This is a genomic window from Ruegeria sp. AM2 (assembly GCF_056540685.1).
The window spans coordinates 170,658-215,230 of the sequence record NZ_JBQFXE010000005.1; the positions used below are offsets into that span (position 1 = coordinate 170,658).

Annotated in this window: 42 protein-coding genes, 2 tRNA genes and 1 riboswitch (1 of these 45 only partly in view); of the genes, 20 read left to right on the plus strand and 24 right to left on the minus strand. The window is 58.0% G+C overall.

Annotated elements, in window-relative coordinates:
• From ACR0CR_RS12395 to ACR0CR_RS12405, 3 genes are all read right to left on the minus strand, one after another.
• A protein-coding gene (locus ACR0CR_RS12395; RefSeq protein ID WP_480599493.1) for an HD domain-containing protein crosses the window boundary here: on the minus strand, window positions 1-127 show its beginning. 548 nt of this gene lie to the left of the window's left edge; 127 of the gene's 675 nt are visible here — the first part of the coding sequence; the start codon lies at window positions 125-127; the stop codon falls past the left edge of the window.
• Window positions 111-1,211, minus strand: coding sequence for a chorismate synthase (aroC, locus tag ACR0CR_RS12400; protein ID WP_480599496.1), 1,101 nt, complete (start codon window positions 1,209-1,211; stop codon window positions 111-113). The genes ACR0CR_RS12395 and aroC overlap by 17 nt, the downstream gene beginning before the upstream one ends.
• A gap of 144 nt (window positions 1,212-1,355) precedes the next feature.
• On the minus strand, window positions 1,356-1,796 hold the full coding sequence (locus ACR0CR_RS12405; RefSeq protein WP_480599499.1) for a 6,7-dimethyl-8-ribityllumazine synthase: 441 nt from the start codon (window positions 1,794-1,796) through the stop codon (window positions 1,356-1,358).
• Between the two features lie 69 nt (window positions 1,797-1,865).
• Window positions 1,866-2,016, minus strand: a riboswitch (FMN riboswitch).
• A gap of 55 nt (window positions 2,017-2,071) precedes the next feature.
• On the opposite strand from ACR0CR_RS12405, the gene ACR0CR_RS12410 reads away from it, so the two are divergent.
• Entirely contained in the window at window positions 2,072-2,686 is a 615-nt protein-coding gene (locus ACR0CR_RS12410) for an FMN-binding negative transcriptional regulator (protein ID WP_480599501.1), read from the plus strand.
• A 2-nt stretch (window positions 2,687-2,688) separates the two neighbouring features.
• On the opposite strand, the gene ACR0CR_RS12415 is transcribed toward ACR0CR_RS12410, so the two are convergent.
• Complete coding sequence (locus ACR0CR_RS12415; protein WP_480599503.1) at window positions 2,689-3,132, minus strand: c-type cytochrome; 444 nt, start codon at window positions 3,130-3,132, stop codon at window positions 2,689-2,691.
• A gap of 488 nt (window positions 3,133-3,620) precedes the next feature.
• On the opposite strand from ACR0CR_RS12415, the gene petA reads away from it, so the two are divergent.
• Genes petA through ACR0CR_RS12430 form a run of 3 tightly spaced genes read left to right on the plus strand, consistent with a single transcriptional unit; the run spans window position 3,621 to window position 6,351 of the window.
• Complete coding sequence (gene petA / locus ACR0CR_RS12420; RefSeq protein ID WP_480599505.1) at window positions 3,621-4,205, plus strand: ubiquinol-cytochrome c reductase iron-sulfur subunit; 585 nt, start codon at window positions 3,621-3,623, stop codon at window positions 4,203-4,205.
• Between the two features lie 11 nt (window positions 4,206-4,216).
• Window positions 4,217-5,548, plus strand: a complete 1,332-nt coding sequence (petB, locus tag ACR0CR_RS12425; protein ID WP_480599507.1) for a cytochrome b — start codon at window positions 4,217-4,219, stop codon at window positions 5,546-5,548.
• Between the two features lie 17 nt (window positions 5,549-5,565).
• Window positions 5,566-6,351 carry a cytochrome c1 gene (locus ACR0CR_RS12430; RefSeq protein ID WP_480599509.1) on the plus strand — a complete coding sequence of 262 codons (786 nt, stop codon included), beginning with the start codon at window positions 5,566-5,568 and terminating at the stop codon, window positions 6,349-6,351.
• Window positions 6,352-6,492: 141 nt separating this feature from the next.
• Here ACR0CR_RS12430 and mtaB read toward each other — a convergent pair whose 3' ends face one another.
• Entirely contained in the window at window positions 6,493-7,749 is a 1,257-nt protein-coding gene (gene mtaB / locus ACR0CR_RS12435) for a tRNA (N(6)-L-threonylcarbamoyladenosine(37)-C(2))-methylthiotransferase MtaB (protein WP_480599511.1), read from the minus strand.
• A complete protein-coding gene (dapF, locus tag ACR0CR_RS12440; RefSeq protein WP_480599513.1) occupies window positions 7,746-8,588 on the minus strand; it encodes a diaminopimelate epimerase in 843 nt (280 codons plus the stop codon). Before dapF ends, mtaB begins: the two co-directional genes overlap by 4 nt.
• A 210-nt stretch (window positions 8,589-8,798) precedes the next feature.
• On the opposite strand from dapF, the gene ACR0CR_RS12445 reads away from it, so the two are divergent.
• Window positions 8,799-8,874: transfer RNA gene (locus ACR0CR_RS12445), tRNA-Lys, on the plus strand.
• Between the two features lie 262 nt (window positions 8,875-9,136).
• Here the strand turns inward: ACR0CR_RS12445 and ACR0CR_RS12450 are convergent.
• From ACR0CR_RS12450 to ACR0CR_RS12485, 8 genes are all read right to left on the minus strand, one after another.
• Window positions 9,137-10,129, minus strand: a complete 993-nt coding sequence (locus tag ACR0CR_RS12450) for a hypothetical protein (RefSeq protein ID WP_480599514.1) — start codon at window positions 10,127-10,129, stop codon at window positions 9,137-9,139.
• A 205-nt stretch (window positions 10,130-10,334) separates the two neighbouring features.
• Window positions 10,335-10,709, minus strand: coding sequence for a hypothetical protein (locus ACR0CR_RS12455; RefSeq protein WP_480599516.1), 375 nt, complete (start codon window positions 10,707-10,709; stop codon window positions 10,335-10,337).
• Window positions 10,710-10,727: 18 nt separating this feature from the next.
• Window positions 10,728-10,895, minus strand: coding sequence for a hypothetical protein (locus ACR0CR_RS12460; protein ID WP_480599518.1), 168 nt, complete (start codon window positions 10,893-10,895; stop codon window positions 10,728-10,730).
• A gap of 11 nt (window positions 10,896-10,906) precedes the next feature.
• Window positions 10,907-11,131 (minus strand): hypothetical protein, encoded by a 225-nt coding sequence (locus tag ACR0CR_RS12465; protein ID WP_480599520.1) that lies wholly within the window; start codon window positions 11,129-11,131, stop codon window positions 10,907-10,909.
• On the minus strand, window positions 11,128-11,751 hold the full coding sequence (locus ACR0CR_RS12470; protein ID WP_480599584.1) for a tyrosine-type recombinase/integrase: 624 nt from the start codon (window positions 11,749-11,751) through the stop codon (window positions 11,128-11,130). The genes ACR0CR_RS12465 and ACR0CR_RS12470 overlap by 4 nt, the downstream gene beginning before the upstream one ends.
• 66 nt (window positions 11,752-11,817) lie before the next feature.
• On the minus strand, window positions 11,818-12,993 hold the full coding sequence (locus tag ACR0CR_RS12475; RefSeq protein ID WP_480599522.1) for a DUF2235 domain-containing protein: 1,176 nt from the start codon (window positions 12,991-12,993) through the stop codon (window positions 11,818-11,820).
• Window positions 12,994-13,328: 335 nt separating this feature from the next.
• Window positions 13,329-14,294: a glycosyl transferase family 90 gene (locus ACR0CR_RS12480; protein WP_480599524.1), complete on the minus strand. Its 966-nt coding sequence runs from the start codon at window positions 14,292-14,294 to the stop codon at window positions 13,329-13,331.
• Window positions 14,295-14,578: 284 nt separating this feature from the next.
• A tRNA-Leu gene (locus ACR0CR_RS12485) sits at window positions 14,579-14,665 on the minus strand.
• Window positions 14,666-14,863: 198 nt separating this feature from the next.
• Between ACR0CR_RS12485 and ACR0CR_RS12490 the strand changes: the two genes are divergently transcribed.
• Window positions 14,864-15,847, plus strand: coding sequence for a complex I NDUFA9 subunit family protein (locus ACR0CR_RS12490; RefSeq protein WP_480599526.1), 984 nt, complete (start codon window positions 14,864-14,866; stop codon window positions 15,845-15,847).
• Here ACR0CR_RS12490 and ACR0CR_RS12495 read toward each other — a convergent pair whose 3' ends face one another.
• Window positions 15,848-16,651: an undecaprenyl-diphosphate phosphatase gene (locus ACR0CR_RS12495; protein WP_480599528.1), complete on the minus strand. Its 804-nt coding sequence runs from the start codon at window positions 16,649-16,651 to the stop codon at window positions 15,848-15,850.
• Window positions 16,652-16,881: 230 nt separating this feature from the next.
• Between ACR0CR_RS12495 and ACR0CR_RS12500 the strand changes: the two genes are divergently transcribed.
• The 9 genes from ACR0CR_RS12500 to ACR0CR_RS12540 all read left to right on the plus strand — a co-directional run bounded on the left by ACR0CR_RS12500 (window position 16,882) and on the right by ACR0CR_RS12540 (window position 29,552).
• Window positions 16,882-18,315 carry an NAD(P)-dependent oxidoreductase gene (locus tag ACR0CR_RS12500; protein ID WP_480599530.1) on the plus strand — a complete coding sequence of 478 codons (1,434 nt, stop codon included), beginning with the start codon at window positions 16,882-16,884 and terminating at the stop codon, window positions 18,313-18,315.
• Window positions 18,316-18,342: 27 nt separating this feature from the next.
• On the plus strand, window positions 18,343-18,777 hold the full coding sequence (locus ACR0CR_RS12505) for a GFA family protein (protein WP_480599532.1): 435 nt from the start codon (window positions 18,343-18,345) through the stop codon (window positions 18,775-18,777).
• Window positions 18,774-23,306 carry a glutamate synthase large subunit gene (gene gltB, locus ACR0CR_RS12510; RefSeq protein ID WP_480599534.1) on the plus strand — a complete coding sequence of 1,511 codons (4,533 nt, stop codon included), beginning with the start codon at window positions 18,774-18,776 and terminating at the stop codon, window positions 23,304-23,306. Before ACR0CR_RS12505 ends, gltB begins: the two co-directional genes overlap by 4 nt.
• A 184-nt stretch (window positions 23,307-23,490) precedes the next feature.
• A complete protein-coding gene (locus tag ACR0CR_RS12515; protein ID WP_480599536.1) occupies window positions 23,491-24,441 on the plus strand; it encodes a Hint domain-containing protein in 951 nt (316 codons plus the stop codon).
• A 38-nt stretch (window positions 24,442-24,479) separates the two neighbouring features.
• The gene (mtgA, locus tag ACR0CR_RS12520; RefSeq protein WP_480599538.1) at window positions 24,480-25,220 is read left to right on the plus strand and encodes a monofunctional biosynthetic peptidoglycan transglycosylase; all 741 of its coding nucleotides are present in this window, start codon (window positions 24,480-24,482) and stop codon (window positions 25,218-25,220) included.
• A gap of 58 nt (window positions 25,221-25,278) precedes the next feature.
• Window positions 25,279-25,944 carry an FtsZ-binding protein FzlA gene (gene fzlA / locus ACR0CR_RS12525; RefSeq protein WP_480599540.1) on the plus strand — a complete coding sequence of 222 codons (666 nt, stop codon included), beginning with the start codon at window positions 25,279-25,281 and terminating at the stop codon, window positions 25,942-25,944.
• 72 nt (window positions 25,945-26,016) lie between these two features.
• A complete protein-coding gene (gene queG, locus ACR0CR_RS12530) occupies window positions 26,017-27,054 on the plus strand; it encodes a tRNA epoxyqueuosine(34) reductase QueG (protein ID WP_480599541.1) in 1,038 nt (345 codons plus the stop codon).
• Between the two features lie 73 nt (window positions 27,055-27,127).
• A complete protein-coding gene (locus tag ACR0CR_RS12535; protein ID WP_480599543.1) occupies window positions 27,128-29,131 on the plus strand; it encodes a hydantoinase/oxoprolinase N-terminal domain-containing protein in 2,004 nt (667 codons plus the stop codon).
• Window positions 29,132-29,384: 253 nt separating this feature from the next.
• Entirely contained in the window at window positions 29,385-29,552 is a 168-nt protein-coding gene (locus ACR0CR_RS12540; protein ID WP_480599545.1) for a YegP family protein, read from the plus strand.
• 41 nt (window positions 29,553-29,593) lie between these two features.
• On the opposite strand, the gene msrA is transcribed toward ACR0CR_RS12540, so the two are convergent.
• From msrA to ACR0CR_RS12575, 7 genes are all read right to left on the minus strand, one after another.
• Window positions 29,594-30,103, minus strand: a complete 510-nt coding sequence (msrA, locus tag ACR0CR_RS12545; RefSeq protein ID WP_480599547.1) for a peptide-methionine (S)-S-oxide reductase MsrA — start codon at window positions 30,101-30,103, stop codon at window positions 29,594-29,596.
• A complete protein-coding gene (msrB, locus tag ACR0CR_RS12550) occupies window positions 30,103-30,549 on the minus strand; it encodes a peptide-methionine (R)-S-oxide reductase MsrB (RefSeq protein WP_480599549.1) in 447 nt (148 codons plus the stop codon). Before msrB ends, msrA begins: the two co-directional genes overlap by 1 nt.
• A 95-nt stretch (window positions 30,550-30,644) precedes the next feature.
• A complete protein-coding gene (locus tag ACR0CR_RS12555; RefSeq protein ID WP_480599551.1) occupies window positions 30,645-31,523 on the minus strand; it encodes a DMT family transporter in 879 nt (292 codons plus the stop codon).
• Between the two features lie 132 nt (window positions 31,524-31,655).
• Window positions 31,656-31,943 carry an HU family DNA-binding protein gene (locus tag ACR0CR_RS12560; RefSeq protein ID WP_170349467.1) on the minus strand — a complete coding sequence of 96 codons (288 nt, stop codon included), beginning with the start codon at window positions 31,941-31,943 and terminating at the stop codon, window positions 31,656-31,658.
• A 130-nt stretch (window positions 31,944-32,073) separates the two neighbouring features.
• Entirely contained in the window at window positions 32,074-33,537 is a 1,464-nt protein-coding gene (locus ACR0CR_RS12565; protein ID WP_480599553.1) for an AMP nucleosidase, read from the minus strand.
• Window positions 33,534-35,336, minus strand: coding sequence for an adenine deaminase (ade, locus tag ACR0CR_RS12570; protein WP_480599555.1), 1,803 nt, complete (start codon window positions 35,334-35,336; stop codon window positions 33,534-33,536). Before ade ends, ACR0CR_RS12565 begins: the two co-directional genes overlap by 4 nt.
• A 145-nt stretch (window positions 35,337-35,481) precedes the next feature.
• On the minus strand, window positions 35,482-36,357 hold the full coding sequence (locus ACR0CR_RS12575) for a LysR family transcriptional regulator (protein ID WP_480599557.1): 876 nt from the start codon (window positions 36,355-36,357) through the stop codon (window positions 35,482-35,484).
• 108 nt (window positions 36,358-36,465) lie between these two features.
• Between ACR0CR_RS12575 and ACR0CR_RS12580 the strand changes: the two genes are divergently transcribed.
• Both ACR0CR_RS12580 and ACR0CR_RS12585 read left to right on the plus strand, forming a co-directional pair.
• Window positions 36,466-37,221 carry a class II aldolase and adducin N-terminal domain-containing protein gene (locus ACR0CR_RS12580; protein WP_480599559.1) on the plus strand — a complete coding sequence of 252 codons (756 nt, stop codon included), beginning with the start codon at window positions 36,466-36,468 and terminating at the stop codon, window positions 37,219-37,221.
• A 12-nt stretch (window positions 37,222-37,233) separates the two neighbouring features.
• Entirely contained in the window at window positions 37,234-38,226 is a 993-nt protein-coding gene (locus tag ACR0CR_RS12585; RefSeq protein ID WP_480599561.1) for a sterol desaturase family protein, read from the plus strand.
• Between the two features lie 24 nt (window positions 38,227-38,250).
• Here the strand turns inward: ACR0CR_RS12585 and ACR0CR_RS12590 are convergent, their stop codons facing one another.
• Complete coding sequence (locus tag ACR0CR_RS12590; protein WP_480599563.1) at window positions 38,251-38,883, minus strand: class I SAM-dependent DNA methyltransferase; 633 nt, start codon at window positions 38,881-38,883, stop codon at window positions 38,251-38,253.
• An 87-nt stretch (window positions 38,884-38,970) separates the two neighbouring features.
• Here ACR0CR_RS12590 and ACR0CR_RS12595 point away from each other — a divergent pair, with 87 nt between their 5' ends.
• On the plus strand, window positions 38,971-39,828 hold the full coding sequence (locus ACR0CR_RS12595; RefSeq protein ID WP_480599565.1) for an SDR family oxidoreductase: 858 nt from the start codon (window positions 38,971-38,973) through the stop codon (window positions 39,826-39,828).
• Window positions 39,829-39,883: 55 nt separating this feature from the next.
• Window positions 39,884-40,867, plus strand: coding sequence for a glycosyltransferase (locus tag ACR0CR_RS12600; RefSeq protein WP_480599567.1), 984 nt, complete (start codon window positions 39,884-39,886; stop codon window positions 40,865-40,867).
• A gap of 15 nt (window positions 40,868-40,882) precedes the next feature.
• Here ACR0CR_RS12600 and ACR0CR_RS12605 read toward each other — a convergent pair whose 3' ends face one another.
• Window positions 40,883-41,662, minus strand: coding sequence for an aldolase/citrate lyase family protein (locus tag ACR0CR_RS12605; protein ID WP_480599569.1), 780 nt, complete (start codon window positions 41,660-41,662; stop codon window positions 40,883-40,885).
• A 353-nt stretch (window positions 41,663-42,015) separates the two neighbouring features.
• Here ACR0CR_RS12605 and katG point away from each other — a divergent pair, with 353 nt between their 5' ends.
• Entirely contained in the window at window positions 42,016-44,217 is a 2,202-nt protein-coding gene (gene katG / locus ACR0CR_RS12610; protein WP_480599571.1) for a catalase/peroxidase HPI, read from the plus strand.
• Window positions 44,218-44,573 lie beyond the last annotated feature (356 nt).

The following is a 44,573-nucleotide window of genomic DNA, read 5'->3' on the forward strand; positions in this document are numbered from 1 at the left end:
CTTCAGCGATGGCTTGCGCATTCACCCAGACCCGGTCCAAATGCGCCAGATCGTGGGCGGGGTCTGTCTCCATCCGCTGCGCAACGACGCCACGCAGGCGGATCCGCAGATCAGCCGATCCGTCCACGGTTTTCTCCGATTTGCCCGCGATGCAGCAGCAAGTGGTCGAGGATCACGCAGGCCATCATTGCTTCACCCACCGGCACCGCGCGGATGCCAACACAGGGGTCGTGGCGGCCCTTGGTGATGATCTCGGTTTCTTCACCGGATTTGGTGATGGTCTTGCGGGTGGTCAGGATCGACGACGTCGGCTTGACCGCAAAGCGCACCACGACGTCTTGTCCGGTCGAGATGCCGCCCAGAATGCCGCCCGCGTGGTTCGAGCTGTATTGTGGGCCGTTCTGACCCATGAATATCTCATCCGCGTTGGCCTCGCCGGTGAGTTCGGCGGCGGCCATGCCTTCGCCGATCTCAACGCCTTTGACGGCGTTGATCGACATCATCGCGGCGGCCAGATCAGTGTCTAACTTGGCGTAAATCGGCGCGCCCAGCCCTGCGGGGACACCACGCGCCACAACCTCCACCACAGCGCCGACCGAGTTGCCAGATTTTCGCAGGTCGTCCAGATACGCGGCCCAATCGTCAGCGGCCTGTGCATCAGGCGTCCAGAACGGGTTTTCTTCGATCTGGGACCAGTCGAAATTATTGCGATCGATCTTACGTGGGCCCATCTGCACCATATAGCCGGTGATCTGCACATTCGGAGCGATTTGCTTGATTGCCTCGCGCGCCAGCCCTCCCGCAGCCACGCGGGATGCGGTTTCACGGGCCGAACTGCGCCCGCCGCCGCGATAGTCTCGGATGCCATATTTTTGCCAGTAGGTGATATCGGCGTGACCCGGACGGAACTTGTCCATGATATCGCCGTAGTCCTTCGAGCGTTGGTCGGTGTTTTCGATCATCAACTGCACAGGCGTGCCGGTCGTTTGCCCCTCGAACACGCCGGACAGGATTTTGACCTGATCGGGCTCGCGTCGCTGGGTGGTGAACTTGTTCTGGCCCGGTTTGCGCTTGTCCAGCCAGTGCTGGATCATTGCCTCGTCTATCTGCACGCCCGGAGGGCAACCGTCGACAGTCGCGCCCAAGGCAGGGCCGTGGCTTTCACCCCAAGTGGTGACGCGGAAGAGGTGTCCAAAGCTGTTCATCGACATGGGGCGTGCTCCTTTGAGGGACGTGATTAGCGGGCAAGGCCCACGGCCTCAAGCGGATTTCGGCAAAGTGGCGGAGGGGGCCAGCCCCCTCTTGTGCCTTTGGCACAATTCACCCCCGGGATATTTTTAGCCAGATGAAGCCGATCAGGTTTCCACTGTCAGGGAATGACGGATGTTCGTGATCGCAAGTGCGGCCTGCGCGGCCTCGTGTCCCTTTTGGATGAAGTGGTCGCGATAGATGGCGTTGTGGTGGTCGGTTTCCTGGTACTGATGCGGGGTCAGCGAAACCGAAAGGACGGGGATGCCGGTATCCATCCCGGCACGCATCAGGCCATCGACCACAGCTTGGGCCACAAAGTCATGGCGGTAGATGCCGCCGTCCACCACAAAGGCCGCGCAGGCCACGGCCGCGTATTCGCCAGTTTGGGCCAAATCCCGTGCGAGCAATGGCATTTCGAACGCGCCGGGGACGTCAAATACATCAACCTGGTCCGAGGGGATAAGTTCCAAAAACCCGTCCAACGCGCGGTCGACGATATCGGAATGCCAGTTGGCTTTGACAAAAGCATATCGGGTGTGTGTCATCATGATCTCCTTAGCAAAACAGACACTTCACCCAAGGCGATCACGAGCAGTCGCGCCGAGCGGCACGCTACGCGTTCTCTTTCATCCGGACTGTAACCGTCGGCTCTGGCCTCTCACCAGATCTGCTTGTCACCCCGGATAGTCCGAAGCCGCTCGCGGGCTCACGGGTCATCGCCCGCATACCGCCGGTGGGGAATTTCGCCCCGCCCTGAGAACGAGGACAACCTTGCCAAGGCCGACCCGAATCTGCAAGGCGTTCCATGAGGAGACTTGTGATGCACCCAAACCCCGCATTTCGCGCCGAGGATCGCGCCCGGCACATCGCTTTTGCCCGTGACCGGGCCTTTGGCATGCTGGCGCTGTCGACCGAGGATGCGCCGCTGATAAGTCATATACCGTTTCTATTGAACGAGGACGGCACCGTTGCCGAGTTGCATCTGGTACGGTCAAACCCAATCGTGCGCGTGCTGAAACAGCCGCAGATCGCGCGGGTCGCGGTGACGGGGCCGGACGGCTATGTCTCGCCCGATTGGTACGGGATCGAAGATCAAGTGCCGACGTGGAACTATGTGGCCGTGCATCTGACTGGTCGGATCGAACGGCAACCGCGGGACGAATTGCGCGACCTGCTGGATCGCCAGTCCTCAGCTTACGAAAATCGCCTGCTACCCAAGCCTCCCTGGCGTGCGGAGAAGATGACACCCGAGGCGTTGGATCGCATGATGCGGATGATCGTGCCCTGCCGGATGCAGGTGGATGACATTCAGGGCACATGGAAACTGAATCAGAACAAACCAGACGACGTGCGCCAGGCTGCGGCGGAACGGGTGGCCGGCGGGATCGGAACCGACCTGCAGGCGCTGGCCGCGCTGATGTGCGACCAGAGCTAGAATCAGTTGCTGAACGTGGCGAGATAGGCCGCAATATCCTCGGCACCTGATTTCAGTTTTATGCTCATGTTCGGGCGGGCGGTTTCGTCGTTCAGGTAGTCCTTGATAAACCCGATGGGGTCCTTGGCATAGGCGGCGATAGTATCCTCGGTCCAGACAAGCCCCTCTTGACCGGCGCGGATCATGTCGCCAGTGAACAGCCCGATGGGCAGGCGTTCGCTGCCATTGAGATAGTCGGTCTCGGTACCGGCGACACGCCCGACCACGCCGTAGAGGTTCGGGCCGGTGATGCCGCCTTTTACCAGAACGTCCCCCTCCTTGATGATCGCGTGACAGGATGCGCAGCGGTAATAAAGCTCTTCCCCCCTTGCGGGGTCTCCGGCCGCGATGGCCTGGGGTGAAAGGAAGAGCGAAAAAAGAATCGTGATCTGGATAAGCTTTTTCATTGGGGACAGTCCTGCCGAGGTCAAACGTTGTGCGGGCCTTGCTGCATTCCCGTTAAAAGTGCAATTCAAATCAGAACCCGGCAGGAGCTTTTGAAACATCTAATTTGAATGCAACATCCCGCTGGGCCGACATCGTCCGGAAGTGGAGTTTTTGATGGCAAAAACCAGGTGAAATCCTGGTCGCGGGACGGGCGCAAGACCCGACCTGAGGTTCGATCCGCACTGCGGCGTCGCGTTTCCCGGCACACACGAATCAGTTAGGCTGTGGAAACGGCGTATTGTGCAGATTTGTGTTTGGCGATCCGCCTACTTCTTGAAAAATTGTCATGACGTTGTGACATGAATCCCCACATGCGGCGTAGTGCGCGCCTATGACCGCTGGACGAACCGATTTCTCCCCGCTAGATACCCGCGATGAGACGCCGCTTTGATGCGGTGCTTATGCATGTTTGCCCGCAACTGCGGGCGCCGGAATCGGAGAAAACCTCGTGTCCCACGCAGAAGACCACGAAGGCACCCGCAGAGATTTCCTCTACTACGTCGCTGGCGGCGCAGGTGTCGTTGCGACGGGTGCAGCCGTATGGCCCCTGATCAACCAAATGAACCCCTCGGCGGACGTGCAGGCGCTGTCCTCGATCCGCGTGGACGTAAGCGGCGTTGAGCCGGGTACGCAGCTGACCGTGAAGTGGCTGGGTAAACCCGTCTTTATCCGTCACCGCACCGGTGCTGAGATTCAGGAAGCCAAGGATCAAGACGCGGAAGGCGTCGACGCCTTGCCCGACCCACTGGCGCGGAACTTCAACCTGAACGCCGACGCTCCGGCAACCGACGAAAACCGCGTGATGCCGTCGCCCGAGGGCGAAGCACCGGGTGCATGGATCGTTCAGATGGGTGTCTGCACCCACCTTGGCTGCGTACCGCTGGGCGACGCTGGCGACTTTGGCGGCTGGTTCTGCCCATGCCACGGCTCGCACTACGACCTTGCCGGTCGTATCCGGAAAGGCCCCGCGCCTGAAAACCTGCCTGTCCCGCCCGCTGAGTGGGTCGACAACAGCACCATCAAACTCGGCTAAGGGAGACCCAGATGTCCGGAATTCCCCACGATCATTACGAGCCGAAGACAAACGGCGAAAAGTGGCTGAACAGCCGCCTGCCGATTGTCGGCCTTCTGTATGACACCCTGATGATCCCGACCCCCAAGAACCTGAACTGGTGGTGGATCTGGGGCATCGTCCTGGCGTTCTGCCTGGCGCTGCAAATCGTCACCGGTATCGTTCTGGTGATGCACTATACCCCGCATGTTGATCTGGCCTTTGCCAGCATCGAACACATCATGCGCAACGTGAATGGCGGCTATATGCTGCGCTATCTGCACATGAACGGCGCATCGCTGTTCTTTGTTGCGGTTTACATCCACATCTTCCGTGGCCTGTTCTACGGCTCGTACAAAGCCCCGCGTGAGATCACGTGGATCATCGGGATGCTGATCTATCTGATGATGATGGGCACCGCCTTCATGGGCTACGTTCTGCCCTGGGGTCAGATGTCCTTCTGGGGTGCGACCGTGATCACCGGCCTGTTTGGCGCGATCCCGTTTGTGGGTGAGGCGATCCAGACCTGGCTGCTCGGCGGACCCGCGGTGGATAACGCCACGCTGAACCGCTTCTTCTCGCTGCACTATCTGCTGCCCTTCGTCATTGCGGCGCTGGTGATCGTGCATATCTGGGCCTTCCACACCACCGGCAACAACAACCCGACAGGTGTTGAAGTGCGCCGTGGCTCGAAAGCCGAGGCCGAGAAAGACACACTGCCGTTCTGGCCTTACTTCGTGATCAAAGACCTGTTCGCACTTGCAGTGATCCTGGTTGTGTTCTGGGCGGTTGTGGGCTTCATGCCGAACTATCTGGGCCACCCCGATAACTATATCGAGGCTAACCCGCTGGTCACACCTGCGCACATCGTGCCTGAATGGTACTTCCTGCCCTTCTACGCGATCCTGCGTGCCTTCACAGGCGAGGTCTGGGTTGTACAATTCGCCAGCTTCATCACTGGCGGCATCATCGACGCCAAGTTCTTTGGTGTGATCGCAATGTTCGGTGCGATCCTGGCGATGGCTCTGGCCCCGTGGCTGGACACATCAAGCGTACGTTCGGGCAAATACCGTCCAATGTTCAAATGGTGGTTCTACCTGCTGATCATCGACTTCTTCGCCCTGATGTGGCTGGGTGCAATGCCTGCCGAGGAACCCTATGCGACCTTCTCGCTGATCGCTTCGGCCTACTGGTTCGCCTATTTCTTCGTGATCCTGCCGATCCTTGGCGTGATCGAGAAGCCCGAGGCGCAACCTGAGACCATCGAAGAAGACTTCAACGCGCATTATGGCAAGGCTGACGCCGACGCCACGCCGGCCGAGTAAGAAGAGGGACCGGAAACATGTTCAAGAAACTTGCAATCGGTGCCGCGTTTGCCCTGGCCCTCACCCCTGCTGCGTCTTTCGCGGCAGGTGGTGGCGAGCAGCATATCGAGGATTTCCAATTCTCGTTCGAAGGGCCGTTTGGCACATGGGACAAGCACCAGCTTCAGCGCGGGCTTCAGATCTATACCGAGGTTTGCGCAGCCTGCCATGGCCTGCAATATGTGCCGCTGCGGACGCTTGAAGATTTGGGCTATTCGGAAGAAGAGGTCATTGCCTATTCCGAGGCCAATTTCGAAGTGTTCGACCCCGAGCTGGACGATTTCCGCCCGGCCAAACCCGTCGACCACTTTCCAGCGAACACTGGTGTTGGTGCGCCTGACCTGAGCCTGATGGCCAAGGCCCGCGCCGGATTCCACGGCCCTTATGGTCTGGGGATCAATCAGTTCTTCAAAGGCATGGGCGGTGCGGAATATATCGCCTCGTTGCTGGATGGGTACACCGGTGAGGAAAAGGAAGAGGCAGGCACCGTTCTTTATGAGAACAAAGCCTTCCCCGGCGGCTGGATTTCGATGGCGCCGCCACTGTCCGAGGATCAGGTTGAATTCGCGGACGGTCACCCGGCCACGGTTGAGGCCATGTCCGAAGACATCGCCGCCTTCCTGATGTGGACGGCCGAGCCGAAGATGATGGAGCGGAAGTATTCCGGCTTTGTCGGCGTGATCTTCCTGTCGGTTCTGTCGGTGCTGCTGTACCTGGTAAACAAGCGCCTGTGGGCCGGTGTTAAGGGCAAGCGCCAGGACTAAGGTCTTTGCATCGCTGAGATTGAAAGCCCCCGCGCCAGATGGCGGCGGGGGTTTTTGTTATGGGCTGCGTAAAGGGGCCAGCCCCTTCTTGGCCTGCGGCCAATTCAACCCCGGGATATTTTTGGCCAGATGAAGGGCGGGTCAGGCTTTGAGTTGGCTTTCGGTGTGATCGGTGATCGTAGCGGTGACGATCTGGCCTTCGCGTTGGGGGGTGGTGAAGGCGACTTCGGTGAATTGTTCGGTGCGACCTATATGCGGGTTTTCCATCAGGATGTGATGGGTTTTGCCCAATTGTGCGGTCAGGTGTTTCGCGACCTGAGCGTCTCCGGCAGCGCGCAGGCGCGCGGCGCGGGCTTTGATGATGGTGCCGTTGATCTGCTGCGGGATGCGGGCCGCGGGCGTGCCTTCGCGTTTGGAGTAGGGGAAGACATGCAGCCAGGTCAGGTCACAATCCGTGACCAGTTTCAGCGAGTTTTCGAAATGGGCCTCGGTCTCAGTCGGGAAACCCGCGATGATATCCGCGCCAAAGGTCATATCGGGTCTCAGCTTGCGGGCCTCTTCGCTGAACCGGATCGCATCGTCGCGCAGGTGGCGACGTTTCATCCGTTTCAGGATCAGGTCGTCGCCATGCTGCAGCGACAGGTGCAGGTGGGGCATCAGGCGCGACTCGGTGGCGATGGCCTGCATCAGGTTCTCATCCACTTCGATCGAGTCGATCGAACTGATCCGCAGGCGCGGCAGGTCCGGCACCAGTTTCAGGATCCGCATCACCAGATCGCCCAGTTTGGGCTGGGCGGGCAGGTCCGCGCCCCATGAGGTGAGGTCGACGCCGGTCAGCACGACCTCGTTGTAACCCCGGTCCACCAGCCGTTTGATCTGATCCACCACAACGCCCGCCGGGACGCTGCGCGAGTTGCCCCGACCGTAGGGGATGATGCAAAACGTACAGCGGTGGTCACAGCCGTTCTGGACCTGCACATAGGCCCGGGACCGGGTTCCAAAGCCGTCGATCAGGTGGCCTGCGGTTTCCGTAACCGACATGATGTCGTCGACCTGCACGGCCTCGGTTTGCCCGATGAAATCGGCGGCCATGCCTGTCCAGGTCTCGGGCTGCATTTTCTCGGTGTTGCCGATGACGATGTCGACCTCTTCCATACGGGCGAAGGTTTCGGGTTCGGTTTGGGCCGCGCACCCGGTCACAATCAGGCGCGCATTGGGGTTTTCGCGGCGCAGCTTGCGGATCTCCTGTCGGGCCTTACGGACGGCCTCGGCTGTCACGGCACAGGTGTTCACCACGACCGAATTGCTGACGCCAGCCTGCTGCGACAGTTCTTTCATCGCCTCAGTCTCGTAGGCGTTCAGGCGACAACCCAACGTGGTGAATTTGGGGGCGTTCATCCCAGCGACCTCAGGAACTCAGGGGTTAGCGTTCCTGAAAACACGTGGCAGGTGGGGCCGGTCATCCAAACACCATCCTCGCACCAGTCGATCCAGATCGTGCCGCCATCCAAGTCGATCTTCACCTTGCGCCCGGTCAGGCCACGCCTTGCGGCCGCCACAGCCGTCGCGCAGGATGACGAGCCCGAAGCCAGGGTAATGCCCACGCCGCGTTCCCACACGCGCATACGGATGTGATCCGGGCCGATGACCTGTGCCACCTGCACATTGGCCCGTTCGGGATAGAGCGGGTGGTGTTCGTAGCGTGCGCCAAATTCGGTCAGAGGAATGGCTTCGGCATCATCGACAAAGAACGTGCAATGCGGGTTGCCCATCCCGGTCGCCGTCGGCGCGCCTTCGATCGGCAATTCGAGCGTATCTACGTCTTCTGCCAGCGGAATTTCGCGCCAGTCCAGCTGGGGCTGACCCATGTTCACCGACGTCAGCCCATCGCCGGCATCGCAGGCATAGAGCGTGCCGCGTTCCGTGGTCAGGGTCAGGTCGGACTTGCCGGTTGTGTCCATCAGAAATCGCGCAATACATCGGGTGGCATTGCCGCATGCGGCCGAGGTCGATCCATCCGCGTTATAAAACACCAAATGCGCATCTGACTTTCCGTCTTCGATGACCGCAAGCTGGTCGAACCCGACGCCGAATTGCCTGTGCCCGATTCCTTTCGCAAGCGCGGAAGACACTTCGACAGATTGCGCGCGCGCATCTACAATGACAAAGTCATTGCCCAGCCCGTGCATCTTCATGAAGGGCAAACCCGAGGTCAGTATTCGTTGCATGGCGGGCATATAACCGTGTGCATTGAATGAATCCACCCCATGGCGCAGATTCCTGAAAAAAGGGCTTGACCCCCTTGCTCCACCTGCCTAATTAGGCCGCCTATCGGGACGCCGAACGCAAGAAATTGCCGGTGGATCGAGGCGCAAAATAAGGCTTGAACCCAATCGGGTAAATGCCCTAGAGAGCGCCACGGATCGCCAAGATCCTAACAAAAGAGTGGGCCGTTAGCTCAGTTGGTAGAGCAACTGACTTTTAATCAGTGGGTCGCAGGTTCGAATCCTGCACGGCTCACCACTTTTTCTAATATAAATCAACGACTTCCGGGCAGTAAATCGCGTTGAACTTCTCTAACGCGAGAGCCGCTTGCCGTGTTGGGGGACACTTGGGGGACTCGTGGCGAGATTTCGCATTCACTATCTTCAAAAAGCGGTTTTTGATCAGTTCAAAGAATAGAAACCTGGTTGAAATTCGTCTGTTCTTGAGAGGGCCAAGGATAACTCGCCCAGTAGCACCAAGGACAACAAGTCAACCGTTGCGGTGCAAGCCGAAGTAAGTGTTAAGCGAGATTCGTGAGTTTCGACTCAGGAACGAGCCTAGCAAAGCTGTCCATCGCTCCAATTTCGATGAACACAGGCTCGCTGGATGACATTCCACCAATTGGTCTAGCTGCAATCCTGTGTTCTTTCTGGTACGCGTAAGCGAAGTGTTTCATCATTTCGGGGACAGGTGGTTTGCCGCTCCATCGAAAAGGATCGAAGTACTCCACGGGGCCAGCATGAATGTCCGCCTGCCCCACTGCTTTCTTGATGGCTTTTTTTACCTTTCTGACGAACAATTCTTTGTTCTCGATGACGAGTGCGGCGTCTGCGTCAAAGTCTGTTGGCATTCGCCTGTCCATCTCCAGGCATGTAGAGAAAAGAAAGTAGTCAGGAACGCTTAGTCTCAAAGATACGGCACCCCCTGAGATTGGCAGGTTCTGGCCTCGGACATTTATGTGACTTTGCCCTTCCAGAGCTTCTTTCATTGCCGGTATCCGAAAAACCTTTTCTGTTTCCAGGTCCCTCATCGATTTTAGGAGGCTTCCCTTGGAATAGAAGGAAGCTGGAGCCAGTCGGATTCTCCCAAACTTCAGCATTGGCTCCAAGTGTTCCCGTCGCGAGAACTTGACTATAGTGTTGGCTTTTTGTGTCGGAAGGCCTTCGAACATGGAGACCCCCGGAGGAGTGCCGTTTCGGAAATACTTGGCTATCTCGGATTGAGCCTTGTTCAAAAGGTCATGTTGGATTCCACCCCTAGAGTTGCACGCTTCCATAATTTGGGTGAAAACTCGGAAGAATTGCTTGTCTCTGCGGATGTCGTCTGCTTCGAATGAAATTTGACCTACGTCATTTAATCCCACTGTGTTGCTGAAGATATCGATAAATCTTTGAAATAACTCATCTTCGCTGCAAAGCAGTAGATACGGGTTTCGATAGTATTCAAGCCGCCACCATTCATGCCGAGCCAGTTTCCCGGAATTGGAAATGCGCTCGGCTTCGATTTCAGCCATTCTAGTTTGATACCAATCGAGAGTCTGTGGAATATCCATAGTACGGTCTCAGTTTCAGCCGTGCACCCCAGCACTCATACGACTATCCCTGAGCAACCACCAGCGGCGGATCTTTCGGAAACGACCTGATGTCGAACCACTTGAAACACGTGCCATCTGCGTTCCGCTTGTCGCCCATAGTCCCGCGCCCGTTGGTGGAGCAGCCTCAGTTTGCCACTCGGCAACGCATCAAACCCTGAATTGCTTCAACCCTACGTTCGTCGCCGCGCAACGCGCTATGGCAAATCACGCGGCCCCAGTTCAATACTTCATTCTCGCCGCATACCGACTTTAAACGTGCAAGTAAGCCATGGTCGATTTCGCATGACGCATCTTCTTTGTCTTGCCGAGGCGTGAGCGCATAGTTGTCTAGGCCTGCGCTAAGCTTTTCATCATCTCTACGCAGCGCATGGATTTTCAACGCCATTAGCGCGAAATCTTCAACATCAAGCTCGCTCATCCGTTCTATGATTTCATCAACCAAGTTGTCAGCGATGGGCTTCTCGTGCATCTCGGTTAGGTTTGCTGGAAAGTCTGGCATGCTATTCACTTTCATATCTCAAGCGTTCAGAAGGCGCAGCGCATCCGCGTTCAAGGTGCGGTACCCCGCCTTATGTTCTGCGACCCATGCAATATGCGGGTCTGTGGAGGCCGAGGCTGCGGCGGTTGCGCCGATGGACAGGGCGGCAACAGGGGCGGATTGAATTAGGGATCGACGGTCAATCATGTCGGCTCCTTTCAGGGTGTCTCTGGTTGGTGGGCAAGGTCTTCAAAATGCTCTGTCGCCTGCTGGTTGATGGTACGGATCAAGGCTGCGGTTGGTCCCCAGTCCTTCGGGACGCCTTCCCATGTCAGTGCGTCCAGTGCTTTCGCCAGGCCTTTCAGGGTCAAGGCGTCGGTTACGATTTCGTCTCTGGCCTTAGGCACAACTCCACTGTTCGCGCTGGCGCGTTGTTCAGTCATTGCTGTTGGCCCAGGTTCGGAACGGCTGCACGGAACATGCCCATTTCCCTGTCCGTGATTGCACCTTTGGTTTTCTCGGTGAAGGTAAGCTGTGCTTCCATCGCCAGAGATTTGAATGCACCACGCGCGCCACTGTCACCTGGTAAGAACCCGACCACGTCATCAACAAACCCGTATGCTTGACCGCTCATCAAAGCGATTTCCCGTAGCGAAGACCCGCCAATGTACGCAAGGGTGATGGCTGTTCCTCTTGAATCGTGAAATGTGACGCCTGACACACCTGACGCCTTCTTTGCTGACTGCCAGCTACTGTCATACCCGGAAAGCGTCCATGGTTGACCTTTACTGTTCAGAAAGATGTTCGGCGAGGTCTTTGGCAATGAATCAAGTATCTCACGAAGTTCCTGAGACGCCTTGACCCAAACAGATTTCTTTCCTTTGCTCTGAACAATCCGTAGCGAGTCCCCATCATAGGCCGACCATTGCATTTCCAAGATGTCCTTCTTTCGCTGAGATGTAAGAAGTGCCACTTGAAATGGTAGCCATACTTGCACAGATGCTTCGCGCCTGACTGCCTCGATCTGTTCAGTGGTCCAAAGAATAGAATCCGCATGACACACCTCTGAAACACAGAGGCTTGAATTGGGCAGCCAAGTTACCGGCAACAAACTTAATAGGTCCTGACCCTAGAATCCATTGAGGTTGGGCGGTGAGTAGCCTGTCGTATTGTCATCCCTGCGCTCCAACGCAGTTGGGTGAATAGTGGAGCCAGGTGGAATGAAGCGTCTCTGGCCCAATGGCAAATAATATCCAAACAGGCCGCGCTGGTCCGGCCACCGTGATCGGCGCCGCAATCTTGGAAACCCTTCCAAAACAAACCATCCCTTTTTCATTTGGCTGTGTAGGTCCGCGCGATAGTCCGGCTTCGAAATCACAAGGTTCATCCTTTTGGTCACCTTGTCTTCTTTTCCAAGGACATAGCGGTTGTAGGTTGGCTCTCTGAACGCAAGACCGTCATCGCCTAACCCATCCAATTCTTCTCGCATCCAATGCATTGTTATCTTGGAAAGACCCGCTTTGGCCTCTTTCAGGCTTCCGGCAACGTCCGTGTGGGTGCCAGCAAACCAGACTTGCTTAACATCTTGCGGAACAGGATCCTTCTTTCTCTTGAACCGGTTCCCATAATAGGTCTGACCCTCTTTCCAGAACTGATGCCGGAAGAACCGCCGCGTTTCGTCGATGGCCAGAACATGGCGTACCGATTTAACCGAAGGGTTTTCATCCACGCTGGAATGTGAGCCATATTTTACGATGGTTCCCTTTCCAGGTTTGATGCGAATTAACGAGCTGACCGTATCCCAAAGCCCGAGAAACCGGATCGATGGGTGACGCACCTGAAAGGCCTTTTCGAGCATTCTCAGCTTGGCATGCATTTCACGGGGATCATCGTCCGAGATCCTGCGCCAGGCGCGAAACACCGGCGCAATAAGGTGGAATTCCTGTGGATCGACCAGTCCGAAGTCGTTGATGAACCCGGCAAGAACTCTGGCTGTATACGCGCCTCTCGAATATCCAAAGAAATACAGCTGATCATCGTCTTGATAATTGTCGCAAAGAAATTTGAACGCCTTCAAAACGTTGGTCTCAAGTCCCAAACCGGAAATAAGGCCCAGCAAAAGCTTGGGTTTGCTGAGAAAGGTCCGTGAAAACGGGTGGGTGTCCAGGGTTCCCACACCTGCATTATAATATACGATTTGCTCGTCGGTCCGCTTTAGGCATTTGTAAAGACGTAAAATATTGGATTCGTTGGCTTCAATTTCGTTTCCTGTGCCGTCAAGGCAGACGATCAATTTGCGCGACATTGCTTTTTCCTGATTCTGCAATTTGAGGTTGGAATTGAGAAACCAGTTTAGCCGAAGTTTGTCCGTGGTCCCTAGATTATTGGCCCGATCTCATTTGGGTAACGTCAATCGACATATCCGAAGACCGACCAGAGCAATTATCGTTCGCTATCTGAATTTTGCGCAGTGGTTGCGTAAAGGAAGACCGGACTAATCAAAAAGTTCTGACAGAACCCCAAACGGGCAAAGACTAAGCTGCTTAGGCAGGCTTCCGAACTCCGGCTCATTCGGGCGAAAAAGCCTTCGCCCGGCGGTCGCCATCTGCGCGTGAAACGGGGCAGAGCGAGAATACGTGCCTATAGCTGGCCTGACAGGCGGAAATATTTCTCGAGCACCAGCGCGGCGATCATACTTTCCTTCACCGGGTCCTCGAATTGTTCCAACCACTGGTGCGCCTGCGCTATGATTGCTTCTGCTGCCTCGGGGTTTTCGTTGTAATACGCAACTTTTTCTTCCAGATCGCTGAAGTCATCGCGCAGCAGGACAAAGTGCGTGTCGGGCTCTAGCCGACCTTCCATGTACCATGTTTCGAAATGCAGCCGGGGCGACATGACCAACATGTTTGACGCCATTCCCCATTTGAGGTTGGTGGCGACGTCGTTGCCTTCAAGTGACAGGAAGTACTTGAACTGCTTTTGCTGACTGTGCGTCAGCCCACCTTTGGTCTGACGCCCGTCCACGGCCTTGCCGGTGTGGCCGATATCGAATTCGGGGTGGTCATAGAATTTCTCGACCAGAAGTCGGCGGGCTTTGGTGCGGGCCGTTCCGCGCCACACCGCAGCAGGTTTTTTATCTCGAAATGGAACAGGATCCGAAGTCCACGAAAAATGCCTGTTCTTGTTCAGATTGATGACAACAGAGTTGGCATTGGTGTCCGAGATTGGCCTGGACTTGACGATTTTCGGCACCGGAGGAACCAGCCTGATGTCGCCAAACAGATAGTCCAGATGACGGTCCGCACCAAATCCCTTGGCGTGCTCGATGAGATCAAAGTAAAACCGGCCTCGGTCGCTGTCCATTTCCGATACCAGAGGCGCGTCGGATGCGTCGAAAGAGTCGGTCAGCTTGTTGTAGTAGGCTGCACGCTTTTGAATGTCGTCGAAATCGGGACGCGATGGTGCGTCCTTCAACAGCTTTTCGGTGTGCCGTCTGCATTGCGCATAAGGTGTCAGTTGATGTGACAGCCCCCGCACATAGTAACCCAAGCGGTTCGCGTGGCGAGGCCACTCCATCAGATAATCAAGCTTGCGCCGATGCTTCATCAGTTTTTCCAAGTGGAAATGATACTCTTCCGCCCATGTAGCGAAGCAGTTGTGGCCGGTCAATCTCGGCCGGGGAAAACCACGAAAGTGCAAGTTGTTAGCCGGTGAGACCCGGTCTGTTGCAAGTGCCGTGGTGCCAATTCCTGGTTGATCGTCGCATGACCGCGGAATCCTGCAAAGCCGATTGCCGCCGTTGTCTGATGAAGTGACAGAGCACCAACAATCCCTCAGCCCTAGGCCCTATGACGCAAAGGCCGATTCCTAACATTGTTCTGTCGGAAATTTGGTGCCCAGGAGAGGACTCGAACCTCCACGTCCATACGGACACTAGCACCTGAAGCTAGCGCGTCTACCAATTCCGCCACCTGGGCAGGTGTCGTGGAGGGGCGTTTAAGCCTACTGGAAGAGAGGGTCAACCGGATTCGGTGAGTTCGTTGAAAATTTTTCTGACCCGTTTCCATGCCACAGGTTAGTGGCTGTGGATTCGGAACGCGCGGCGTTATTGCGACTTGTTCGCCAGCGCTTTGGCAGGTAGATCGGATCACGAGCCACGCTGCAGGAGCCCTCTTATGTCCAAACTGGTCACGATTTATGGTGGATCGGGATTTGTAGGCCGCTATGTCACTCGCCGGTTGGCAAGCGAAGGGTGGCGCGTGCGCGTCGCGGTACGGCGACCAAATGAGGCGATGTTTGTCAGACCCTATGGCGTTGTCGGACAAGTCGAACCGGTTTTTTGCAACATCCGAGACGATGCGTCGGTGGCTGCGGCGATGAACGGGGCCGACGCTGTGGTCAACTGCGTGGGTGTGCTGAACGAGCTGGGCAAAAACGCTTTTGAGCCTGTTCAGGCTGAAGGCGCGGAAAGGATTGCTCGACTTGCAGCCAAGCACGACATAAAGCGCATGGTCCACATCTCGGCCATCGGGGCGGATTCGCGTTCGGACAGCGTGTATTCGCAGACCAAGGCCGCGGGTGAGGCGGGGGTTCTGACGCATATGCCCGATGCCGTAATACTCAGGCCTTCGGTGATTTTCGGAACTGAGGATCAGTTCTTTAACCGTTTTGCCGCGATGACGCGAATGGGGCCGTTCCTGCCTTTGGTTGGTGCCGAGACAAAGTTTCAGCCAGTCTATGTCGAAGACGTTGCCAACGCCGCCGTGCAGGGTGTTCTGGGGCAGGTAAAACCTGGCGTTTACGAACTGGGTGGGCCCGAGGTCAAATCCTTCCGGGCGTTGATGGAGCAGATGTTGGACGTTGTGCACCGCCGCCGGGTTATCATCGGGATGCCGTTTTGGGCGGCCCGGATCATGGCGGGGGTTCTGGACGTCGCCAAATTCGTCAGCTTTCAGCTTTTTCCGAACCATATTCTGACGGGTGATCAGTTGAAGAACCTGCGCCGGAATAATGTGGTCTCGGAAGGTGCCATGGGATTTGCGGAATTGGGTATTGAGCCCGCGACCCTGGAATCGATTCTTCCCGAATACCTTTGGAAGTTCCGCCCGGCCGGCCAGTATGATGACATTCAGAATTCGGCTGATAACCTTCGGACCTGATCAGCTATACACGATAGCCAACAAGACAAGCCCAAGAGCCACGCGGTAAATCACATAAGGCGTAAAACTGACGCTGCGCAGCAGTCGCATCATCAGCGCCAATGCCAGTAATGCGCTGACAAAAGCAAAAGCGGCGGCGATTGCGCCATCGCGTGCCAATTCTGCGTCCGCGCTCCGGATGACTTCGGTGGACAGCAAAACGCCGGACGCCAGAATTGTCGGAATGGACATGAGCATGGCGATCCGTGCGCCGTCTTCGCGTGTGTATCCCAACTGCCGAGCACCCGTGATCGTAATGCCGGAACGTGAAGTGCCGGGGATCAGCGCCAATACTTGCCACAATCCCATGATAAACGCATCTCGTGGCCCCCAATCGTCCGCGCGCCGCGTTTGCGCACCCTTTTGATCCATCCAGTATAAAAGCAGCCCAAACCCAAGCATCGTCCAACCGATCAGTTCCATGGATCGCATGGCGGCGCTGAGGCCGGTTTTATACAAAATCGCCCCCACGATGACGGCAGGCAGCGTGGCGATGATCAGGCATAGTGCGAGTTTGGCCTGAGGTGTCTCAAGGCGTCCCGTCACCGCTTGGGGCAGCCCTAAGATGGCCTGTTTGACGTCCGACCAGAAATACAAAACAACGGCGCCAAGTGTGCCGACATGGACTGCTACGTCGATCGCCAGCCCCTGGTCATCCATGCCGGTCATACTGGGAAGCAGGATCAGATGCCCAGACGATGAAATCGGCAAAAACTCTGTGATTCCTTGAATAACCGCCACAAGAATCAACTGGAAAAAACTCATCTGCCCCGCCGTGCTGCCGTCACGCTTTCTTTGCTTTAAATGGGTATAAGTGCGGTGCCAAAAAGGAAAGCGTGCAAATAGGTCCGAATCGGAACTAAAAACACCGAAAAACTATGGAATAATTTTGCCGAGCTTTGATTTTTCACCAATTAGGTCAGCACAATTGACTTTTCATCCCTGTGCGCATCTTTTAAAGAGGCGCGACCAAGCCAATTCATGGAGTCTGACCCGTGGCCAAGCAACCGATGCTGAAATTTGTACAGATCGACCGCGTTATGCCGGAAAAGCGTGCCGCTGATGCGCGCCGAGAGGATTTCGACGAGATCTATGCCGAATACGCCGCTGAAAAGGCGGCCGAACAGGCCAGCCGTTGCAGCCAATGCGGGGTGCCGTATTGCCAGTCGCATTGTCCACTGCACAATAATATCCCTGATTGGCTGAACCTAACGGCCACTGGACGTTTGGAAGAGGCGTATCACACCAGTCAGGCCACCAACACTTTCCCCGAGATTTGTGGACGCATCTGCCCGCAGGATCGCCTGTGCGAGGGCAATTGCGTCATTGAACAATCAGGTCACGGCACAGTCACGATAGGTTCGATCGAGAAATACATCACCGACACAGCCTGGGACAAAGGCTGGGTCAAACCGGTTCAACCCGGGGCTGAGCGTGGCGAAAGTGTCGGCATCATCGGGGCGGGCCCCGGCGGTCTGGCTGCTGCAGACATGCTGCGCCGCGCAGGCATACAAGTGACTATCTATGATCGTTATGACCGCGCAGGTGGTCTGCTGATGTATGGCATTCCCGGGTTCAAGCTGGAAAAGGACATCGTTCAGCGACGCAACAACCTTTTGGCAGATGGCGGCGTGACGTTTGAGCTAAATTGCGACGTCGACGCCACGAAATTCGAAGAAATTCGTGGCAAGCACGACGCCGTGATCATCGCCACTGGCGTGTACAAATCGCGTGACCTGTCCATGCCGGGCAGCGGTCTGGCCGGGATTGAAAAAGCCATCGATTTCCTGACCGCCTCAAACCGTAAGAGTTTTGGCGATGCTGTCGAAGATTTCGACAATGGCCGCTTGAATGCCGAAGGCAAAAAAGTGGTCGTAATCGGTGGTGGTGATACGGCGATGGACTGCGTGCGCACGTCGATCCGTCAGGGCGCAACCTCGGTCAAATGCCTGTACCGCCGCGACCGCGCCAATATGCCCGGTTCGCAGCGCGAAACCCAGAACGCTGAAGAAGAAGGCGTGATTTTCGAATGGCTCAGCGCGCCCAAAGGTTTCACTGGTGACGACACTGTGGCCGGGGTCATGGTTCAGAAAATGCGGCTGGGTCAGCCCGATGCAACCGGGCGTCAGGCCCCCGAAGTGATTGAAGGCGCAGACTACGTGGAAGAGGCTGATCTGGTGATCAAGGCTCTGGGCTTTGAGCCCGAAGACCTGCCCACTCTGTTTGGTCAGCCAGACCTGCCCGTGACCCGCTGGGGCACTGTCAAGGCCGCCTTCCAGACAGGCGAGACCGAGATGGATGGCGTTTATGCCATCGGGGACATCGTGCGCGGCGCCTCTCTGGTCGTGTGGGCGATCCGCGACGGCCGCGACTGCGCCGATGCGATCATAGATAAGTTCAACGCCAAGGCGGCTATCGCAGCCGAGTAACCCAATGCCCAGCGACAGGAGGGCCTGATGCCCGAATTGCAAGGCCAATGCATGTGCGGCGCGGTCACCGTGACCGCCACCCCGGCGAAAGATTCGCTGGGTGCGTGCCATTGCGACCAATGCCGCCGCTGGACCAGTTCGATGCTGGTGTCATTCCCGGCCGCGCCGGGCTACGCCGCATTGGGTCCGGTCAAGACCTTTACTTCGTCCGACTGGGCCGAGCGGGCCTTTTGCGCCGACTGTGGTTCCGCGCTTTGGTATCGGATCACTCTGCCGGGCGAGATGCACGGACACACTCAAATAGCAGCAGGTCTGTTCGAAGACACAGGCCACCCGCTGCAACTGGAACTTTATATCGACAAAAAGCCCGAAGGGTATGCGTTCGACGGCGAACGCAAACAGATGACCAAGACGCAAGTCGAAGCCATGTACACCCTGCCGGAAGAAGGAGACAGCCAATGACCAAATATGATGCCGATTGGGCGCGGGCCGAAGAAGCCAAACGTCAGTGGATGACCGAAAATGGTCTCTATTCCGAGGATGAAGAGCATTCCTCCTGTGGTGTGGGCCTGGTTGTGTCCATTGACGGCAAGCCGTCGCGCAAGGTTGTTGACGCGGGGATCGACGCGCTCAAGGCGATCTGGCACCGCGGCGCGGTGGATGCTGATGGCAAAACCGGCGACGGCGCGGGTATCCACGTGCAAATCCCGGTTCCGTTCTTTTATGACCAAATTCGTCGCACGGGTCATGAGCCCAACCTGAACGAGCTGATCGCCGTGGGTCAGGTGTTCCTGCCCCGCACTGATTTCGGTGCGCAGGAAAGCTGCCGGACCATCGTGGAAACCGAAGTTCTGCGCATGGGCTACTACATCTATGGCTGGCGTCATGTACCGGTTGATGTCACCTGTCTGGGCGACAAAGCCAACGCAACCCGTCCCGAGATCGAGCAGATTCTGATTTCGAACTCCAAGGGTGTGGACGAAGAGACATTTGAACGCGAGCTATACGTAATCCGCCGCCGCATCGAAAAGGCGGCTTTGGCCGCAGGTATCTCGGGTCTGTACCTGGCATCTCTCAGCTGCCGTTCGATCATATACAAAGGCATGATGCTGGCGGAACAAGTGGCTGTTTTTTACCCCGACCTCATGGATAAACGGTTCGAATCCGCTTTTGCGATCTATCATCAGCGCTATTCGACCAATACTTTCCCCCAATGGTGGCTGGCGCAACCGTTCCGCATGTTGGCCCATAATGGCGAGATCAACACGCTCAAGGGCAACGTGAATTGGATGAAGAGCCATGAAATCCGCATGGCATCTGGAACCTTTGGCGACTATGCCGAAGACATCAAGCCGATCATCGCGGGCGGATCGTCGGATTCCGCCGCTTTAGACTCGGTTTTTGAGGTTCTGGTTCGTGCAGGCCGTTCCGCACCGATGGCGAAAACCATGCTGGTGCCGGAAAGCTGGTCCAAGCAGGCGGTTGAGCTGCCGCAGGCGTGGCGCGACATGTATTCTTACTGCAACTCGGTGATGGAGCCGTGGGACGGTCCTGCCGCGTTGGCGATGACAGATGGCCGATGGGTCTGTGCCGGTCTGGACCGCAACGGTCTGCGCCCGATGCGCTATGTGGTGACGGGCGACGGTCTGGTGATCGCCGGGTCAGAGGCAGGGATGGTGCCGATTGATGAGGCATCCGTGACAGAAAAAGGCGCTCTGGGTCCGGGGCAAATGCTGGCCGTGGATATGAAGCGCGGCAAGCTTTACCGCGACAAGCAGATCAAGGACAAATTGGCCCGCGCCCTGCCGTTCGGTGAGTGGGTGGGCAAGATACACGATTTGGATGATGCGCTGGCGGGAGTGACCGAAAGCCCCAAATTCAGCGGCGAGGAGTTGCGCAAACGCCAGATTGCTGCTGGGTATTCGGTTGAAGAGCTGGAACAAATCCTTGCGCCAATGGCCGAGGACGGCAAGGAATCCATCGCCTCGATGGGCGATGATACGCCTTCGGCCGTTCTGTCCAAACGGTACCGCCCACTGAGCCACTTCTTCCGCCAGAACTTCAGTCAGGTCACCAACCCGCCCATCGACAGCCTGCGCGAATACCGGGTGATGTCGCTGAAAACCCGGTTCGGGAACCTTAAAAACGTGCTGGATGAAGACAGCAGCCAAACCGAGATCGTTGTCTTGGGCAGCCCCTTTGTGGGTAACGCGCAGTGGGACAAGCTGGTCGAGGTCTTCGGTTCACCGCTAGCGGAAATCGACTGTAGCTTTGAGCCCGGCCGGGGCGCGCTGAATGCGGCTTTGGCCCGTATTAGAGCCGAAGCTGAAGAGGCTGTTCGCTCGGGCGCGGGGCATCTGGTGTTGTCGGATATGAACTCGGGCGAGGGTCGCGTGGCGATGCCGATGATCCTGGCCACAAGCGCGGTGCATTCGCATCTGACCCGCCAGGGGTTGCGGACGTTCTGTTCTCTGAATGTCCGTTCGGCCGAATGTGTCGACCCGCATTACTTTGCCGTGTTGATCGGCTGCGGCGCGACCGTTGTGAACGCCTATCTGGCCGAGGATTCACTGGCCGACCGCATTGATCGCGGGCTACTGGATGGCACGCTGACTGAAAACGTCGCGCGCTATCGCGAGGCGATTGATCAGGGTCTGCTGAAGATTATGGCCAAGATGGGAATTTCGGTGATTTCCTCGTACCGTGGCGGTCTGAACTTTGAGGCCGTGGGCCTCAGCCGTGCCATGGTGGCCGAGTATTTCCCCGGCATGACCAGCCGGATTTCCGGCATCGGTGTTACCGGTATTCAGACCAAGGCTGAGGAAATCCATGCCAAGGCATGGAACAGCGGGCTGGACGTGCTGCCCATTGGTGGCTTCTACAAGGCGCGCAAATCAGGTGAGACCCACGCGTGGGAAGCGACCTCGATGCATATGATGCAGATGGCCTGTAACAGAGCCTCATATGAGCTGTGGAAGCAGTATTCGGCCAAGATGCAATCGAACCCGCCGATCCATCTGCGTGACCTGATGGATTTCAAACCGCTGGGCAAACCGGTGCCGATTGAAGAGGTCGAATCGATCACCTCGATCCGCAAACGCTTTGTCACACCGGGCATGTCGCTGGGCGCATTGAGCCCCGAAGCGCACAAAACGCTGAACGTGGCGATGAACCGGATTGGCGCGAAATCTGACTCGGGTGAAGGCGGCGAAGATCCGGCGCATTTCGTGCCGGAACCCAATGGCGATAACCCATCGGCCAAGATCAAACAGGTGGCTTCGGGCCGGTTTGGCGTGACTGCCGAATACCTGAATCAGTGTGAAGAGCTTGAGATCAAGGTCGCCCAGGGCGCGAAACCCGGTGAGGGTGGCCAGCTGCCGGGCATGAAAGTGACCGACTTGATCGCGCGTCTGCGGCACTCGACCAAGGGCGTGACGCTGATCTCGCCGCCGCCGCACCACGACATCTACTCGATCGAGGATCTGGCGCAGCTGATCTATGATCTCAAGCAGATCAACCCGCGCTGCAAAGTGACGGTGAAACTGGTGGCGTCCTCGGGCGTGGGCACGATTGCTGCCGGTGTGGCCAAGGCGAAAGCGGACGTCATTCTGATTTCGGGTCACAATGGCGGCACGGGCGCCTCGCCCGCGACCAGCATCAAATATGCCGGTCTTCCGTGGGAGATGGGCCTGACCGAGGCGCATCAGGTTCTGGCAATGAACAACCTGCGCGACCGTGTGACCCTGCGGACCGATGGTGGCCTGCGCACCGGTCGAGACATTGTCATGGCAGCGATGATGGGGGCCGAGGAATACGGCATCGGCACTGCCGCCCTGATCGCGATGGGCTGTATCATGGTGCGCCAGTGCCAGTCGAACACCTGCCCGGTTGGTGTCTGTACGCAGGACGAAAGCCTGCGCGCCAAATTCACCGGCAATGCCGACAAGGTCGTCAACCTGATCACCTTCTATGCGCAGGAAGTGCGCGAACTGCTGGCCAGCCTTGGCGCGCGGTCGGTGGATGAGATCATCGGGCGGGCCGATCTGCTGGCGCAGGTCAGCCGCGGCTCGGCGCATCTGGACGATCTGGACCTGAACCCGCTGCTGATCACTGTCGATGGCGCGCATGACATCGTCTACAACCGCGACAAGGACCGCAACGCGGTACCCGATACGCTGGACGCCGAGATCGTGCGCGACGCGGCGCGGTTCCTGAAAGACGGCGAGAAGATGCAGCTGTCTTACGCCATCCAGAACACCCACCGGACGGTGGGCACCCGCGTCTCCAGCCATATCGTGCAGAATTTCGGGATGCGGAACACGTTCCAGGACGACCACCTGCATGTGAAACTGCAAGGCTCAGCCGGACAGTCGCTGGGGGCGTTTGCTGCGCCCGGTCTGAAACTGGAAGTGTCAGGTGATGCCAATGATTATGTCGGCAAGGGCCTGTCGGGCGGCATGATCGTCGTGCGCCCGCCGCAGGTCAGCCCGCTGAAGGCGGATGACAATACCATCATCGGGAACACCGTTCTGTACGGGGCGACCGACGGGCACTTGTTTGCTGCAGGGCGCGCAGGCGAACGGTTCGCGGTTCGCAACTCGGGCGCGACGGTGGTGATCGAGGGATGTGGATCGAACGGTTGTGAATATATGACTGGCGGCGTGGCCGTGATCCTCGGCGACATTGGTGCCAACTTTGGCGCGGGCATGACGGGCGGCATGGCCTATCTGTACGATCCGGACGGCAAGGCCGAGGCTCTGATGAATATGGAAACGCTGGTGACCTGCCCTGTGACCGTTGACCATTGGGTTGACCAACTCAAGACACTGATCGAAACGCATCAGGCCGAGACCTACAGCCGCAAGGCCGCTGATATCCTGCAGCACTGGGAGGTGGAGAAAGCCCACTTCCTGCAAGTCTGTCCGAAAGAGATGCTAAACAAGCTAAGCCATCCTCTGACCACCGAAGTGGCGGCTGTTCCTGCCGAATAGGGGCTGGAACTTGGGAAAACAAAGCCCCGCGTGTCTTTTGCGGCACGCGGGCGATTCTATTCCCAGGGTCAGACGCGCCCAATAGTTGCGCAATCGCCGAAAATACCTAGTTTTGGTCACAGTTTGTTCGGAAAGGGCGTCTAAACTGCCCTTTCGTTCGGTTTGAGTGCAGTGGAGTTACAGGATGCCAACGACCTATACGGACCAGTTCTTTGTGCTGGACCCGGCCAACCCGGGCGCCAATGGGACGACGGTTGGCACGACTCTAAACGTCCAAGTCTTTGACATTGTCGACCAGAACGATGACGATCTCATCAACCGGCTGAACAATGACTCCGTTGACGGACAGGACATCACGGCCTCGTATTTCGACGACATCGTCACGATCGAACTGCCTGACGGGACACAGGTCACGTATACCGGCGTCACATTTTATCTGGCCGATGGGCGTGAGGTGTTTACGCCAACAGATGGTCAGGTGCTGCAGCAGGGCACGTTCGTGTCCTCATCCGTCACCGATTTCAGCGACAATGGCGCATCCTTTGGCTCGGTGGATATTGCCAATGGCGACCTCGGTCCGCCATGCTTTACACCCGGAACCCTGATCGACACACCGGACGGGCCCCGTTTGGTGGAAGATTTGCAACCCGGCGATCTGGTGAGCACTGCGGATAGCGGCGCAAAACCCCTGCTTTGGATCGGCAGAACCAAGGTCAACGCAGAAGGCAAGTTCGCACCGATCCGATTTGAGGCCGGAATGTTTGGGCTGACGCAGCCGCTGGTCGTTTCTCCGCAGCACCGAATGCTGATCGACGATTGGCGCGCGCCCTATCTCTATGGGCACGCCGAAGTCTTGATCGCCGCCCATTGCCTTGTGAACGGAAAAACCGTGACACGGGTCGAAGGCGGCGAGGTTGAATATATCCACCTGCTGTTCAAGCGACATGAGATCGTGATCGCGAACGGGGCCAAAAGCGAAAGCTATTATCCCGGACATGCGGTTTCCCAATCAGAGCGGCGAACTCAGGCCGAGATTCTGGCGTTGTTCCCGGAATTGGCGGAAAAAGGTGTAGATGCTGTGAAAATGGCCCGTCCCGTCGTGCGTCCGCGCGAAGGCAGGCTTATCGCCCATTAATGCGTTTCAAAATGCCGGGTCGCGGCGTATAGCAAGGCATGGCTCAGAAAGCAGCGCGCAGATCGCGCGGTAAAAAGAAGAAGGCAACCAAGTCAAACCCATTGTCCGCGCCGTTCGTCTGGATCAGACGATGGGCCGTTCGGGGTGTGCTGGCCTGTGTCGCTTTGTTTGTCGCTTTGGTTTTGTTGTATTCGGTTGTCAATCCACCGATCACGCATACGATCTGGTCGGAATGGCGGCGGTTGGGCAAGGTTGACCGGGAATGGGTGCAGATCGAATCCATCGCCCCGATTATGGCACGCTCGGTCGTTGCGGCAGAAGATGCGAATTACTGCCTGCATTGGGGCTTTGACGTTGAGGCCATCCGGGACGCGCTTGAGGATGGGGGCAGCCGGGGTGCTTCGACCATTTCGCAACAGGTGGTCAAGAATGTGTTTCTTTGGCAGGGGCGCAGTTGGGTGCGCAAGGCATTGGAGACAACGATGACCCCTGTGGTTGAGATCGTCTGGAGCAAGAAGCGGATTCTTGAGGTTTATCTGAACGTCGCTGAGACCGGGCAGGGTGTGTTCGGGGTACAGGCGGCGGCCCGCAAGTATTACGGGGTCGAGGCTGCCAATCTGACCCCGGTCCAGGCTGCACGGCTTGCTGCGATCCTACCGTCGCCGCGCAACAGATCTGTCACAGATCCGACGACTCGAACGCGTCGCCGCGCGGCCTCAATCCTGGACGGAGCGGCCACCATCCGCGCAGATGGTCGCGCAGACTGTTTCGAGGATTGAAACCAAAGCCCCTACAGGGCTATTGCTGAAGGGTATTCTCTGGTTCGATTGGAAGCCCATGGCGCGTCTGTTTCACGTCCCCCTGTCCCCCTACTGTCGCAAGGTTCGCCTGTCTTTGGCCGAAAAGAAGATCGAGGTTGAACTGGTCGAAGAAAGATACTGGGAACAGGATCCAGATTTCCTGCGTCGCAACCCGGCCGGAAAGGTCCCGGTTCTGAGATTGGACGGGCAGATCATGTCCGAAAGCGCGGCCATTTGCGAGTATATCGAAGAAACGCGTCCCGAGCCGTCTTTGATGCCGAAAAAGCCCGAAGCCAGATACGAGGTGCGGCGGTTGGTCGGATGGTTTGACGACAAATTCCATCACGAAGTCACATCCAAGCTTTTGTATGAGCGCGTGAACAAGAAAGTCACGGGGCAGGGTTATCCGGACAGCAAAAACGTCAAAGAAGGTGCGCGAGCGATCAAGTATCACCTGGATTACATGTCGTGGTTGTTGGATCAACGGCGCTGGTTGGCAGGGGATCAAATGACACTGGCGGATTTTGCGGCAGCAGCGCATTTGTCGGCGCTGGATTACATCTCGGATGTGGATTGGAATCGGTCTCAGGCCGTTAAAGACTGGTATGCGAAGATCAAGTCGCGGCCTGCATTCCGGTCAATACTCGCGGATCAGGTCCCTGGGTTTCGTCCGCCCGCCCATTACGCTGATCTGGATTTCTGATAGGGTGGCCCGGGGGGCTGTCTGCCCCCCATCGCGCCGGGGCGCGATCCCCCCGAGGATATTTTTGGCCAGATGAAGAGCGGATCGGGTTTGAAGGAAAAGCTGGTGGCGCAGGCTCTGAGCGAGGGGTTTGTGTCTTGTCGGGTGTGCCGCCCCTGGGACGTGCCCGAGGTTCCTGCGCGGCTTCGGGCGTTTTTGCAGGCCGGATATCATGGGCAGATGGGGTGGATGGCCGAACGGAGCCATTGGCGGGGCAATCCGGCGGCGCTGTGGCCCGAAGCCCGGTCGGTGATCATGCTGGCGGAAAGTTATGCACCCGAGCACGATCCGACCGAGATTTTGAAGCATTCTAAGTGTGGCGCGATTTCTGTTTATGCCCAGAACAAGGACTACCATGATCTGGTGAAGAAACGCCTCAAACGGCTGGCCCGGTGGCTGATCGCCGAGGCGGGCGGAGAGGTGAAGGTGTTTGTCGATACAGCCCCTGTTCCGGAAAAGGCACTGGGTCAGGCTTCCGGGCTGGGTTGGCAGGGTAAGCACACCAATCTGGTCAGCCGGGATTGGGGCAATTGGGCCTTTATAGGGTCTGTTTTTACCACATTGGATCTGCCGTCGGATATGGCAGAGGTCGATCATTGCGGATCGTGTCGCGCGTGTCTGGAGGCCTGCCCGACCGACGCGTTTCCCGCGCCCTACCAATTGGATGCGCGGCGCTGCATTTCCTATTTGACCATCGAACACAAAGGTCCCGTCAACGAGGAACTGCGCCGCAAAATGGGCAACCGGATATACGGGTGCGATGATTGTCTTGCGGCCTGTCCGTGGAATAAGTTCGCCGTGGCCGCAAGTGATATGCGTTACGCTGCCCGAGAGGACCTGAAGGCCCCGGCACTGGCAGAGCTTGCAGGGCTGGATGACGCGGCATTCCGGGCGCGATTTTCGGGCTCGCCTATAAAACGGATCGGTCGGGACCGGTTCGTGCGCAATGTGCTCTATGCCATCGGAAACTCGGGGCTGGCTTCCTTGCGATCAGTGGCGCAAGGTTTGACCGATGATACGGACCCGGCTGTCGCGGACGCAGCGCGCTGGGCGGTGAATCAACTGTCTTAGGTGCCGCAAACAGGCTGGACGTGCCGGTTCAGACCGCTACACCCATGTCCAACGAAGGAAACAGGAGTACCAGATGGCGCTGGCTTTGGGCGTGGATACGGGCGGAACCTACACGGACGCTGTTCTGATCCAGGATGAGAAAGAAGTGATCGCCTCGGCCAAGTCGCTGACCACGCGCTCAGATCTGGCGATCGGAGTAGGCAAGGCTGTTTCGGCTGTTTTGGAACAGGCGCAGGTGTCTGCAGACCGTATCTCAATGGCATCCCTCTCGACGACTTTGGCGACCAATGCGCTGGTTGAGGGGCAGGGTGGGCGCGTCGCGTTGATCTATATCGGTTTCAAGGAATCCGATCTGGAAAAGCATGGATTGAAAGCGGCTTTGAAAGGTGATCCGACGCTGGTGATTGCGGGTGGTCACACGCATTCCGGTGGTGAGGCTATGGCTTTGGACACAGAGTCACTGCGGACGTTTTTAGACTCTCACAAGGGCATTTCGGGCTTTGCCGTTGCTGCGCAGTTCGCCACGCGGAATCCGAGCCACGAACTGGAAGTGGCGCGTATCATAACGGAATCAACCGGTGCTCCGGTGACATGTTCACATCATTTGTCGGCCCGGCTGAACGGCCCGAAACGGGCTGTGACCGCGGTGCTGAATGCGCGTTTGATCGGGATGATTGATGGTTTGATCGGGCGCGCGCAGGATCAACTGGTTGCGCTGGGCATTACGGCCCCCATGATGGTTGTTCGCGGCGATGGCGCGTTGATGAGCGCCGAGCAGGCAAGGGAAAGACCAATTGAAACGATCCTGAGCGGTCCGGCCGCATCGATCGTCGGGGCCAGCTGGCTGACCGGTGCCGAGAATGCACTGGTGTCGGATATTGGTGGTACAACCACGGACGTCGCACTGATCCGCGACGGCAAGCCTGCGATTGACCCGGCGGGAGCACGGGTTGGCGGTTTCCGGACAATGGTCGAGGCGGTGGCAATGCGCACCCACGGCTTGGGCGGCGACAGTCAGGTACATGTGGTCACCCAGGGGCTAAGCGGCGGGGTCTTTCTTGGTCCAAGGCGTGTCTTGCCGGTGTCGCTGATCGCCGCTGAAGCTCCGGATGTTGTTCATGCCGCATTGGATGCGCAACTGCGTGCCACGACGGTCGGAGAGCATGACACGCGGTTCGCACGTCGTGTACCGGGCATTCATGCCGAGGGTTTGGGCGCGCGGGAAGACAGCCTGTTGGAACGGTTGGGTGATCGGGTCATGCCACTGGCCGATTTGCTGCGCACGCGCATGGAACATGGGGCCCTGACCCGGCTTGTGGATCGCGGGATCGTACAGGTCTCGGGCGTCACACCTTCGGATGCCAGCCACGTATTGGGACGTCTGGACGCCTGGGACGCGGATGCCGCGCGCAAAGCGTTGGAACTGGTGGCGCGCAAACGTGTTGGAACGGGGGATGTGCTGGCCGCGTCGGCCGAGGCACTGGCGCAAATGATCATTGATCAGTTGACCGAACAAACCGCTTTGACCCTGTTAGAGACTGCATTTGCCGAAGAAGCCACTGATTTTGGCCTGTTGCCAGAAGAATTGGCGCGCCATGTCCTGACCCAAAAGGGGTTGGGCCAGCATCGCGGGCTGCTGGCTTTGGATACGGCGCTGAATGTGGATGTGATCGGACTTGGAGCTTCGGCCCCCAGCTACTATCCGGCGGTTGGAGAACGGCTGCGTTGCCAGATGATCCTGCCAGAGCATACGGGCGTGGCCAATGCGATCGGGGCTATGGTTGGTCGTCTGACCCTCCGTCGCTCCGGTACCGTAACATCGCCGTCCGAAGGCCGTTATCGGGTTCACCTTGAGGATGGACCGCAGGATTTTGGCAACTCGGATGAGGCACTGGCGTTGCTGGAATCCGTACTGCGCGCCGAGGCTGAAGGCGCGGTACGACGGGCGGGCGCCGCAGATATCCGGGTTGTCGTAGACCGGGATATCCGAACCGCCCGCATTGAGGCGCAAGAGGTTTTCGTCGAAGCGATGCTAACGGTCGAGGCCAGCGGCCGACCGAGGATGGCGACCGGTTAGATACTACAAGTTGCCGGAGTTGCACACTGACATACCACTCGTAGCGGACGCCACTAAATTTAGATTCGACTCGTAGGGGGACTGTGGATAAAATAAAAGCGCTCGGGGATTCCCGAGCGCTAGCCGCTGCATTGCAACGGACCGTGTCGCTAAACACACTGCTAGATTCACATGATCAAGTGTGATCGGTCAAGCGCAAAGCAGCATTCTTTAATCGCGCGGCACTTCACCGCGCAACGTAAGGAGTACTGCTATGTACTTTAGAATCTATCGTGATCGCTCCGATGATTGGCGTTGGACACTCAAAGCCGCCAATCACCTGACCATCGCGGATTCAAGCGAAGGATACCGGAATAAATCTGACGCTCTGAACGGAATCAGGTTGGTAAAAGGATCGGGTAACGCACCCGTTTATGAGTAGAAACTTAGGCGGCGCAGAACTTTCGCGCCGCCTATTCTCGGCTATTCAGCCGCGTCGCGTTTGGGCAGGACCCAATCCGGGCGTGGGAAATGGCAGGTATAGCCGTTTGGAATACGCTCAAGGTAGTCCTGATGCTCGGGCTCGGCCTCCCAGAAATCACCGACGGGTTCGACCTCGGTCACAACCGCGCCCGGCCAAATGCCGCTGGCGTTTACATCAGCGATGGTGTCCAACGCCACCTGCCTTTGCGCCTCATCGACGTAATAGATCGCCGATCGATAGCTCATACCGCGGTCATTTCCTTGGCGGTTCACCGTGGTCGGGTCATGAATTTGGAAGAAAAACTCCATAAGCTCGCGATAGCTTATCTTGGTGGGATCGAAGAAGATCTCAATCCCTTCAGCATGGGTGCCGTGGTTGCGGTAGGTCGCGTTGGGCACGTCGCCACCAGTATATCCGACGCGGGTGCGGGATACGCCGGGCAGTTTGCGGATCAAGTCCTGCATGCCCCAAAAGCAGCCCCCGGCCAGAACAGCGCGTTCATCGGTCATCAGATATCCTCCACATGAGTCAGGTATTCAGCATAGCCTTCGGCCTCCATGTCATCCCGATGGATGAACCGCAAGGCGGCTGAGTTGATGCAGTATCGCAGGCCACCATGTTCGCGCGGCCCGTCGGGGAAAACATGCCCCAGATGGCTGTCGCCGTGTTTCGAGCGGACTTCGGTGCGGATCATTCCCAATGTGCTGTCTCGAAACTCTTCGACATGCTCGTGAATGATGGGCTTGGTGAAGCTGGGCCACCCGCAACCGGATTCGTATTTATGCGTCGATGCGAACAAGGGCTCGCCGGATACGATATCCACGTAGATGCCCGGCTCTTTGTTGTTCAAAAGCTTGCCGGTGCCCGGACGTTCTGTACCACTGCGTTGCGTGACGTGGAATTCTTCCGGGGACAGGGCGGCGATGGCTTCGGGGTTTTTGGTATAACGGGTCATGGCGCGTTCCGAATCTGGGTCTTTGCCTACATTAAATGGTATTCTCGCAGGGAATGCCAAGGTCGCTAAAGCGGCCTCGCGCAGACGTGCAACGATCAGGCTGGTTTTGTTGCAGGTTGCCGCGACATTTGGACGGCCAGAATTCCAAGAGTAGTGATCAGCACACCAATGGCATCCAGCGGACCGAGTTTCTCGCCGAGCAGTATGGCTGCGATCGCCACGCCGAAAACCGGGTTGAGAAAGTGGAACGTGGCCGCGCGAATGGGTCCGATCCGGTCCAGCAAATGAAACCAGATGAGCGTCGCCAGCAAACCCGGAAACAGCGTTGTATAGGTGAAGGCGAGCGCCAGAGGTACCGTCAGGTGAATATGAATTGTCTCAAACACGGGCGCCGCGATGAACAGGACGGCGGACCCGATCAGCATCTGCAAACCAACCACCATCATGAAGTTGCCGCCCGATGTCGCACCACGCACGGCGAGCGTGGCAAAGGTCAGCGCCAGCGCGCCGACCCCGCAGAGGATGACGCCGAACAGGTCCACGCCGGCGCTGATCCGGCTGCTCATGATCAATGCGACCCCGACAAAACCTGCCAGCAACCCGATTATCCCAAAAAATCGTAGCCGCTCGCCCAGCAATACCCAGCCTGCCAGCGCGACCAGCAGCGGCATGGTCGAGGCGATGATGGCCGCGACCGAAGCCTCGACCGTCTGCATCGCGTAGAAATTAAGACCCAAATACAGGGCATTCTGGCAGACGCCGAACAGAATGGTCGCGTACCACTGGCCTTGTGTCAGCCGCCAACTTTGCCCCATTGCGCGAGCAATCGCGACCCCCAGCAGACCCGAGATGAGAAAGCGCAGCGCCAACGAAAACAGTGGCGATGCATCCGCGACAATGATCCGTGCCGAGGTAAAGGCCGATGACCAGATCAGGGCGAAGATCAGCCCCATGCCAATGGCGCGCAGGTCCATATCCAATCCCCTCGTGAAATCGAGGCGACTGTTTCCGAAATTTCTTGCCTTCGCAAGTAATCAATCTGTGTGGGAAACAGAAAAGGGCCGCCCGAGGCGACCCCTGATGTCGTTTGGCCGTGGCCGGAAAGATCAGCCGTTGACGCTGTCTTTCAGCGCTTTGGCGATGGTCATCTTGACCACCTTGTCAGCTTCTTTCTTGAACTGTTCGCCGGTGGCAGGGTTGCGCACCATACGCTCGGGGCGTTCACGGCAGTAGATTTTGCCGACGCCCGGCAGGGTCACCGCGCCGCCAGCGGATACTTCGCGGGTGATCAGGCCGGTTACGGCCTCAAGCGCCGCGTTGGCGGCTTTTTTGTCAGTTCCCATTTCCTCAGCGAGAGCAGCCACCAGCTGAGTCTTTGTCATAGGCTTTGCCATTTCTTGGTCTCCTTAACGTGCCCGATACATAGGGCCTCACCGCGTAACTGTAACGGGATATTGTGATCGAACACAACGAATAGTAGCGCCAAAAACCCCAAAAATAGGGGGAATTCGTTGCTTTTTTGCTTCAGAGAAAGGCCGTTTCGTCGAAAGAACGCAATTTCCGGCTGTGCAGACGCTCTAACGGCATGCCGCGCAGGTGCTCCATTGCCCGAATTCCGATGGCCAGATGGCGGCTGACCTGCGTTGTATAGAACTCGGATGCCATTCCTGGCAACTTCAATTCCCCATGCAGCGGCTTGTCGGATACGCAGAGCAAAGTGCCATATGGAACCCGGAACCGATAGCCATTGGCCGCAATCGTCGCGCTTTCCATGTCCAGCGCGATGGCGCGGGATTGGCTGAGCCGTTGAACCGGGCCGGACTGGTCGCGCAATTCCCAGTTGCGGTTGTCGACCGAGGCGACGGTGCCGGTGCGCATGATCCGCTTCAACTCATAGCCTTCAAGCTTGGTGACCTCTTCCACCGCCAGTTCCAGCGCCACCTGCACCTCGGCCAGCGGCGGGATCGGCACCCAGACGGGCAGGTCGTCATCCAGCACCTTGTCCTCGCGCAGATAGGCATGGGCCAGCACGAAATCGCCCAGAGCCTGCGTGTTCCGCAGCCCTGCGCAGTGACCAACCATCAGCCAGGCATGCGGGCGCAGCACGGCGATGTGGTCAGTGGCGGTTTTGGCATTCGACGGGCCGACGCCGATATTGACCAGCGTGATCCCCGAGCCATCTTCGCGCTTCAGGTGATACGTTGGCATCTGAGGCAATTTTAGCGGCTGCTCCAACGCGCCGTCCGCAGTGGTGATCTCGGCATTTCCGGTCGAGACGAAACTGGTATATCCACTGTCCGGATCGGCCAGTTGCTCGCGGGCATAGTTTTCAAATTCCGAGACGTAGAACTGGTAGTTGGTGAACAGAACATGGTTCTGGAAATGGCTGGGATCGGTCGCCGTGTAATGCGCCAGCCGAGCCAGCGAATAATCCACGCGCTGGGCCGTGAACAGCGACAGCGGGCCGTCTCCGTCCTCGTGATCATGCACGCCATTGACGATGTCGTCATTGGTGGTGGTCAAATCGGGGACATCGAAGACATCGCGCAGCGTGAACCCCGCCGCGCCCTGATGCGGAACCACCAGGTCTGGGTTATTGGCTACGGCGAAATGGACCGGGATCGGCGTGTCCGAGGCCCCGATCGTTACCGGTTGGTCGTGATTTCTGATCAGAAGAGCAATCTGTTGCGTCAGATACGACCGGAACAAATCGGGTCGCGTCACGGTGGTCGCGTGCGTGCCGGGTTCCGAGACATGCCCAAAGCTCAGGCGACTGTCCACCTGCGCGTAGGAGGAGGTTTTGATCCGAATCTCCGGGTAATAGGCCCTGAATCGTTCGGTTGGTGTACCTTGCTCCATCGCTTTGCCAAAGCTGTCGCACAGAAAGCGGGTCGCCACTTCGTAAAGCTCTTCCAACCGGGTGACGGCCGCGGCCGGGTCGGTGAATTTCTCGGGGTTCGGGACGTCGGGTGTTCTTATTATTGTCATGCAAGCGGTTCCAGAAGGTCGATCTTTTCAAATGTGCGCACGTCCACCAGCCCAAGGTCGGAAATCCGCAGTTCCGGGATCACGACCAAAGCCAGTAATGAGTGCTGCATGTACGCGTTGTTCAGTTGACAGCCGCAGGCCTGCATCGCCTCAACCATCTGTTCGGCTTTGGCGGCCACGTCAGCGGCCGGGCTGTCGGACATCAGGCCTGCAATGGGCAGTTCCACCAGCGCCAGTTCCTGACCGTCGCGGAAGATGGTGATGCCGCCGCCCACCTCGGCCAACCGGTTCGCGGCCAGGGCCATCTGATCGCGGTCGGTTCCGACGACGATCATGTGATGGCTGTCATGGGCCACGGTCGAGGCCATCGCCATCCGCCCCTCATAGCCAAAGCCCGAGACAAAGGCGTTCGTCACACCGCCCGTCGCGCGGTGGCGTTCGACCAGGGCGATCTGGCAGACATCTCCTTCACCTTCGACCAACCCGCCGATAATGGGCAACTCGGACTTCAAAGCCTTTGTTGGAGCCTGATTTTCCACCACACCAATCACATTGGCCTGTACGCGGTTCGCACCGGGCGGCGCTTTGATCTCAAAGTCCGTATCGGTCAGAGCGTGGCCCAGATGCACCGTGTTTCGCGCCGTCGCGGGCCAGTTCAGGTGCGGGCACTCCACTTTGATCTCGCCATTCTCGGCCACGACCTGACCGCGTGCGATGACCATTTCGATGGGCAACTCAGTCAGGTTCGAACTGAGAATGATGTCCGCACGCCGTCCTGGAGTGATCGAGCCAATCTCACGTTCCAGCCCGAAATGTGTCGCCGTATTGATCGTCGCCATTTGCAACGCGACCAGCGGTTCACAGCCGCAGGCAATCGCGTGACGCACCACGCGGTTCATATGCCCGTCCTTGACCAGCGTGCCCGAATGGCAATCATCGGTGCACAGGATGAAGTTGCGCGGGTCCAGACCCTTTTCCGTCACGGCGGTGATCTGGCTTTCAATGTCGTACCACGCCGAGCCCAACCGCATCATCGATCGCATGCCCTGCCGAACACGCGCGATGGCGTCGGCTTCGCAGGTGCCTTCATGGTCATCCGCCGGGCCGCCGGCTACATAAGCCGCAAAATCAGGCCCTAAATTGGGTGAAGCGTAGTGTCCGCCTACAGTTTTTCCTGCGCGCTGGGTAGCGGCCATTTCGGCCAGCATCTTGGGGTCGCCGTGAATCACGCCGGGGAAATTCATCATCTCACCTAGTCCGATGATGCCGGGCCATGACATCGCCTCAGCCACATCCTCGGGTGTGATTTCATAGCCGGTGGTTTCCAGCCCCGGTGCCGAGGGCGCACAGGATGGCATCTGGGTGAAGATATTCACCGGCTGCATCAGAGCCTCGTCATGCATCATCCGCACGCCCTCCAGCCCCAGCACGTTGGCAATTTCGTGCGGGTCGGTGAACATGCTGGTGGTGCCATGAGGGATCACGGCGCGCGCGAATTCTGCCGGGGTCAGCATGCCGGATTCGATATGCATATGCCCGTCGCAAAGCCCGGGCAACATGTAGCGCCCCTGCGCTTCGATGATCTGCGTCTCGGGGCCAATGCAATGGGACGCATCCGGCCCGACATAGGCAACGCGCCCTTCTGCAATGGCAATGTCATGATCCGGCAAAGCCTCGCGGCTGTGCACATTCACCCAGATACCGCCCCGAACCACCAGATCAGCGGCCTCGCGGCCAGCAGCGACTGAGATCAAACGGGGGGCAACATCGGGCCAACTTGGGAAAGGAGTGTATTCCATGGCTCAACTTTCATGAATGGCGAGAAAGGTGCAACCCCTGCCGAACAGCTATCATCAAACCGTCACGCAGCGCGTCAGCGCTGCCAGGCCCAACCAGAGGAGATGCCCCGCAGGGGGCATTGACGATGGGCGGGAGCACCCCTGCTTATTCCGACACATCCGCCGCAATCTCGCGCCGCACCCAATCCGCGAAGGCCACAGCGCCCGGCGTTTCCTCGGCCTGCGGTGACAGCAGCAGATAATAGGCTTCGGGCATCGCTGCGCGATGTTCGAACGGAGCGACCAACCGACCCTGTCTGATCAGATCGCGTGCGATTGTATCATGGGTCAGGCACAGCCCACCTCCGGCCATCGCGACCGAAAGGCTGACAAGATAGGTCGTAGCATACGTGATCGGCGGGTTTTCCCATATTAGACCCTGATCTTCGATCCAGCTCTGCCAATTCGACAGAAGATTCGAGCAGTCAAACAAGGGGCACCGCTGCAGACCATCCAAAGTGACGCCGTAGTCCGGTGCGCAGACGGGATAATAGTGATCGGTCCGCAGCAACTCGGTCCGGACCGTATCCGATGGCCGCAGGGAATAGCGGATTTCGACCGCGGCCCCTTCGGCCATTTCGCGCGGTTCCCAAAGTTCGGTGAAGATATTTAGATGCACATCAGGATGTTCCGCTCGGAATTGCGGCAGGCGCGGCGCAAGCCAGTTGACTGCAAAGGTGATGTTGCTTTGCACGTGAACCGCATTCTGCTGCGCACCTGTCACCGCCTGCGTGCCGCGTACCAGCGTTCGAAACGCCTCGCGCACGACTGGAAGATAGGTGATTCCGGCCTCGGTCAGTTCCAAGGCACGCGGGCGGCGCAAAAAAAGCGGTTGGCCGAGATATCCTTCCAGCGACTTGATTTGCTGGCTGACCGCGCTTTGCGTCATATTTAGGTCGCGGGCCGCTCCGGTGAAGGACAGATGCCGGGCGGCGGCTTCGAATGTGCGCAACCAACCCAGCGGAGGCAGTTGTTTCTGCATGAGCATAACCTTCCCATAAGTTTCACTAATGAGATAGTTGCGTTTTTTTCGTTGGTCAAACCCGTGTGCTGCGGGCACGCTTTTGCCAAGCCGAAACAGGAGCTACCCATGAGCGTCGCCAATCTGCGTCCTAATATCGATCACTGGCCCCAGCGTGTTGATCTTGCCGCGACCTTCCGCTGGACCGAGCGCCTGAATATGCACGAAGCGGTGGCGAACCACTTCAGTCTTGCTGTGAACGAAGACGGCACGCAGTTCCTGATGAACGCCAACCAGATGCATTTTGCACGGATCACGGCGTCGAACCTGCTGCTGCTGGATGCCAATGACCCCGACGTTATGGAACAGCCCGGTGCGCCGGACCCGACGGCTTGGGGTTTGCACGGTTCGATCCACCGCCGCTGCCCGCATGCGCGCTGTGTCATGCACGTCCATTCGATCTTTGCGACGGTTTTGGCTTCACTGGCCGACAGCTCTTTGCTGCCGATCGACCAGAATACAGCGACGTTCTACAACCGCTATGTGGTCGATCAGGAGTTCGGCGGACTGGCCTTTGAAAGCGAAGGTGAGCGCTGCGCGTCGATGCTGTCGGACCCGCAAAAAAAGGTCATGATCATGGGCAACCACGGCGTTCTGGTGATCGGCAGCGACCCTGCGGATACCTTTAACAGGCTCTATTATTTTGAACGCGCGGCCGAGACCTATATCCGCGCATTGCAGACGGGTCAGCCGCTGCGTGTTCTCTCGGATGAGATCGCTGAGAAGACCGCGCAAGAGCTGGACGACTACCCCGATCAGGCACAGGCACATCTGCGTGAGATCAAAGCCGTCCTGGATGCCGAAGACCCTGATTACGCGACATAGAAGGTTACCGCCATGACCGACGCCACGCAGGATCCCGAAGCCGCCCGCTGGAACTACCATCCCGAAGGACCGGTGAGTCTGAACCCTTTGTTCGCATGGCCCCCGCGCCCTACAGCCGTCTTCGACTGGTATCGGGGCGCATGGTTGCCGATCACCTCGCTGACGCTTTGTCTAGCTCTGGCGATCGCCGCGTATGCGCTGTTTTTCCCTGCATTAGAGTCGATGCAAAGCTTCGCGCCGGGTTGGATGTTCCGCATCTGGCTATTGAATATGGTGCCTCAGATCATGGTTGCGGGCATCCTGCACTGGTGGCTGTACATGCGCAAAGGGCAGGGCATGTATAAAAAGTTCGACCGCCGTGACCTGACGCGCGACAACGGTACCTTCACTTTCCGCAATCAGGTCTGGGACAATATCTGGTGGACTCTGGGCAGCGCGATGACCGTCGCAACCATCTATCAATGGGGAATCTATTGGGCGATGGCCAATGGCTATGTCCAGACGATCACCTGGGCCAGCGCGCCGGTCTGGTTTGTGATCTGGATGCTGTTCATCCCCATGTGGTCGGGTCTGCATTTCTATTGGGTGCACCGGTTAGAGCATCATCCCAAGCTCTATAAACACGTCCACGCCGTGCATCACCGCAATGTCAATATCGGGCCGTGGTCGGGGATTTCGAACCATTGGTATGAAAACCTGTTGTATTTCACGACCTATTTCATCCACCTGATTGTGCCTTCCCACCCGTTGCACCTGCTGTTTCACAGCTATTTCCAGCAGGTCAGCCCAATTCTGTCGCATTCGGGTTTTGAAACACTGAAGGCCAATGAGACAGATGCCGCCCGCGCCGGTGACTTCTTCCACCAGCTGCATCACCGGTATTTCGAGTGCAACTATGGCACCTCTGAAATCCCGTTCGACAAGTGGTTCGGCACTTATCATGACGGCTCTGCCGAGGCGACCACGCGGACGCGGGCATTCAAGAAGCAGATGTATACGAAGTAGCCTGATCTGCGGGTAAGTTCGCGGTCAGGTCTTCTCAAAAATCGCGATCAGGGCAAGATCATCCTTGTTAGGGCCTACCGCCAGGTCGCCGTAGATCCGGACCTCGGGCAGAGACAGGTTGTCGATCTGATCACCGGCCAATTTGTGCAGCGCATCCGCAAACCCAAGCGCCTGATAATGTTTGGCGTTGATCGACAAAGCGAATTGCGCACCGGGCCGGGACACGCGTAGCAGGGCGGGCAAAACTTCTGGTCCAAGATGCCCGTGCGTGAATGTGCCCGAGGACACAATTCCCGCATAGCTGTCGCGCGGTATCGGCAGGCCATCGTTCAGATCCGCTTCAACCGCATCGCGGTAGACATCCTTGCGCATGGCCTGTTGCAGCATTTCGGCGCTGATATCGGTTGCATCAATCGGTCCGACGCCCAACCCGGCGAGCACCGCGCCACAAAGCCCCGTGCCCGCGCCCACATCCAGAACCGGTCCCTGACCGCCTGCGCCGACAAAAGCGCGAGCGGTCTGGATGTGCAACTGGTAATCCTCGCGCGATGCAAAACCGTCATCGTAATCGCCGGCCCATTCCGCATAGAGACGCCGGTTATCCTCGGGCGTTTTCAGGGCGTAGGCTGCCTTCAGGTCAGGTGTTTTGTCGCTCATCCTTCATTGAACGCCCAAGGGGGGATTCGAATCAAGTGCGGCGATCCGGCGCTTGCATCCCAAGTTGGGGCGGCACATCAAAGGGGTATGACACAAACTCTGTTCTCCTTCGGCCATGGTTATTCCGCCCGCGCATTATCACGCACTCTGGTGCCTGAGGGTTGGCGCGTCATCGGAACAACCCGCGACGCAGCGCAGCTTGACGCGATCCGCGCATCCGGGGCCGAGGCAATGGTCTGGCCCGGTCATGCCCCCAAGTTGGACGGGGTGACGCATCTGTTGATCTCGACCGCGCCTACTGCGGATGGCGATCCGGTGCTGGCGCAATTGCGGGAGGAGATCGCCGCGCGTGCCGCGCAGTTTGCTTGGGTTGGATATTTGTCGACAACGGCGGTGTACGGTGATCACGGAGGGGACTGGGTTGATGAGGCAACCCCCGCAACCCCGACCGCCGAGCGCGGCCGCTGGCGGGTGAGGGCCGAGGCCCAATGGGCTGATATTCCGAACCTGCCCTTGCATGTCTTCCGGTTGGCAGGAATTTACGGCCCTGGGCGCGGCCCGTTCTCAAAGCTCAAGCGCGGCGGGTTGCGGCGGATCATCAAGCCGGGGCAGGTTTTCTCGCGCATTCATGTGGATGACATCGCGCAGGTTCTGGCGGCTTCGATGAAGCACCCCAATCCGGGCGCGATATACAATGTTTGCGATGACGAACCGGTTCCGCCTCAGGACGTGATCGGCTATGCGGCTGAGTTGCAGGGATTGCCTTTGCCGCCTTCTGTGCCGTTTGATGAAGCGGACCTGACCCCGATGGCGCGCAGTTTCTACAACGAGAACAAGCGGGTTCGAAATAACCGCATTAAGGATGAGTTGGGAGTCACTCTGCTTTACCCAAACTATCGGGTCGGGCTGGAAGCACTGCACAACCATCAGGAGGATCGGGCCTGATTGCAGCGTGCTTTCAGGCTTGTCACCAACTTGGCGCAAATAGTATTGGGGTCCGATGGACAAGCGATCCGCGCCTTTGAAAATCACTGTATCCACGCTGACCCGGCAGCGCCCCGAAATGCTGGAGGCGTTGATTCAAAGCTGGGGCGCGCTGACGATTCCATCTGACTGCACAATCCGCTTTTTGGTGGTGGAGAATGATACGTCCGAGGTCAGCCGGGCTACCGTTGAAGGGTTTGGAGAAGTCCTGCCCAACGGTGGCAACCTTCATTACGTGTTGGAAGCGGAACTTGGTATCCCATTTGGGCGTAACCGCGCTGCGCGTGAAGCTTTGGCCGCTGGCTCTGACCTGTTGTGTTTTGTGGATGACGATGAGGTCGTCGCGCTGGATTGGCTGGATAAGCTGGTCGCCGGGTATCGCGCCAGCTCGGCTGTTCTGCTGGGCGCACCGTTGCGCGCGGCTGAGCCTTCCGGGCAGGAAACCCCGATGCAGCGGCTGATGCTGCGCAACATCAGCAATCGGTATCTGGATAAGGAACAGGCCGCGGCGCGCAAATCCAGCCTCAACGATACCGGCGGAGTCACCATCGTCACCAATAACTGGCTGGGGGAAACGCGGCTGTTCAGCGAAACGGGCCTCTGGTTTGATGAAACCATGCGCATGACCGGCGGGACAGATGCGAAGTTCTACGCCGAGGCCGTGGCCGCCGGTAAAACGGTCGGTTGGGTGCCGGATGCCTTCGTCTATGAAACGATCCCGCCCGAGCGGCTGTCCTTCTGGTATCAGGCCGCGCGCGGCCGCGATCAGGCGAACACCCATATGCGCCGCAAGTTGGACAAACGCCCGGCCAGCGCAGTGGTGGGTATTCTGACCGCACCTTTCAGAGTGGTGGCCTTGCTGGGCGCGGTCTTGTTGTTTCCCTTCCAGCCCGACAAACGCCTGATCCAGATCGCCCGCACGAGTGGATGGTTGGTCGGCGTCTTGGGTATCCCTTTTGGTTACAAATCAGCGCTTTATAAAAAAGTCAGCGGCCATTGACCGGGCCTTTGGCTGTCAACGGCGCAGTATTTTCATACCGTCTTTCGCCGCCTGACGAACCGACTTGGCAAACAGGCTGACATCGATATTGGTCGCAAGAAAGGTCACACCCAGATCAGCGCATTTCTGCTGCATCACCGGATCAAGCGTCAGGATACCTGCGGCCTTGCCTGCGGCGACGATTCGGGTCAGAGCGTCGTAGATCGCATCCAGAACCTCGGGGTGACCGGCATTGCCCGGATACCCTAGATCTGCGGCCAGATCTGCGGGGCCGATAAAGACACCGTCAACGCCGTCAACCGTGAGAATTTCATCCAGCGCAGCCAGACCCGCCCGGTTCTCGACCTGCACCAGCAAGCATATTTCCGCGTCGGCGGTCTGGGTGTAATCCGATACCTCTCCGAACTTCGAGGCTCGGGCTAGGGACGCGCCGACGCCACGGATGCCGTTGGGTGGGTACGTCACCGCGCGCACAAGTTCGCGCGCCTGATCGGCGCTTTCGACGATTGGGATAAGGACTGACTGCACGCCCGCGTCCAGAACCTGTTTGATCATCCATGTCTCGCCCACAGGCAGACGCACCACGGCGTGAGACGGTGACGCCTGAACGACCTGGAGCTGCGCGAGAATTGAGCGCAAATCGTTGGGCGCATGTTCTCCGTCGATCAGCAACCAGTCGAACCCGGCTGTTGAGGTGATCTCGGCGGCGTAAGGATCGGCCATTCCGACCCAGCACCCAAGCTGTGGGCGCTTTTCCTTGAGGGCCTGTTTGAACGTGTTTTTTGGTGCTGGCATCGTGTCCTCCCTGTACAGCACAGGGTTTAGACGTTCATCCGCCGCATCTCAACGCGTGTTTGACTGGAAATAGCAGTGCGACTGGTATGATCGCGCTTCAGTATATCGATAATAATAAGCTATGATTACCATCAAAAAAGAAAACTTTTTTGCATGGCTTTCATTTGTTAGAACCCGCATCAGACAGCAAGATTGAGTCGTCGATGCTTTTTTCAAAAGGATGCACCATGCCGCCTTGCGCAATCGCGCGCAGACCACAGGTATGGGATCAGAGAAATGGCCATCCTTGGTCATCCTCACCGCATCGCGCTTAACAAGACTTCGCTTAGCCTCAGCCAGGATTGGAGATCGAAATGGACGGAAGTGACAACCCTAACACAGGTGGATGCCCGGTAATGCATGGCGCAGGGACCCGGTCGAACCGCGACTGGTGGCCCAACCAGCTGAACATTTCGGTGCTGCATCAGAATGCACCGGCCTCGAATCCTCTGGGCGCTGATTTCAACTATGCTGAAGAGTTCAAAAAGCTGGACATGAAAGCGCTGAAGGAAGACCTGTATGCGCTGATGACGGATTCGCAGGACTGGTGGCCTGCAGATTACGGACATTACGGCGGTCTGTTCATCCGAATGGCTTGGCATAGCGCTGGCACCTACCGTACGGCGGACGGTCGTGGCGGGGCGTCGACCGGAAACCAGCGTTTTGCACCGCTGAACAGCTGGCCGGACAATGGCAACCTGGACAAGGCGCGTCGTCTTCTGTGGCCGATCAAGCAGAAATACGGCAACCAGATTTCGTGGGCTGACCTCTATATTCTCGCCGGGAACTGTGCGATCGAATCCATGGGCGGCACGACCTTTGGTTTTGCCGGTGGCCGCGAAGACATCTGGGCGCCCGAGGAAGACATCTATTGGGGTGCTGAGACCGAGTGGTTGGCCACTTCCGACCAACCGCACAGCCGTTATTCGGGCGAGCGTGATCTGGAAAACCCGCTGGCCGCCGTGCAGATGGGCCTGATCTATGTGAACCCCGAAGGTCCGGATGGGGAACCGAACGTTCTGGCCTCGGGTCGCGATATTCGCGAGACTTTCGCGCGCATGGCGATGAATGACGAAGAGACTGTGGCACTCGTCGCGGGTGGCCACACTTTTGGTAAAGCGCACGGCGCAGGCGATCCGGCGCTGGTCGGCCCCGAACCCGAAGCTGCACCGATCGAAGAAATGGGCTTTGGCTGGATCAACAAGTTCGGGTCCGGCAAAGGTGACGATACCACAACCTCGGGTATCGAGGGTGCGTGGACCGCGAACCCAACCAAATGGGACAACGGGTACTTTGACCTCCTGTTCGGCTATGACTGGAACCTGACCAAAAGCCCCTCGGGCGCGTGGATCTGGGAGCCGGCGAATGTCAAAGAAGAAGACATGGCTCCGGCGGCGCATGATCCGTCCAAAAAGGTCAAAACCATGATGACCACCGCCGACATGGCGATGCGCATGGACCCGATCTATGGTCCGATCTCGAAGCGCTTCCATGAGAACCCGGACGAGTTCGCCGATGCCTTCGCGCGCGCCTGGTTCAAACTGACCCACCGCGACATGGGTCCACGCTCGAACTATATCGGTGAAGAAGCCCCCACTGAGGAGCTGATCTGGCAGGACAACGTTCCCGCCGTGGATCACGATCTGGTCGACGACGCGGATGTGGCTGATCTGAAGGCCAAGATATCGGCCACCGGACTTTCGGTTGGTGAGCTGGTCTCGACCGCCTGGGCGTCGGCTTCGACATTCCGTGGTTCGGACAAACGCGGTGGCGCCAATGGCGCGCGTATCCGTCTTGCGCCCCAGAAAGACTGGGATGTGAATGAGCCGATGAAACTGTCCAAGACGCTGGCCGCTCTGGAAAGCGTTCAAAAGGCGTTCAACGATGCGCAGTCGGGCGGCAAAAAGGTCTCGCTGGCGGATGTGATCGTTCTGGCCGGTGCCGTAGGCATCGAGCAGGCGGCCAAGGCTGGTGGTCAGGATGTCGAGGTTCCGTTTGCTCCGGGCCGTACCGATGCGTCGCAGGACCAGACGGATGTGGACAGCTTTGCCGTTATGGAGCCCATAGCCGATGGTTTCCGCAACTACCAAAAGACCGACTACACCGTTTCCCCCGAGGAACTGCTGGTTGACCGCGCACAACTGCTGACCCTGTCCGCGCCCGAGATGACGGCGCTTGTCGGTGGCCTGCGTGTGATGGGTGCCAATTTCGGTGACAGCAAGCACGGTGTTCTGACGGATCGGGTCGGGACGCTCAGCACAGACTTTTTTACCAACCTGTTGGACATGAGCACCGAATGGAAACCCGCAGGCAAGGGGGTCTATGAAGGCCGCGACCGCGTCAGCGGAGAGGTCAAGTGGACCGGTACCCGAGTCGATCTGGTTTTTGGCTCAAATTCGCAACTGCGCGCTCTGGCCGAAGTCTATGGTCAGTCGGACGCGGGTGACAAATTTGTCTGCGACTTTGTCTCGGCCTGGAACAAGGTCATGAACGCAGACCGGTTCGACCTCAAGTAAACACTCGGCCACTCACAAAACCACGCCGCCCAGGGAAACCCGGGCGGCGTTTTCTTTTGCCGAGTCTAGGTGCCCGAAGCTGAGGACCGTGGCGATTCCTGGATTTCACCTGGTTTGAGGCGCTTGAAAGGGATGATTGGGATGCTAGGATGGCGGAAATTTAAAGGTAACTTATTGTTTTTATTAATTTCATGCGAAATGTGGCGGAAAATGTGAAGTTTTTTCAAAATGGGGGTTGCAGGTCCCGGACCCAAACCGTAAATACCCCTTCACCGGCGCAGCTGAGGTTGTTGTTGGGGCGCTGGGAACGGCGCGGACGCATCGGAGAGACGGTGGGACGCTCGGGAGAGACTGGG

Coding starts and splice junctions, on each gene's coding strand:
- ACR0CR_RS12540 (WP_480599545.1), top strand. CDS start 29,385: ATGTACTTTAGAATCTATCGTGATCGCTCCGATGATTGGCGTTGGACA.
- ACR0CR_RS12450 (WP_480599514.1), bottom strand. CDS start 10,129: ATGGCTGAAATCGAAGCCGAGCGCATTTCCAATTCCGGGAAACTGGCT.
- fzlA (WP_480599540.1), top strand. CDS start 25,279: ATGGCGCGTCTGTTTCACGTCCCCCTGTCCCCCTACTGTCGCAAGGTT.
- ACR0CR_RS12560 (WP_170349467.1), bottom strand. CDS start 31,943: ATGGCAAAGCCTATGACAAAGACTCAGCTGGTGGCTGCTCTCGCTGAG.
- dapF (WP_480599513.1), bottom strand. CDS start 8,588: ATGCCCGCCATGCAACGAATACTGACCTCGGGTTTGCCCTTCATGAAG.
- gltB (WP_480599534.1), top strand. CDS start 18,774: ATGACCAAATATGATGCCGATTGGGCGCGGGCCGAAGAAGCCAAACGT.
- ACR0CR_RS12565 (WP_480599553.1), bottom strand. CDS start 33,537: ATGACAATAATAAGAACACCCGACGTCCCGAACCCCGAGAAATTCACC.
- ACR0CR_RS12535 (WP_480599543.1), top strand. CDS start 27,128: ATGGCGCTGGCTTTGGGCGTGGATACGGGCGGAACCTACACGGACGCT.
- ACR0CR_RS12600 (WP_480599567.1), top strand. CDS start 39,884: ATGGACAAGCGATCCGCGCCTTTGAAAATCACTGTATCCACGCTGACC.
- mtaB (WP_480599511.1), bottom strand. CDS start 7,749: ATGAACGCCCCCAAATTCACCACGTTGGGTTGTCGCCTGAACGCCTAC.
- mtgA (WP_480599538.1), top strand. CDS start 24,480: ATGGCTCAGAAAGCAGCGCGCAGATCGCGCGGTAAAAAGAAGAAGGCA.
- queG (WP_480599541.1), top strand. CDS start 26,017: ATGAAGAGCGGATCGGGTTTGAAGGAAAAGCTGGTGGCGCAGGCTCTG.
- ACR0CR_RS12515 (WP_480599536.1), top strand. CDS start 23,491: ATGCCAACGACCTATACGGACCAGTTCTTTGTGCTGGACCCGGCCAAC.
- ACR0CR_RS12475 (WP_480599522.1), bottom strand. CDS start 12,993: ATGTCGCGCAAATTGATCGTCTGCCTTGACGGCACAGGAAACGAAATT.
- katG (WP_480599571.1), top strand. CDS start 42,016: ATGGACGGAAGTGACAACCCTAACACAGGTGGATGCCCGGTAATGCAT.
- aroC (WP_480599496.1), bottom strand. CDS start 1,211: ATGTCGATGAACAGCTTTGGACACCTCTTCCGCGTCACCACTTGGGGT.
- msrA (WP_480599547.1), bottom strand. CDS start 30,103: ATGACCGATGAACGCGCTGTTCTGGCCGGGGGCTGCTTTTGGGGCATG.
- petB (WP_480599507.1), top strand. CDS start 4,217: ATGTCCGGAATTCCCCACGATCATTACGAGCCGAAGACAAACGGCGAA.
- msrB (WP_480599549.1), bottom strand. CDS start 30,549: ATGACCCGTTATACCAAAAACCCCGAAGCCATCGCCGCCCTGTCCCCG.
- ACR0CR_RS12595 (WP_480599565.1), top strand. CDS start 38,971: ATGACACAAACTCTGTTCTCCTTCGGCCATGGTTATTCCGCCCGCGCA.
- ACR0CR_RS12405 (WP_480599499.1), bottom strand. CDS start 1,796: ATGACACACACCCGATATGCTTTTGTCAAAGCCAACTGGCATTCCGAT.
- ACR0CR_RS12505 (WP_480599532.1), top strand. CDS start 18,343: ATGCCCGAATTGCAAGGCCAATGCATGTGCGGCGCGGTCACCGTGACC.
- ACR0CR_RS12460 (WP_480599518.1), bottom strand. CDS start 10,895: ATGATTGACCGTCGATCCCTAATTCAATCCGCCCCTGTTGCCGCCCTG.
- ACR0CR_RS12455 (WP_480599516.1), bottom strand. CDS start 10,709: ATGCCAGACTTTCCAGCAAACCTAACCGAGATGCACGAGAAGCCCATC.
- ACR0CR_RS12590 (WP_480599563.1), bottom strand. CDS start 38,883: ATGAGCGACAAAACACCTGACCTGAAGGCAGCCTACGCCCTGAAAACG.
- ade (WP_480599555.1), bottom strand. CDS start 35,336: ATGGAATACACTCCTTTCCCAAGTTGGCCCGATGTTGCCCCCCGTTTG.
- ACR0CR_RS12430 (WP_480599509.1), top strand. CDS start 5,566: ATGTTCAAGAAACTTGCAATCGGTGCCGCGTTTGCCCTGGCCCTCACC.
- ACR0CR_RS12605 (WP_480599569.1), bottom strand. CDS start 41,662: ATGCCAGCACCAAAAAACACGTTCAAACAGGCCCTCAAGGAAAAGCGC.
- ACR0CR_RS12585 (WP_480599561.1), top strand. CDS start 37,234: ATGACCGACGCCACGCAGGATCCCGAAGCCGCCCGCTGGAACTACCAT.
- ACR0CR_RS12480 (WP_480599524.1), bottom strand. CDS start 14,294: ATGAAGCATCGGCGCAAGCTTGATTATCTGATGGAGTGGCCTCGCCAC.
- ACR0CR_RS12410 (WP_480599501.1), top strand. CDS start 2,072: ATGCACCCAAACCCCGCATTTCGCGCCGAGGATCGCGCCCGGCACATC.
- ACR0CR_RS12575 (WP_480599557.1), bottom strand. CDS start 36,357: ATGCAGAAACAACTGCCTCCGCTGGGTTGGTTGCGCACATTCGAAGCC.
- ACR0CR_RS12490 (WP_480599526.1), top strand. CDS start 14,864: ATGTCCAAACTGGTCACGATTTATGGTGGATCGGGATTTGTAGGCCGC.
- ACR0CR_RS12465 (WP_480599520.1), bottom strand. CDS start 11,131: ATGACTGAACAACGCGCCAGCGCGAACAGTGGAGTTGTGCCTAAGGCC.
- ACR0CR_RS12415 (WP_480599503.1), bottom strand. CDS start 3,132: ATGAAAAAGCTTATCCAGATCACGATTCTTTTTTCGCTCTTCCTTTCA.
- ACR0CR_RS12580 (WP_480599559.1), top strand. CDS start 36,466: ATGAGCGTCGCCAATCTGCGTCCTAATATCGATCACTGGCCCCAGCGT.
- ACR0CR_RS12495 (WP_480599528.1), bottom strand. CDS start 16,651: ATGAGTTTTTTCCAGTTGATTCTTGTGGCGGTTATTCAAGGAATCACA.
- ACR0CR_RS12555 (WP_480599551.1), bottom strand. CDS start 31,523: ATGGACCTGCGCGCCATTGGCATGGGGCTGATCTTCGCCCTGATCTGG.